Source organism: Herbaspirillum autotrophicum (genome assembly GCF_001189915.1).
In the GTDB taxonomy this organism is placed as follows: domain Bacteria; phylum Pseudomonadota; class Gammaproteobacteria; order Burkholderiales; family Burkholderiaceae_D; genus Herbaspirillum; species Herbaspirillum autotrophicum.
This window is the reverse complement of sequence record NZ_LFLS01000005.1, coordinates 1-53,873: the sequence shown is the minus strand read 5'-3', so window position 1 is coordinate 53,873 and position 53,873 is coordinate 1. Positions and strand designations below refer to the sequence as shown.

65 protein-coding genes (1 of these 65 running past the window's edge) are annotated in these 53,873 nt (G+C 56.4%); 30 read left to right on the top strand and 35 right to left on the bottom strand.

All coding sequences use genetic code 11. The annotated features are described in order from the left end of the window. Both AKL27_RS05490 and AKL27_RS05485 read left to right on the top strand, forming a co-directional pair. Window positions 1–1,438: the 3' portion of a circularly permuted type 2 ATP-grasp protein gene (locus AKL27_RS05490; RefSeq protein ID WP_050461791.1), read on the top strand. 1,064 nt of this gene lie to the left of the window's left edge; only the last 1,438 of its 2,502 coding nucleotides appear in the window; the start codon falls outside the window, past its left edge; the stop codon is at window positions 1,436–1,438. After that, the gene (locus AKL27_RS05485; protein ID WP_050461790.1) at window positions 1,435–2,373 is read left to right on the top strand and encodes a transglutaminase family protein; all 939 of its coding nucleotides are present in this window, start codon (window positions 1,435–1,437) and stop codon (window positions 2,371–2,373) included. The genes AKL27_RS05490 and AKL27_RS05485 overlap by 4 nt, the downstream gene beginning before the upstream one ends. Before the next feature lie 7 nt (window positions 2,374–2,380). Here AKL27_RS05485 and AKL27_RS05480 read toward each other — a convergent pair whose 3' ends face one another. Beyond that, window positions 2,381–3,052 carry a heavy metal response regulator transcription factor gene (locus AKL27_RS05480; protein ID WP_050461789.1) on the bottom strand — a complete coding sequence of 224 codons (672 nt, stop codon included), beginning with the start codon at window positions 3,050–3,052 and terminating at the stop codon, window positions 2,381–2,383. 193 nt (window positions 3,053–3,245) lie between these two features. Between AKL27_RS05480 and AKL27_RS27580 the strand changes: the two genes are divergently transcribed. Together AKL27_RS27580 and AKL27_RS05475 are read left to right on the top strand one after the other, a co-directional pair. Beyond that, entirely contained in the window at window positions 3,246–3,434 is a 189-nt protein-coding gene (locus AKL27_RS27580; RefSeq protein ID WP_157056805.1) for a hypothetical protein, read from the top strand. 12 nt (window positions 3,435–3,446) lie between these two features. Then, window positions 3,447–4,511, top strand: coding sequence for a fimbrial protein (locus tag AKL27_RS05475; RefSeq protein WP_083438884.1), 1,065 nt, complete (start codon window positions 3,447–3,449; stop codon window positions 4,509–4,511). Between the two features lie 10 nt (window positions 4,512–4,521). On the opposite strand, the gene AKL27_RS05470 is transcribed toward AKL27_RS05475, so the two are convergent. The 4 genes from AKL27_RS05470 to AKL27_RS05455 are packed head-to-tail and all read right to left on the bottom strand — an operon-like array spanning window position 4,522 to window position 9,124. Then, entirely contained in the window at window positions 4,522–6,564 is a 2,043-nt protein-coding gene (locus tag AKL27_RS05470) for a sodium:solute symporter family protein (RefSeq protein WP_050461787.1), read from the bottom strand. Next, window positions 6,554–6,835, bottom strand: coding sequence for a DUF4212 domain-containing protein (locus tag AKL27_RS05465; protein WP_050461786.1), 282 nt, complete (start codon window positions 6,833–6,835; stop codon window positions 6,554–6,556). The genes AKL27_RS05470 and AKL27_RS05465 overlap by 11 nt, the downstream gene beginning before the upstream one ends. A 1-nt stretch (window position 6,836) precedes the next feature. Beyond that, the gene (locus tag AKL27_RS05460; RefSeq protein WP_050461785.1) at window positions 6,837–8,387 is read right to left on the bottom strand and encodes a sensor histidine kinase; all 1,551 of its coding nucleotides are present in this window, start codon (window positions 8,385–8,387) and stop codon (window positions 6,837–6,839) included. Window positions 8,388–8,419: 32 nt separating this feature from the next. Beyond that, window positions 8,420–9,124 carry a response regulator gene (locus AKL27_RS05455; RefSeq protein WP_050461784.1) on the bottom strand — a complete coding sequence of 235 codons (705 nt, stop codon included), beginning with the start codon at window positions 9,122–9,124 and terminating at the stop codon, window positions 8,420–8,422. A 221-nt stretch (window positions 9,125–9,345) separates the two neighbouring features. On the opposite strand from AKL27_RS05455, the gene AKL27_RS05450 reads away from it, so the two are divergent. The 3 genes from AKL27_RS05450 to AKL27_RS05440 all read left to right on the top strand — a co-directional run bounded on the left by AKL27_RS05450 (window position 9,346) and on the right by AKL27_RS05440 (window position 11,437). Further along, window positions 9,346–9,780: a hypothetical protein gene (locus AKL27_RS05450; protein ID WP_050461783.1), complete on the top strand. Its 435-nt coding sequence runs from the start codon at window positions 9,346–9,348 to the stop codon at window positions 9,778–9,780. 134 nt (window positions 9,781–9,914) lie between these two features. Continuing rightward, window positions 9,915–10,835, top strand: a complete 921-nt coding sequence (locus AKL27_RS05445; RefSeq protein WP_050461782.1) for a Tim44 domain-containing protein — start codon at window positions 9,915–9,917, stop codon at window positions 10,833–10,835. A gap of 179 nt (window positions 10,836–11,014) precedes the next feature. Next, the gene (locus tag AKL27_RS05440) at window positions 11,015–11,437 is read left to right on the top strand and encodes an OsmC family protein (RefSeq protein WP_050461781.1); all 423 of its coding nucleotides are present in this window, start codon (window positions 11,015–11,017) and stop codon (window positions 11,435–11,437) included. A 3-nt stretch (window positions 11,438–11,440) separates the two neighbouring features. Here the strand turns inward: AKL27_RS05440 and AKL27_RS28615 are convergent, their stop codons facing one another. The 6 genes from AKL27_RS28615 to AKL27_RS05415 form a co-directional block, all read right to left on the bottom strand. Continuing rightward, window positions 11,441–11,572 (bottom strand): hypothetical protein, encoded by a 132-nt coding sequence (locus tag AKL27_RS28615; protein ID WP_269749190.1) that lies wholly within the window; start codon window positions 11,570–11,572, stop codon window positions 11,441–11,443. Between the two features lie 30 nt (window positions 11,573–11,602). Continuing rightward, window positions 11,603–12,598, bottom strand: a complete 996-nt coding sequence (locus AKL27_RS05435) for an aliphatic sulfonate ABC transporter substrate-binding protein (protein ID WP_050461780.1) — start codon at window positions 12,596–12,598, stop codon at window positions 11,603–11,605. Between the two features lie 68 nt (window positions 12,599–12,666). Continuing rightward, on the bottom strand, window positions 12,667–13,518 hold the full coding sequence (locus AKL27_RS05430; RefSeq protein WP_050461779.1) for an ABC transporter permease: 852 nt from the start codon (window positions 13,516–13,518) through the stop codon (window positions 12,667–12,669). Between the two features lie 5 nt (window positions 13,519–13,523). Further along, window positions 13,524–14,504: an aliphatic sulfonate ABC transporter substrate-binding protein gene (locus AKL27_RS05425; protein ID WP_050461778.1), complete on the bottom strand. Its 981-nt coding sequence runs from the start codon at window positions 14,502–14,504 to the stop codon at window positions 13,524–13,526. A 129-nt stretch (window positions 14,505–14,633) separates the two neighbouring features. Beyond that, entirely contained in the window at window positions 14,634–15,239 is a 606-nt protein-coding gene (locus tag AKL27_RS05420) for a sensor histidine kinase (RefSeq protein WP_050461777.1), read from the bottom strand. Window positions 15,240–15,241: 2 nt separating this feature from the next. Further along, entirely contained in the window at window positions 15,242–16,876 is a 1,635-nt protein-coding gene (locus tag AKL27_RS05415) for a tetratricopeptide repeat protein (protein ID WP_050461776.1), read from the bottom strand. 123 nt (window positions 16,877–16,999) lie between these two features. On the opposite strand from AKL27_RS05415, the gene AKL27_RS27575 reads away from it, so the two are divergent. From AKL27_RS27575 to AKL27_RS05385, 7 genes are all read left to right on the top strand, one after another. Further along, window positions 17,000–17,251, top strand: coding sequence for a hypothetical protein (locus AKL27_RS27575; RefSeq protein WP_157056804.1), 252 nt, complete (start codon window positions 17,000–17,002; stop codon window positions 17,249–17,251). 103 nt (window positions 17,252–17,354) lie between these two features. Then, on the top strand, window positions 17,355–18,416 hold the full coding sequence (recA, locus tag AKL27_RS05410; RefSeq protein ID WP_050461775.1) for a recombinase RecA: 1,062 nt from the start codon (window positions 17,355–17,357) through the stop codon (window positions 18,414–18,416). Window positions 18,417–18,446: 30 nt separating this feature from the next. Beyond that, window positions 18,447–18,902, top strand: a complete 456-nt coding sequence (recX, locus tag AKL27_RS05405) for a recombination regulator RecX (RefSeq protein WP_050461774.1) — start codon at window positions 18,447–18,449, stop codon at window positions 18,900–18,902. 348 nt (window positions 18,903–19,250) lie between these two features. Then, the gene (sucC, locus tag AKL27_RS05400; protein WP_050461773.1) at window positions 19,251–20,417 is read left to right on the top strand and encodes an ADP-forming succinate--CoA ligase subunit beta; all 1,167 of its coding nucleotides are present in this window, start codon (window positions 19,251–19,253) and stop codon (window positions 20,415–20,417) included. A gap of 17 nt (window positions 20,418–20,434) precedes the next feature. Next, window positions 20,435–21,316: a succinate--CoA ligase subunit alpha gene (gene sucD, locus AKL27_RS05395; protein WP_050461772.1), complete on the top strand. Its 882-nt coding sequence runs from the start codon at window positions 20,435–20,437 to the stop codon at window positions 21,314–21,316. Window positions 21,317–21,441: 125 nt separating this feature from the next. Then, the gene (locus tag AKL27_RS05390; RefSeq protein WP_050461771.1) at window positions 21,442–22,179 is read left to right on the top strand and encodes a TerC family protein; all 738 of its coding nucleotides are present in this window, start codon (window positions 21,442–21,444) and stop codon (window positions 22,177–22,179) included. Window positions 22,180–22,227: 48 nt separating this feature from the next. Then, window positions 22,228–22,668, top strand: a complete 441-nt coding sequence (locus AKL27_RS05385) for a pilin (RefSeq protein ID WP_050461770.1) — start codon at window positions 22,228–22,230, stop codon at window positions 22,666–22,668. An 82-nt stretch (window positions 22,669–22,750) separates the two neighbouring features. Here the strand turns inward: AKL27_RS05385 and AKL27_RS27570 are convergent, their stop codons facing one another. Next, on the bottom strand, window positions 22,751–23,056 hold the full coding sequence (locus tag AKL27_RS27570) for a hypothetical protein (RefSeq protein ID WP_157056803.1): 306 nt from the start codon (window positions 23,054–23,056) through the stop codon (window positions 22,751–22,753). Window positions 23,057–23,084: 28 nt separating this feature from the next. Between AKL27_RS27570 and AKL27_RS28610 the strand changes: the two genes are divergently transcribed. Then, complete coding sequence (locus AKL27_RS28610; protein ID WP_269749189.1) at window positions 23,085–23,546, top strand: pilin; 462 nt, start codon at window positions 23,085–23,087, stop codon at window positions 23,544–23,546. A 129-nt stretch (window positions 23,547–23,675) separates the two neighbouring features. After that, entirely contained in the window at window positions 23,676–24,125 is a 450-nt protein-coding gene (locus AKL27_RS05375; RefSeq protein WP_050461769.1) for a pilin, read from the top strand. 163 nt (window positions 24,126–24,288) lie between these two features. Here AKL27_RS05375 and moaC read toward each other — a convergent pair whose 3' ends face one another. Then, on the bottom strand, window positions 24,289–24,810 hold the full coding sequence (moaC, locus tag AKL27_RS05370) for a cyclic pyranopterin monophosphate synthase MoaC (protein WP_050461768.1): 522 nt from the start codon (window positions 24,808–24,810) through the stop codon (window positions 24,289–24,291). A gap of 73 nt (window positions 24,811–24,883) precedes the next feature. Here moaC and AKL27_RS05365 point away from each other — a divergent pair, with 73 nt between their 5' ends. Beyond that, the gene (locus tag AKL27_RS05365) at window positions 24,884–26,434 is read left to right on the top strand and encodes a beta-barrel assembly-enhancing protease (protein ID WP_050461767.1); all 1,551 of its coding nucleotides are present in this window, start codon (window positions 24,884–24,886) and stop codon (window positions 26,432–26,434) included. Window positions 26,435–26,483: 49 nt separating this feature from the next. On the opposite strand, the gene AKL27_RS05360 is transcribed toward AKL27_RS05365, so the two are convergent. The 5 genes from AKL27_RS05360 to AKL27_RS05340 are packed head-to-tail and all read right to left on the bottom strand — an operon-like array spanning window position 26,484 to window position 29,725. Beyond that, entirely contained in the window at window positions 26,484–27,083 is a 600-nt protein-coding gene (locus tag AKL27_RS05360; RefSeq protein WP_050461766.1) for a DUF2946 family protein, read from the bottom strand. Continuing rightward, window positions 27,076–28,038: a YheT family hydrolase gene (locus AKL27_RS05355; RefSeq protein WP_050461765.1), complete on the bottom strand. Its 963-nt coding sequence runs from the start codon at window positions 28,036–28,038 to the stop codon at window positions 27,076–27,078. Before AKL27_RS05355 ends, AKL27_RS05360 begins: the two co-directional genes overlap by 8 nt. A gap of 50 nt (window positions 28,039–28,088) precedes the next feature. Beyond that, window positions 28,089–28,520, bottom strand: coding sequence for a YybH family protein (locus AKL27_RS05350; protein WP_050461764.1), 432 nt, complete (start codon window positions 28,518–28,520; stop codon window positions 28,089–28,091). 58 nt (window positions 28,521–28,578) lie between these two features. Then, a complete protein-coding gene (locus AKL27_RS05345; RefSeq protein WP_050461763.1) occupies window positions 28,579–28,779 on the bottom strand; it encodes a zinc-finger domain-containing protein in 201 nt (66 codons plus the stop codon). A gap of 25 nt (window positions 28,780–28,804) precedes the next feature. After that, a complete protein-coding gene (locus AKL27_RS05340) occupies window positions 28,805–29,725 on the bottom strand; it encodes a branched-chain amino acid transaminase (RefSeq protein WP_050461762.1) in 921 nt (306 codons plus the stop codon). 211 nt (window positions 29,726–29,936) lie between these two features. On the opposite strand from AKL27_RS05340, the gene AKL27_RS05335 reads away from it, so the two are divergent. From AKL27_RS05335 to AKL27_RS05290, 10 genes are all read left to right on the top strand, one after another. Continuing rightward, window positions 29,937–30,698 carry an AzlC family ABC transporter permease gene (locus AKL27_RS05335; RefSeq protein ID WP_050461761.1) on the top strand — a complete coding sequence of 254 codons (762 nt, stop codon included), beginning with the start codon at window positions 29,937–29,939 and terminating at the stop codon, window positions 30,696–30,698. Next, window positions 30,695–31,018, top strand: a complete 324-nt coding sequence (locus tag AKL27_RS05330) for an AzlD domain-containing protein (RefSeq protein ID WP_050461760.1) — start codon at window positions 30,695–30,697, stop codon at window positions 31,016–31,018. Before AKL27_RS05335 ends, AKL27_RS05330 begins: the two co-directional genes overlap by 4 nt. Before the next feature lie 120 nt (window positions 31,019–31,138). Beyond that, the gene (locus AKL27_RS05325; RefSeq protein ID WP_050461759.1) at window positions 31,139–32,329 is read left to right on the top strand and encodes a phosphoglycerate kinase; all 1,191 of its coding nucleotides are present in this window, start codon (window positions 31,139–31,141) and stop codon (window positions 32,327–32,329) included. A 101-nt stretch (window positions 32,330–32,430) separates the two neighbouring features. After that, entirely contained in the window at window positions 32,431–33,864 is a 1,434-nt protein-coding gene (pyk, locus tag AKL27_RS05320) for a pyruvate kinase (protein WP_050461758.1), read from the top strand. 27 nt (window positions 33,865–33,891) lie between these two features. Then, a complete protein-coding gene (gene fba / locus AKL27_RS05315; RefSeq protein ID WP_050461757.1) occupies window positions 33,892–34,956 on the top strand; it encodes a class II fructose-bisphosphate aldolase in 1,065 nt (354 codons plus the stop codon). 176 nt (window positions 34,957–35,132) lie between these two features. Then, window positions 35,133–36,029 (top strand): phosphoribosylaminoimidazolesuccinocarboxamide synthase, encoded by an 897-nt coding sequence (locus AKL27_RS05310; RefSeq protein WP_050461756.1) that lies wholly within the window; start codon window positions 35,133–35,135, stop codon window positions 36,027–36,029. A 1-nt stretch (window position 36,030) separates the two neighbouring features. Continuing rightward, window positions 36,031–36,537, top strand: coding sequence for a 5-(carboxyamino)imidazole ribonucleotide mutase (gene purE / locus AKL27_RS05305; RefSeq protein ID WP_050461755.1), 507 nt, complete (start codon window positions 36,031–36,033; stop codon window positions 36,535–36,537). Next, the gene (locus AKL27_RS05300) at window positions 36,534–37,739 is read left to right on the top strand and encodes a 5-(carboxyamino)imidazole ribonucleotide synthase (protein ID WP_050461754.1); all 1,206 of its coding nucleotides are present in this window, start codon (window positions 36,534–36,536) and stop codon (window positions 37,737–37,739) included. Before purE ends, AKL27_RS05300 begins: the two co-directional genes overlap by 4 nt. A 9-nt stretch (window positions 37,740–37,748) precedes the next feature. Beyond that, window positions 37,749–38,771, top strand: coding sequence for an L-threonylcarbamoyladenylate synthase (locus tag AKL27_RS05295; protein WP_050461753.1), 1,023 nt, complete (start codon window positions 37,749–37,751; stop codon window positions 38,769–38,771). Between the two features lie 260 nt (window positions 38,772–39,031). Further along, window positions 39,032–39,772: an OmpW/AlkL family protein gene (locus tag AKL27_RS05290; protein ID WP_050461752.1), complete on the top strand. Its 741-nt coding sequence runs from the start codon at window positions 39,032–39,034 to the stop codon at window positions 39,770–39,772. A gap of 94 nt (window positions 39,773–39,866) precedes the next feature. Here AKL27_RS05290 and AKL27_RS05285 read toward each other — a convergent pair whose 3' ends face one another. Beyond that, complete coding sequence (locus tag AKL27_RS05285) at window positions 39,867–40,382, bottom strand: flavin reductase family protein (RefSeq protein WP_050461751.1); 516 nt, start codon at window positions 40,380–40,382, stop codon at window positions 39,867–39,869. Between the two features lie 283 nt (window positions 40,383–40,665). On the opposite strand from AKL27_RS05285, the gene msrA reads away from it, so the two are divergent. Next, window positions 40,666–41,199: a peptide-methionine (S)-S-oxide reductase MsrA gene (gene msrA, locus AKL27_RS05280; RefSeq protein WP_050461750.1), complete on the top strand. Its 534-nt coding sequence runs from the start codon at window positions 40,666–40,668 to the stop codon at window positions 41,197–41,199. 9 nt (window positions 41,200–41,208) lie between these two features. Here the strand turns inward: msrA and AKL27_RS05275 are convergent, their stop codons facing one another. The 6 genes from AKL27_RS05275 to purB all read right to left on the bottom strand — a co-directional run bounded on the left by AKL27_RS05275 (window position 41,209) and on the right by purB (window position 46,460). Continuing rightward, complete coding sequence (locus tag AKL27_RS05275) at window positions 41,209–42,420, bottom strand: SAM-dependent methyltransferase (protein WP_050461749.1); 1,212 nt, start codon at window positions 42,418–42,420, stop codon at window positions 41,209–41,211. 50 nt (window positions 42,421–42,470) lie between these two features. After that, window positions 42,471–43,106: a pyridoxamine 5'-phosphate oxidase gene (gene pdxH, locus AKL27_RS05270; protein WP_050461748.1), complete on the bottom strand. Its 636-nt coding sequence runs from the start codon at window positions 43,104–43,106 to the stop codon at window positions 42,471–42,473. Window positions 43,107–43,278: 172 nt separating this feature from the next. Then, window positions 43,279–43,854: a YceI family protein gene (locus AKL27_RS05265; RefSeq protein WP_050461747.1), complete on the bottom strand. Its 576-nt coding sequence runs from the start codon at window positions 43,852–43,854 to the stop codon at window positions 43,279–43,281. Window positions 43,855–43,891: 37 nt separating this feature from the next. Beyond that, window positions 43,892–44,473 (bottom strand): YceI family protein, encoded by a 582-nt coding sequence (locus AKL27_RS05260; RefSeq protein ID WP_050461746.1) that lies wholly within the window; start codon window positions 44,471–44,473, stop codon window positions 43,892–43,894. Between the two features lie 22 nt (window positions 44,474–44,495). Further along, a complete protein-coding gene (locus tag AKL27_RS05255) occupies window positions 44,496–45,020 on the bottom strand; it encodes a cytochrome b (protein WP_050461745.1) in 525 nt (174 codons plus the stop codon). Window positions 45,021–45,092: 72 nt separating this feature from the next. Then, entirely contained in the window at window positions 45,093–46,460 is a 1,368-nt protein-coding gene (gene purB, locus AKL27_RS05250) for an adenylosuccinate lyase (protein ID WP_050461744.1), read from the bottom strand. A 204-nt stretch (window positions 46,461–46,664) separates the two neighbouring features. Between purB and AKL27_RS05245 the strand changes: the two genes are divergently transcribed. Continuing rightward, the gene (locus AKL27_RS05245) at window positions 46,665–47,273 is read left to right on the top strand and encodes a glutathione S-transferase family protein (RefSeq protein ID WP_050461743.1); all 609 of its coding nucleotides are present in this window, start codon (window positions 46,665–46,667) and stop codon (window positions 47,271–47,273) included. Between the two features lie 150 nt (window positions 47,274–47,423). Here AKL27_RS05245 and bfr read toward each other — a convergent pair whose 3' ends face one another. From bfr to AKL27_RS05200, 10 genes are all read right to left on the bottom strand, one after another. Continuing rightward, complete coding sequence (gene bfr, locus AKL27_RS05240) at window positions 47,424–47,897, bottom strand: bacterioferritin (protein ID WP_050461742.1); 474 nt, start codon at window positions 47,895–47,897, stop codon at window positions 47,424–47,426. Between the two features lie 173 nt (window positions 47,898–48,070). Further along, window positions 48,071–48,754, bottom strand: a complete 684-nt coding sequence (locus AKL27_RS05235) for a Fe2+-dependent dioxygenase (protein WP_050461741.1) — start codon at window positions 48,752–48,754, stop codon at window positions 48,071–48,073. 114 nt (window positions 48,755–48,868) lie between these two features. Further along, window positions 48,869–49,285: an ExbD/TolR family protein gene (locus AKL27_RS05230; protein WP_050461740.1), complete on the bottom strand. Its 417-nt coding sequence runs from the start codon at window positions 49,283–49,285 to the stop codon at window positions 48,869–48,871. Continuing rightward, entirely contained in the window at window positions 49,285–50,016 is a 732-nt protein-coding gene (locus AKL27_RS05225; protein ID WP_050461739.1) for a MotA/TolQ/ExbB proton channel family protein, read from the bottom strand. The genes AKL27_RS05230 and AKL27_RS05225 overlap by 1 nt, the downstream gene beginning before the upstream one ends. Window positions 50,017–50,036: 20 nt before the next feature. Then, complete coding sequence (locus AKL27_RS05220) at window positions 50,037–50,735, bottom strand: energy transducer TonB (protein ID WP_050461738.1); 699 nt, start codon at window positions 50,733–50,735, stop codon at window positions 50,037–50,039. Between the two features lie 15 nt (window positions 50,736–50,750). Next, window positions 50,751–50,969: a (2Fe-2S)-binding protein gene (locus AKL27_RS27045; protein ID WP_083438882.1), complete on the bottom strand. Its 219-nt coding sequence runs from the start codon at window positions 50,967–50,969 to the stop codon at window positions 50,751–50,753. Window positions 50,970–50,999: 30 nt separating this feature from the next. Further along, complete coding sequence (locus AKL27_RS05215) at window positions 51,000–51,320, bottom strand: hypothetical protein (protein WP_050461737.1); 321 nt, start codon at window positions 51,318–51,320, stop codon at window positions 51,000–51,002. 99 nt (window positions 51,321–51,419) lie between these two features. Further along, window positions 51,420–51,608: a hemin uptake protein HemP gene (gene hemP / locus AKL27_RS05210; RefSeq protein WP_050461736.1), complete on the bottom strand. Its 189-nt coding sequence runs from the start codon at window positions 51,606–51,608 to the stop codon at window positions 51,420–51,422. A gap of 181 nt (window positions 51,609–51,789) precedes the next feature. Next, complete coding sequence (gene mnmA, locus AKL27_RS05205; RefSeq protein WP_050461735.1) at window positions 51,790–52,887, bottom strand: tRNA 2-thiouridine(34) synthase MnmA; 1,098 nt, start codon at window positions 52,885–52,887, stop codon at window positions 51,790–51,792. After that, the gene (locus tag AKL27_RS05200) at window positions 52,880–53,371 is read right to left on the bottom strand and encodes an NUDIX hydrolase (RefSeq protein ID WP_050461734.1); all 492 of its coding nucleotides are present in this window, start codon (window positions 53,369–53,371) and stop codon (window positions 52,880–52,882) included. The genes mnmA and AKL27_RS05200 overlap by 8 nt, the downstream gene beginning before the upstream one ends. 403 nt (window positions 53,372–53,774) lie before the next feature. Here AKL27_RS05200 and AKL27_RS27565 point away from each other — a divergent pair. Next, window positions 53,775–53,873, top strand: a 99-nt coding sequence (locus AKL27_RS27565; RefSeq protein WP_157056802.1) for a hypothetical protein, incomplete at its 3' end; no start/stop codon positions are given.

The window sequence follows — 53,873 nt, the reverse complement described above, 5'->3', positions numbered from 1 at the left end:
GTGCGGCGAGAAGCCGGCGCTGGAATATACGCTGGCCCATCTGGAAGAGCTGGTGATCATGCCGGCATTTCCATCGATGCGGATGCCGCCGGTATTCGGCCATACGCTCAGTGCCCAGGGACGCCGGCGTCTGATCGATAGTTTGCAGACCCAGCCGCATGCTTATGTCGCGCAAGAGTGGGTACGCTTGTCGCAAGCGCCGGTATTGTCGCGCAGCGGTGAATTCCGGCTGATGAATCGTACCGTCAGCTTGCGGGTGTTTGCGGTGGCTACCGGCGATGGCAATTATCATGTGATGCCGGGCGGTCTGACACGGGTTGCACCGCGTCAGCGACGCGATGTGGTATCGATGCAGCAGGGCGGCACCAGCAAGGATGTCTGGATTCTCAGTGAAACGGCGGCCGATGCCGAAAGCAGCAGCGTAGTGCCGGTGGATGCCGGGGCTGACGACAGCAGCGCAGTGATTCAGGCCACGGTCGATATCTCCTCGCATGCCGGCGAAAACCTGTTCTGGATGGGACGCTATGGTGAACGTGCCGACAACCTCGCGCATATATTACGGACCACCTTGCAAGCGACCAGCGACAGTCAGAACCGCGGCACCCTGCAAAGCGTGACGACGTTGTGCCGCAATCTCGGCATCCTGCCGGCGGAACTGGTCAAGCCCAGCATCAACACGCTGCAACAGGCGCTGCAGCTTGCCGTCACCGATCCGGAAGCGACCATCAGCATCGCCACCCATTTGCGTCACTTGCATCATTCCGGTTATCAGGTGCGCGAGCATTTGTCGCTCGATAACTGGCATGTGATCAATCGCATGCCGGCGCTGCTCAATGAAAAAATCCCTAATCCGAATGCTGCCTTGCACGTGTTGAACAATGTGATGCAGGCATGTTCGGCGCTGGCCGGTCATGCCATGGATGACATGACGCGTGATGAAGGCTGGCAATTCCTGATGGTGGGGCGCCATATCGAACGCATGGCGCATCTGGCCAATCTGTTTGATCAGTTCTTGCAGCTCGATGCAGAGCGCCAGAATGCGGCCTTGTCCTGGTTGCTGGAAGCCGCCAGCAGTATCGTGACCTATCGCGTGCGCTACCGGCGTACACCGGAATGGCTGCCGGTGCTGCACCTGCTGGTGTTCGATGTCAGCAATCCGCACAGCATTGCCTACCAGTTCCGCATGCTGCGCCATTACCTCAGCGATATTGCTTTGCAACTCGGGACCTTGAGCATGAGCGTGCCGGAACATCTGAGTGAACAATTGAACAGCTTTGTCCTGCAAGACTTTGCCCGCAATGCGGCCAACCCGGAAGAGGCCAATGCGCGCCTGATACAGTTGATGCGCGAGGCAGTTGCTTCGGCCTTTACCCTGACCGATGATCTGGCGCGTCACTTCTTCACGCCACTCACGGCACCGGTCAGTCAGGGGGTATGAGCATGCATGATGCCGTTTATCACATTGTTCACGAAACCAGTTATCAATACGCGCTGCCGGTGCGTCTGTCGCATCAGATGCTGCGTCTGACGCCGCGTTCGCTGCCGTGGCAGACCTGCACTTCGCACGCCATCAATATCGATCCTGCACCGCAGAATCTGCGCATGCTCTATGACAGCTTCGGCAATCCCTTGCAGGCGTTTTCGCTGGATCAGGATCACACCAGCCTCGAGGTGTACGCCGAATCATGGGTCGAGTTGTCGCTGCGGCCACTGCCGATGCAGACCTTGCCGTGGGAACAGGTGACCGATATTCTGACCTACCGCGCCGGTCGTCAGTTGCCGGATGATGTGCTGGAAGCGTCGCGTTTTCTGTTCGAGTCTTCGCATGTCAGGATCAAACGCGACTTCGCGCGCTATGCCGCCGATTGCTTCACCCCCGGTTTGCCGCTGCTGGATGGCGTCAGCGCGCTGATGCGTCGTATCTTCAATGAGTTCACGTTTGATCCGCTGGCAACCACAGTATCGACGCCGGTGACCGAAGTCTTCATCAACAAGCGCGGCGTATGTCAGGACTATGCGCATTTCATGCTGTCTTGCCTGCGCTCGCTGGGACTGGCAGCACGCTATGTCAGCGGTTATCTGCTGACCCAGCCGCCGCCGGGACAGGCACGCCTGATCGGCGCGGATGCCTCGCATGCCTGGGTCTCGGTGTATTGTCCCGGCACCGACGGTTTGGGCGGGTATTGGATTGATGCCGATCCGACCAATGGCATTTTTCCTGAAATCAGTCACATCACCCTCGGCTGGGGGCGCGACTTCCTCGACGTCTCGCCCTTGCGCGGTGTGTTGATCGGTGGCGGCGAACAAACCATGAAAGTGGCGGTGACGGTCACACCGTCCGATGAAAACCCGGGCCTGCCGTTTGCACGCTGAGTGCGGCTTACTGCTGTACCGAAAACATGTAACCGATGCCGCGCACGGTATGAATGAATTTGCGCTCAAACGGCTGATCGATTTTGGCGCGCAATCGTTTGATCGCGACATCGACAATATTGGTGTCGGTATCGAAATTCATGTCCCATACTTCGGACGCAATCTGCGTGCGCGAGAGTGCTTCCCCCTGATGCCTGACCAGCAGATGCAACAGCGAAAATTCCTTGTTGGTCAGTATGATGTCGGCATGCTGGCGCCGTACCGTACGCGCCAGTAAATCAAGATGCATGTCGGCGACCTGAATCACGTTGAGTTCATGCGTTGCCCCTCGCCGCAACAGCGAGCGGATACGCAACAGCAACTCGGTGAATGAAAACGGTTTGATCAGATAGTCTTCGGCGCCCAGTTCCAGCCCCCGGATACGGTCATTGACATGATCGCGCCCGCTCAGAAAAATGACCGGGAAATTGCGTTTGCCCTGCAGCATGTGCATGATTTCCCAGCCATCGATACCGGGCAACATGACGTCGAGAATCAGCAGGTTGTACTGACGGGCCGACATCATGTTCAGGCCATCGGTGCCGCGTCGCGCCAGATCGACACTGTAGCCGGATTCACGCAAGCCTTTGCGCAGGTAGTTGCCGGTTTTCAGATCATCTTCTATTACCAGAATATTCATGCGGAAATGCTTGCGCGTCGCTGTTCAGAGGTCGGTTCAGGAATCAGACTGCGGGTGCCCGATGGCAGTTCTTGGCGACAAGGGAAAGTGCTGCGGTTTCAGCGTAATTCTGGATTTTTCTTCATGTCCTTGAATGACGAATGCGAAAAAAGCAGCGGCACAAATCATGTTGCGAATATCGGAGTGACTGCTGATGAGCGTGATTGAAGAAATACGATTCAAATCTGATGGAGGTTGCCTGCGTGACTCATGCGCTGAGCAAGCATTGATGACATTTTTCCGCGATAAAACTCGTTTGTTTTTTGAGAGTTTTCTTATATTGAAAATCCGGCATGCTTTCTATACTGATGCGCTTGTCAGGGATGACAAATATCATAAATAAAGGGTGGGGAAAATGTCCGGTAACGTATTTCTTCGGGCAGGGATCGCGCGCACGGGAACTGTTATAAAAACCGCTGCTGCTATCGTACTGATGTTGTTGACAGGTATGGCACAGGCCGTCACTTGCACGACCACATCGGCTGTCCTGGCAATGCAATTTCCGGCCAGCGTGACAGTTCCACGCGATGCCGTGGCAGGTACTTTGCTGACCCCATGGACCCGCAATGCATTCGTGGTTTATAACTGCCAGAATGCAGACCCGGCCAGGTGGACGGGTTTGGGAGCATGGTCCACGATGGCAAACGATCGCAGTGCTTCGGTGGTCGTGGAAGGACTCACCTATCCCACTTTCAGTACCGGTCTGCAGGGCGTCAGCATGATCGCCAGATATATGACCACCAGCGGCATTTTTTATCCGGCACCGGCATCGCCACAGAAAAAGCTGATTGTTTCAGGCCGGGGCGGTACCGCCTATCCAACTTTCACCATGGGGGTCTCTCTGGCGCTGGTGAAAACCGGCAACATCGCCGGCGGTACCGTCAATGCAGGAATCTTCGGGAACACCGGAGCGGGTGAGGCCAACACAGCGACCGATCGTCCGGGCCAGGATGACTATACATTGCGATCGCCGGCCAGCGTAACCTATAACGCAGTCAATATCGGAAGCGGAACCTGTAGCGTGCCGAATGTGACGGTCAATCTTGGTTCATATCCGCACACGCAGTTCACCACGACATTTTCATCAACCAGACCGACGGATTTCAACGTGAGGTTTACCAACTGCCCTGAAAGTGTCAGGAAAATCTCGCTGAGTCTGTCGCGTACCACTGGTTCCGGGTTCTCCAACACCAGTGGCGTGTTTGAACCAGACGAGGACAGCTCGGCTGGTGGTGTCGGGGTCAAGGTGATGGAGGCCAGCGGCACAGCCATTACTTTCGACAGATTCTATCCACTGACCGCCTACGCTGGTTCAGGCGGCAACGTCAATTTTCCGCTGAAGGCTGCACTGATCAAATTCGGGGCGGTCACCGCAGGCTCGGTCAAAGGCTCGCTCCGTATCAACATACTTTACGAATGATGCCGCGCGCTCAAGGCGTGCGGATATGTTCAATCAGTGCCAGCGTGCGTTCGTCCGGCGGCGGTGTCAGCAAGCTGACGATGACCATGGTGGCGATGCCGGTGGGGACGCCGAACACGCCGCCGGAAATCGGCGCGATGTGGAACCATTGATTGGCCACGGTACCGCCGAATGCCGGATGGGTATGCACCATGTAATAGACGCACATGAAGAAGCCGGTGATGATGCCGGCCACGGCGCCGGCCTGATTGGCGCGTTTCCAGAAGATGCCGAGTACCAGTGCCGGGAACAGGGTGGAGGCGGCCAGCGAAAAGGCCGCGCCCACCATCGACAGAATGTCGCCCGGCTTCAGTGACGCGGCATAGGCCGCCAGCAAGGCCACCACCAGTAACAACAACTTGGAGATGGTGACGCGTTTTTGGGTCGAGGCCGTCGGATCGATCACTTTGTAATAGACATCGTGCGAGAGCGCATTGGAAATGGTCAGCAACAAACCATCTGCGGTCGAGAGTGCCGCCGCCAGTCCACCGGCCGCCACCAGACCCGAAATGAAATACGGCAAACCGGCAATTTCCGGTGTCGCCAGCACGATGATGTCGCCGTCCAGCGCAATTTCGCCCAATTGCACGATGCCGTCATGGTTGAGGTCGCTGATGCCCACCAGCGGATTGCTCTTGTCGATATTGGCCCAGTAATAGACCCAATCCGGCAGGTGGGAAAAACTGCTGCCGACCAGCGAGGTATAAATATCGTACTTCACCAGAAGCGCCAGCGCCGGCACGGTGATGTAGATCAGCATGATGAAGAACAAGGTCCAGAATACGGATTTGCGCGCTTCATGCACCGTCGGCGTGGTGTAGTAGCGCATCAGAATGTGCGGCAGGGCGGCCGTCCCCAGCATCAGACAAAATATCAGCGCCAGGAAATTATTGCGCTTGATGTCCGAGGCTTCCTGGTCCTTGCCCGGAAACGGTTCAGTCTGTGACACCGGCGGTTGCGCGCGCGCCAGATTGGCCGCCTTGGCTTCAGTCCACTTGCGTTCGGCATCGCTGACATTTTTCGGATAGGCCGACAATGCGCGGCTGGCGCTCTTGATATCGGCCAGCGAGGCATGACTGTCGCGACGGGTTTCTTCGATGTGGTGCTGGGCATCGATGCGACCATCCTCCCACGATTGCGGCAGATTTTTCAGCTTGAGTTCATAGTCGTCGGCGCGGGCCTGGAAGATGGCGCTGATTTCCTTTTCCTTGGGATCTTCCGCCAGCTTCTTTTCGATTGCATTCAATTTGGGGATCACGCTGCCGTAGGCGATCTGCGGAACCGGCACGCTGGTGTGCTTGGCCGACAGCCAGATTACCGGAATCAGGTAAGCAAAAAGGATGATGATGTACTGCGCGACTTGAGTCCAGGTGATGGCGCGCATGCCGCCGAGAAACGAACACACCAGAATGCTGGCCAGACCCAGAAAGATGCCGATTGAAAAATCGATGCCGGTAAAGCGCGACGTGATCAGGCCGACGCCGTAGATTTGCGCCACGACATAGGTAAATGAAATGATGATGGTGGCGATCACCGCCAGAATCCGTACCAGATTGCCGCTGTAACGTCCGGCATAGCGTTCGGCCAGAAAATCGGGGATAGTGTATTGGCCGAATTTGCGCAGATACGGTGCGATCAGCAGCGCCACCAGACAATAACCGCCGGTCCAGCCCATGATGTAAGCCAGTCCGTCGAAACCTTGCAGATACAAGCCACCGGCAAGGCTGATGAAGGTGGCGGCGGAAATCCAGTCGGCGGCGGTGGCCATGCCATTGAACAGCGCCGGTACCCGGCGTCCGGCCACATAATACTCGGGCACGTCGGAGGTACGGCTGACGACGCCGATGCCGGCATACAAGGCAATCGTGACGAACATGAACAGATAACCGATCCACGCGCGCGGCATGCCCTCATGTTCGAGTACCGCCAATACCAGCAAGAACACGATGAAGCCGACTGTGTACCACGAGTAGTAACGAGTCAGGCGCCAGAAAAAATCCTTGTTACTCTCCATGTTGCTGCTCACCTGAAAGTTGCAGGCGCCGTTCCAGATTGCGCATGCGTATTGTGTAGACAATCACGATGGCGAGATAGATCAGCATCATGCCCTGCGCTGCCATGTAAAACGAAATCGGCCAGCCGAACAGATGCAGATGGTTGAGCTCGCGCGCGAAAAAGACCACCGTAAACGTCGTGACAAACCAGACCGCAAGCAGGATCAGCGTAGTGCGCCGGGTCTTTTTCCAATAGCCGTTCAGGGTCAAGGCGGAAGGTGCTCGCTTCATGTCAACCTATGTCATCGATGAAAGTGTGGCGCGGGGTCAGGCGCAAGGTTACCCGGAACAGACTGCCGGGAAGTTTCGGATCATTGCTGTGCGGATTGTTGAAGATATCGACAGCGGCATCGTGTTGTTGCGCAATCTCGCGCACGATTGCCAGTCCGAGCCCGCTGCCGGCAGTGTGGGTGCCGAGGATGCGATAGAAGCGCTCGAAGACATGTTGCCGTTCGGTCGGCGCAATGCCGGGGCCGGTATCTTCCACTTCAAGAATCGCATGGCCGGCTTCTTCATCGATGCGGGCCCGGACAGTCACGCTGCCTTGCGGCGGTGTGTAGTGCAGGGCATTGTCGAGCAGATTGCTGAGCAGTTCCCGCAACATGAGCGGATTGCCGCGCGTCATGATCGGATGGCCGGGTTGTTCAAAACCGAGGTCGATGCGCTGCGTGAACGACATCGGTACCCAGTCTTGCACCACGTTGCGCGCCAGTTCGGAGAGTTCGATGGCTTCGAATGCGGCGGTTTGCGACACCTGATTTTCTGCGCGCGCCAGCGACAGCAATTGATTGACCAGCCGTGTCGCCGATTCCGAACTCTTGGCCAGTTGTTCGAGTGATCGATGAATGTCGGCCTGATCGGTTTGCCGCAGCGCCAGTTCGGATTGCATGCGCATGCCGGCCAGCGGGGTTTTCATTTGATGCGCGGCATCGGCAATGAAGCGCTTTTGCAGGGCAATGGTTTGCGACAGTCGCGCCAGCATGTCGTTGAGTGAACGCACCAGCGGCGAAATTTCTTCCGGCACCTGACCGGAATCGATAGGGCTGAGATCATCCGGCCGGCGCGCGCGGATGCGTTGCTGCAATTCGGACAATGGCGACAGCCCCCGCGACAGCGCAAACCATACCAGCGCCAGCGCCACCGGCAAGATCACGAATTGCGGCAAGATCACACCCTTGATGATTTCATTGGCGAGCTGGGCGCGCTTTTCCAGGGTTTCGCCGACCTGCACCATCGCCAGTCGCGGTTCTTTGGAAGGCGCGGCACGTTGCTCAGAGGTGCGCCGCAGATCCACCTGGGTATAGGCAATGCGGACGTCGTTGCCATGCAAAATGTCATTGCGGAATTGCACCGTGCCGAGCGGCACTTTGTCATCCTCGGTTTGCGGCGGCGGCATATCGCGGTCGCCTTCGATGAATTCGCCGCGCGGTCCGGTAATCTGAAAATAGATATTGTCGATATCGTCGGCCCGCAACAGATCGCGCGCCGACACCGGCAAGCGCGCCACGACTTTGCCGTTCACTTCGGAAACCTGTTGCGCCAGGACCGTGACGCTGTCTTCAAGCGCACGGTCGAACGGCTGGTTGGCAATCGATTGCGCGATCAGATAGGTAATCGCGATACTCATCGGCCACAGCAGCAGCAGCGGCGCCAGCATCCAGTCCAGAATTTCGCCGAACAGCGAACGCTGGATGCGCTCTTCCGGTTGCGTGGCAATGATGGCGCGCCGCTTGCCCTTGGGCGGTGGCGTGGCGATACCTTCGGGCGGCAGGGTTTCACGCATGATGCGCACCCGGGCCGTGGGCTGGCTTGATATCAGGCAGCGCCGGCAATGCTGGCACTGGAGGCAGATTCCGGCAGTTTTTCGAGGCAATAGCCAAGGCCGCGTACGGTCGCGATGCGCACGCCGCCGACTTCGATTTTCTTGCGCAGACGATGGACATAGACTTCAATCGCATTATTGCTGACTTCCTCGCCCCATTCGCACAAATGATCCACCAATTGTTCTTTCGACACCAGGCGGCCGGTACGTTGCAACAATACTTCGAGCAAGCCCAGTTCACGTGCCGACAAGTCCAGCATCTGTTCGCCGATATAGGCAATGCGGCCGACCTGATCGTAGCTCAGCGGGCCGTGCCGGATCACTGTTGGTCCGCCGCCGGCGCCGCGCCGGGTCAGCGCCCGTACCCGGGCTTCCAGCTCGGACAAGGCGAATGGCTTGGCCATATAGTCATCGGCGCCAAGGTCGAGGCCTTGCACGCGTTGCTCAATCGAATCGGCGGCGGTCAGAATCAGTACCGGCAGTCGCGAGTTGCGTGCACGCAAGCGTCGCAGCACTTCCAGCCCGGACATCTTGGGCAGGCCGAGATCGAGAATCAGCAAATCGAAATCCTGGGTCGACAGCGCAGAATCGGCTTCCACGCCATTCTTGACGCAATCGGCGGCATAACCGGAGTGGCGCAGCGAGCGTGTCAAGCCGTCCGCCAACACACTGTCATCTTCAGCAAGGAGAATACGCATGATATGGTCGGCGCCGCGCGGCGCTGTTGGTGTCTCGGTTGTAGTCGGTGTTTTATGATTGTTTTCTGGCTATTCTACTAAAGTTGCCTTTTTCTGCGTGGTATTTATTTGCCGGGCTATACTGCGTCATGCAGGAAAAATCCTGATGCCGGCATCTTGATAAAGTCACTAGTGGCCCACATGTTGGTATAATTTTCCCGCCCTGGCGCTTGAAACCTCTGATGAAACGCTTGTTTGCCCTCTTGTTGATCTGTTTGCTGCCCATGCAAGTCTTTGCAGGCATGCTGACGTCTCAGGTCAATGAGTTGTTCGACACGCAGCAGGAATCGGTACAGGAATCATCGTTGCAGGTGCCGCAACCGGTGCTGACCACGCAACTGGCGCAACTGATGGCGGAAGAGATCGCTCAGGATGAAGCTGTCAGCGTGGTGGCCGATGAGGACAGCGGCGACGCCGCCGATACTGCCTACAACGACGCCAGCGAAGATTTTTCCACACATGCAGGAATCGGTGATGAACCGGCGCTCAATGGCGCTCTGGTTTTTGTTGCCGATTCTGCCACTCTTGCTCCCGTGCAATGCAATGACGATGCGCGTCAGCCTCCGTTCCTGCCTCCCGCAGCACGCCCGCCCATGGCGCGTGCCATCCGCAGCTAATCACTCGCCGTATCCGGGTCAACGGTAATCCTGCCAGCGCAGGCCGAAGACCCGTCCGGTGCCAGTGTTCCGTACCCAATAATTGTCTTACGGCCGATGTGACCGCACTCACATCACATTCCTCAGGAGATAGCATGAAAAAAGTATTTGTCGCGCTGATAGTGGCAGTAATGACCCTATCGGCTGGTATAACGAGCGTCGAAGCGAAGCGCCTCGGTGGTGGCGGCTCGTTCGGCAAACAGTCGTCGGGTGCAAGTCGTCAGGCGCAAAGCCCGATGCAACAGAATCAGGCGGCTGCCGCCAAACCGGCAGCGCCAGCTGCTGCTCCGGGCGCCGCTGCGGCGAAGCCGGCCAGCGCCTGGAAGGGCATGTTGGGCGGCGCGTTGCTGGGCCTCGGCCTGGGCGCGATGTTGTCGCACTTCGGTCTGGGTGGCGCAATGGCCAGCATGATCAGCACGATTCTGATGGTTGCCTTGCTGGGCTTCGCGGCGATGTTCATCTACCGCATGTTCCGTCGCAAATCGGCGGATAACGCTGCACGTCCTGCTTATGCCGGCGCGCAAGATGCCACGCAGACACCACAGATCGGTTCTTTCCTGGAACAGCAACCACAGACACCGGCAGCGCTGCAAGGCTCCGGCTTCGGTGGCGGTGCGGCTTTCGCCGAACCTGCCTATGGCATTCCTGCCGACTTTGATGCAGCCGGTTTCCTGCGCAATGCAAAAACCTACTTCATCCGTTTGCAGGCAGCATGGGACAAGGGCGACGTCAACGATATCCGCGAATTCACTTCGCCGGAAATGTTTGCCGAACTGAAGTTGCAAATTCAGGAACGCGGCGCGGCCGCCAACCACACTGACGTGGTGTCGCTCGACGGTGAAGTGCTGGGCGTGGAAACGGTTGGCAATGACCATTTGGCCAGCGTCAAATTCTTTGGCTTCATCAAGGAAGACCAGACTTCGTCGCCAGTGCAGTTCAACGAAATCTGGAATCTGTCCAAGCCGGTTTCCGGTCAGGGCGGCTGGGTGTTGGCAGGTATTCAGCAATTGTCATAAACCAGTGCATTGCATGGTATGAAAAAAACGCCGGCTTGCCGGCGTTTTTCTATTGTCGGACGATAATTCCTGCGTGCTGTTGACTGTGTTCGCGCATTCCTACGCGATGAACCGGGCTTGTCCTATCGCCGCCCTGATCCTGACGCCGCATCATGGGTCTTTGCTTACAGGAGGACGCGATGAAACGACATGCATCAGCAATCTGGAATGGCAGTCTGAAAGACGGCAGGGGGTCATTGACCACGGACAGCCGCGTCTTGTCGACCACGCCTTATTCATTTGCCACGCGCTTCGAGAGCGGCACCGGCACCAACCCGGAAGAGTTGATCGCCGCCGCCCATGCCGGCTGTTTCTCGATGGACTTGTCGAGCCGTCTCGGCCATGCCGGACTGGCACCTGAGCAGATCGATACCAGCGCCGTGCTGACGCTGGAAAAGACCGACGACGGATTCACCATTACTGCGGTGGCACTTGAGGTCAAAGTGAAGGTTGGCAACCCCGATCAGGCCAAATTCGATGAAGCCGTCGCCAAAGCCAAGTCTGGCTGCCCGGTCTCCAAAGTATTGAACGCCGACATCAGCGTCAACGCGACGCTGGTATAACCATCAGACGTGCGCGTCATCATCGTTGTCATCGGCTTTGCGATGTAACGGTGGTGACGGGCGCAGCGCCTGATATAAGGCGATTACGGCCACGGCAGCCGCCAGCACGGCGGTGAGCAGGTCGAACCAGTCCATCGCAACTTCTATTGCAATCGCGAGCGGGAATCAGGCTTTCGCCGGTTTCCAGATCGCGACATCGGTGGCGTTGACCTTCTTCGGCAACAGGCCGGCAGCAAAGAAAGCGTCGGCAATACGTTGCTGTTCGCCCAATGCATTGACGACTACCGCACGCACCTCGTAGCTGCGCCGGCTGTTGGCCAGCTCAATCGTGGCGGCATCCAATCCCCACAACGGTGCCAGGAAGGCCGCCGCCTCTTTGGGCGATTGCCGGACCCAGCTTCCGGTCTTTTTCAATTCTTCAAACAAGGTAGCAAGCACATCCGGGTTGGCTTCGGCGAACGGTGTCGATGCCAGGTAGTAACGCTGATAATCGGCGACTTGCTTGCCATCGGCCAGAATCCGTACCGATGATTGTCGTTGCACGCCGGCCAGAAACGGATCCCAGGTTACCCAGGCATCAACGCTGCCACGTTCGAAGGCGGCGCGGCCATCTGCCGGCGACAAATACGCCGGGTCGATATCGGAAAATTTGAGGCCGGCCTTTTCCAGTGCCGCGATCAACAAATAGTGAACCCCGGCAGCTTTGGTGACGGCGATTTTCTTGCGCTTGAGATCGGCCACCGATTGAATCGGAGAATCGGCGCGCACCACGATGGCTTGTGCTGATGGCGATGGCGCTTCCTGCGCGACATAGGTGAGCCGGGCTCCGGCCGCTTGCGCGAATACCGGCACCGTATCGGCGACATCGGCACTGAGATCGACGCCACCCACATTCAATGCTTCCAACAGCGGCAGGCCGCTGGAAAACTCATGCCAACTGATTTTTACGCCGGCCGGCGCCAGCAGCTTTTCGAGGCTGCCATTGCTCTTGATGATGGTCAGCAAAGTCGATGATTTCTGATAACCGATGCGCACCGTACGATTGCCGGCCGGCAGGTTGGGGCTGGCGGCGGCATAGCCCGGCAAGCCGGTGACGGCCAGCGTTGAGAGTGCCGCGAGCAGGCGTCGCCGTTGCAGATTGCCGATAAGATTTTTTTTCATGAGCGTGCCTGAATTGCCAGTCAAATGAGGTGGAGGGAAGGGAATCGCGCGGTGGAAAAGGGTCGCGGCTAACGTGGTTCCGAAGCCAGCACGTCGCGCCATGCCAGCTTGCGGGATTCCAGGCGCTTGAGCACGCTGTCGGATAATTTCCCCAGCGTTGCCAGAATCAGGATCGCCGCCAGCACGATATCGGGGCGACTGCTTTCACGACCATCCGACAACAGATAACCGACGCCTTTGGTAGCCGCAATCAATTCGGCTGCGACCAGAAACATCCAGGCCAGACTGAGGCCAGTACGCAAACCGGTGAACAAATGCGGCAACGCCGCCGGCAGCAGAATGCGGCGCACCAGTTGGCGTGTCGGCAAGCCATGGATGGTGCCGACTTCGATCAGTTTGCGGTCGACATTGTGAATGCCGGCCACCAGATTGATATAAACCGGAAAGAACGCACCGATGGCGATCAAGACGATCTTCGGTGTCTCGTCGATGCCGAGCCAGAGCAACAACAAGGGGATCCACGCCAGACTCGGAATCGCGCGCAGTGCTTGAAATGATGGATCGAGCAAGGCTTCGGCGCGACGATTCATGCCGGTCAGCGTGCCAAGGCCGATGGCCAGCAAGGTGCCGATGGCGAAGCCGGTCGCAACCCGCAAGGTGCTGATGGCGATATGACTGAACAGGTCACGTGAGGCCAGCGCCAGAATAGTGTTGGCGACTTCACTGGGCGGCGGAAACAGACGTGACGGAATCAGTTCTAGTCTGGCGGCCGCCTCCAGTGCCAGCAGCACCAGCACCGGCAGCAGTGCGCCGATGGGCCAGCGCCATTGCCAGCGTCGCGCTGCCGGTTGCGGACCGCTGGCCGCCGCCAGTTCCGTATCGGCACTCAGCGGCAGCAATGAAGGAGCCTGTTGCAGCATGACGATCAGGCCCGGCCAATGACGCTTTGCGCAAAACCGGGATCAATCAGCGCGGCGATGGTGCGCGACAGATCGGTGCCGGGTTTGACCAATTCCTCTTCGATCAGAATCGGTGCCGCAGCACGCAGGGCATCGCTGTGTTCCTTGCCGATCAGCGGGTTGGAGAAGTCGTTGCGCTTGAGTTGCAGTTGCGCCACGGGCAGCGACAACCGCGCTTCTTCGGCGATCAGTTTGGCAGTCTGGTCAGGATTGGCGATGATCCAGGCCCGGGCTTTTTCATAAGCACGGATCACGCGTTTGACGTCATCCGGATGTTTGGCGGCAAAATTGTCGCTGGTATTGAGGAAGCCGTAGGTATTGAAATTGACGTTGCGATAAATCAGCCTGGAGCCTGCTTCCAATTCACTGGCGGCCAAATGCGGATCAAGGCCGACCCAGGCATCGACACGTTTTTGTTCCAGCGCGGCGCGGCCGTCCGGATGTTGCAGATGCAGGATCTCGACATCACTTTTGCTCAAGCCGTTTTCGTGCAATGCGCGCAACAGGAACAGGTAAGGATCGGTGCCTTTGGTGGCGGCGATTTTCTTGCCCTTGAGTTCCTTGACGGATTTGATGGGCGAATCTTTTGGCACCGCCAGCGCAGTCCACTCGGGACGCGAATAAATGTAGACCGCCTTGGCCGGATTGCCATTGGCGCGTGCCAGCAATGCCGCCAGTCCGGCCGTACTGCCGAAGTCGACGCTGTCGCTGTTCAGATATTCCAGCGCGCGGTTGCTGCCCTGACTCAACACCCATTTGACGCTGGTGCCGTTGGCTTTGACATCCTCTTCGAGCCAGCCGAATTTCTTCAGTACCAGACTTGGCGGCGAATAGGAGGCGTAGTCGATGCGGATGACTTTGGCAGGCTCGGCGGCACGCGCGCTCAGCGGCAGTGAGAGCGCGGCGGCGCCGGCGGCGGTCAGACGAAGAAAATGGCGACGTTCCATGATGTCCTGTCAGATTGAATGAATGATTCAAAAGAAGGACTGTACGGAGGAAGGCGGATTTCAAAAACGACTATTTTCGCGCATGCTTATGCGTTTGGCGTATGCCGCGAGGAAGTGCGGCCAGTGTGGTCAGGGCAGCCAGAGCGTGAACTGGGCGCCGCCGTCGGGGTGATTCTCCAGCGTTGCGCTGCCGCGCTGCTCACCCTTGGTATGCGCTGCTGCGATGGCCTGGCACAGTTCCATGCCGAGACCGGTCGACGGCTTTTCTTCTTGGGTGCCGATGCCGGGACCATCGTCGCGGATGGTCATGATGATGCCGCCGGCATGGGCCTTGCACCCCAGTTCGATGCGACGGCGTGCGAAGCGGGTGGCATTTTGCAACGCCGCTTCGAGTGCCAGTCCGACCAGATTTTCATCGAAAAAAGCAATCACCGGCAGGTCGGTACGATTGATGCTGACTTCCAGCGATGCCTTGCCGACGGTCAGGTGGCGCAACAGTGAATTGAAAAAATCTTCCGGCGAGATCGCTTCAATTTGTGCGATCAACCCCTGCGAAGACGCTTTGTACAACGTCAGAAAGCCGATCAGTTTCTCTTGCAGGCCGAGACAAGTCAGATGGGCCAGCGCCGCCCGCTTGCTGTCGGATTCCATGGTCAATGCGCGCAGCTCACCCTCCAGAACACCGAGTGAATTCTTGATGTCATGCACGATGATGGCGGCGAGCTTGGTATCCATGGTCAGGCCTTTTTTGCAGCAGCTTTCGCCAGTGTTTCGCGCAGAAAGCGATGCATCTTGCCGACACGGTCGTTGCCCGGAATCAGCCGGTCCAGGGTGGTGAGATAACGATTGACGCGCTTGACGTAATCGAGATTGATACCGCGCTGGCTCATCCACAGCAAATGCAACTGCGCCGCGGCCAGCAATACGCCGGTGTTTTCCGGCATGCTGTGCAGCGCTTCTTCGAGTTTGGCCAGCGACTCATCCGGTTTGGCGCTGCGCATCAAGGCATTGGCTTCGGTGATGATGGACATGCACTGTTTGACGGCGCCATCGATCAGCTCATCGGCCATGGCTTCCTTGCCGCTCTCGGTCAATACCTTGCGTGCCAGTGTAATCAGCGTCTTGTTTTCATGATCGGACTTGACCGCCTGTGCAATCAGTCGCGCACCTTCTTCGTCCTTGCCGACGGCAAACGCGGCTTTGGCCAGCGCCAGCGAGGTCAGCTCGGAACCGGCTTCGCCCGCATTGTGCTGGGCGGCGACGGCAAACGCGGCAGCAGCAGCGTCCAGATTGCCAAGTTTGACGTGGGCTTGCGCCGCTACCGCCGATTGGGTGGACAGGAACAGTTTGGAATCAGCGTAACGCTTGGGTGCGTTCGACAACAATTTCAATGCCTCTTCGGCGTCGCCGGTATCGACGTGCACCTGGGCCAGTGACAGCAGATCGGTCGGTTGCGCGGTCAGTGAGCCCTTGGTGTGGCTGATGACTTTGTCGAACGCTTCCTTGGCTTGTTCCAGATTGCCGATCCGATAGGCGGCATCGCCCACCAAACGGCTGCGTCGTGCCGACGGAATGATTTCGGATGAACGCGACAGCGCATCCAATGCTTCGCTTTCGTTGCCTTGTGCTTCTTCAATCTGCGCCAGCAAATCATAGGCTTCAATATATTGCGTATTTTTGAGCAGCACGCCCTGAATGATTTCCTTGGCCTCATCAAGCTGGCCGGCGATGATGTTGCAACGTGCCAGTCCAACCTTGGCCCACACCAGATCGTCCCGCAACTCCAATGCCTGCGCATACACGGCGCGGGCTTCGTCAACCCGGCGCAGCTCCAGCAGCAGATTGCCCTTGGTCTTGAGGACATCGACGATCCACTTGGGCGAGTTTTTGAGGACGTTGTCGCATTCGCTGATGGCGCCGGCGACATCCTTGCGTTTGAGCTTCTCATTGATGGGCAGCAGGGCGTTCTGCTTTTCCAGCAGGCGCTCGATGCGTTCGGCAATCTTGCTCGCCGTCAGCGGCTTGAGCATATATGCATCGGGCTGAAATTCGGCAGCGCTGGCAACCAGGTTGTAACCGCTTTCGGCGGTGACCATGATGAACATGGTGGTCGGCGACAGCATCCGTTGCGCACGGAAAAATTCCAGCAGCTGCTGGCCGTTGGTTTCCTTGTTCAGATTGTAGTCGCAGATGATGAGATCATGGCTGGCGGCCTGCACGAAGCGAATCGCTTCGTCGGGCGTGGCGGCCTGATCAACTTTGGTGATGCCGAGCTGCCCAAGGTGCATGCGAATGTTTTGCCGCATGGAAGGCATGTCATCAATGATCAGGGAACGCAGGTTGCTGATGCGACTGAATGGAACTAGAGTCATAAAAAAATAAGGAACGCGAAAACCGAATGTTTGCCGGGCGGAAACGAAATGACAAACTTATACCAGATAGTCTGCTACTCGTAAAAATACGATGTTACTGAAAGAGCGAAACGATAGCCTGCTTTGGACGAAAAAGACAATGCCATCGGTCAGTTGCTGCTATTGCAGCCAAAACGCATGCAAGATCCACGCCGGAGCGCATTGCAATGGCTGGCTATAATCGGCGGGATACTAACAGACTATCCGCGGCAATTTGCAACCCGGGCGGTAAAATCCCGCTTTGAAGCCTTTGCCGGGAGGCGTGCGGTTTTTTTGCATCGCTCGCGAAAAGAGCTTGCCAAAACAACTGTTCTTTTATACAGTGCTGTTTATTGAATTTGCATTTGCCGGATCAGCGTGAATGCCGTCGCTATTGCCTGTTTGTCAATAAAGTCGGTGCATGCTTATTTCCTATTTCCTTTGCTGAAAGAAAATTTCTATGGACGATAAAAAATCCGCCAACAACTCTGAAAAGGGTAAAGCGCTTGCCGCTGCGCTAGCGCAGATCGAGAAGCAGTTCGGCAAGGGTTCCGTGATGCGCATGGAAGATGGCGCCGTCGTGGAAGAGATTCAGGTGGTTTCCACTGGCTCGCTGGGACTCGACATTGCGCTGGGCGTCGGCGGTTTGCCACGCGGTCGCGTGATTGAAATTTACGGTCCGGAATCATCGGGTAAAACCACGCTGACGCTGCAGGCCATTGCTGAAATGCAAAAACTCGGCGGCACCTGCGCGTTCATCGATGCCGAACATGCTCTGGACGTGACATATGCGCAGAAGCTGGGCGTCAATCTGCCGGATTTGCTGATCTCCCAACCGGATACCGGCGAACAGGCACTTGAAATCACGGATGCGCTGGTACGTTCGGGCGGCGTTGACCTGATCGTGATCGACTCGGTGGCGGCACTGACGCCGCGGGCTGAAATCGAAGGCGACATGGGCGATTCGTTGCCGGGCCTGCAGGCACGTCTGATGTCGCAAGCCTTGCGCAAACTGACCGGCAGCATCAACCGCACCAATACGACCGTGATCTTCATCAACCAGATCCGGATGAAGATCGGCGTCATGTTCGGCAATCCCGAAACCACGACCGGCGGTAATGCACTCAAGTTCTACGCTTCGGTTCGTCTCGATATCCGCCGCACCGGCTCGATCAAGTCCGGCGATGAAGTCATCGGCAGCGAAACCAAGGTCAAGGTCGTGAAGAATAAAGTGGCGCCGCCATTCCGCGAAGCGCATTTCGATATTCTTTATGGCGAAGGCACATCACGCGAAGGCGAAATTCTGGACCTCGGTTCGGATGCCAAGATCGTCGAGAAGTCCGGCGCCTGGTATAGCTACAACGGCGAGCGTATTGGTCAGGGCAAGGATAATGCACGTAATTATCTGAAGGAACGTCCGGAACTGGCGCGCGAAATTGAAAACAAGGTACGCGCTTCACTGGGCGTGCCGGAATTGGGCGGTACAACACCTTTAGCAGAACCCGCTGCCAAGGCCTCCTGATTTCACTGACCGACTCAGCTTGCGTCCATCATGGCTAGACCGCAAATCAGCTTGAAGACGCGGGCGCTCAGATATCTCTCTTCACGTGAGCATAGTCGCCTCGAACTTGCGCGTAAGCTGGTCGCTTACGCGCAAGAAGGCGATGACATCGAGGCTTTACTCGACTGGCTGCAAGCGTCCAAATTTCTCTCCGAAGAACGTTTTTCCGAATCGCTGGTGAATCGTCGTGCCGGGCGTTTTGGCAATAATCGCATTCTGTACGAACTCAAAAGTCATGGCATTGCAGCAGACAGCGATGTCCGGCAGGGCTTGCTAGACGGCGAGCTGGAACGCGCCAGAGAAGTATTGCGCCGAAAATTTTCTGAAAAACCGGCGGACCCTGTACTGCGCGCCAAATGCATGCGCTTTCTGCAACAGCGCGGATTTTCTCCTCGCTCCATCGAAGTTGCGATGAAATCGGCATGGGATGACGAAGAGGGCGTCTAGTCTCGCTGCGTGAGAATAATGCGGAAAAGGACAGACGGCGCATGCCGGACTGTTTAGGCAAGCCCAGCTGTGCTACACTTTCGTGGTTTTTGCTGCGCCGCATTAGCGGCTGTTATTGCAATCTCTGCGATAACGACACGCAATGCGACAACGACTAATGTTGATCAAATGGCATTGTTTATGCCCACATCACAGCCTACAACAAGCAATCCTGCTCCATGCCTATCCACATTCCGGTGGCGCGAGGGCGTGCGGGATCTTGTCTCCATTCGCGCGCGGCATGTTCCAGCGCCAGCCGAATTTCAAACCAGCAAGTTTCATTCAATAAGTGTCTAAAGGGAAGCTCCCATGAAAATCCATGAGTATCAGGGCAAAGAAATCCTCCGCCAATTCGGTGTGACCGTTCCACGCGGCATTCCATGTCTGTCCGTCGACGAAGCTGTGAAAGCAGCCGAAACACTGGGCGGCAAGGTTTGGGTCGTGAAGGCGCAAATTCACGCGGGTGGCCGCGGCAAGGGCGGTGGCGTCAAGGTTGCCAAGTCGCTGGAGCAAGTCAAGGAATACGCCAGCCAGATCCTCGGCATGCAACTGATCACGCATCAGACTGGTCCTGAAGGCCAGAAAGTGCGTCGCCTGCTGATCGAAGAAGGCGCTGACATCAAGAAAGAACTGTACGTCAGCATGGTGACCGATCGCGTCAGCCAGCGCGTGGTGCTGATGGCATCGAGCGAAGGCGGCATGGACATTGAAGAAGTTGCCGAATCGCATCCGGAACTGATCCACCAGATCGCTATCGATCCGGAAACCGGCCTGACCGACGCTGATGCTGACAACATTGCAACCAAGATCGGCGTTCCTGCCGCTTCCGTGGTTGATGCCCGTAAGCAATTGCAAGGTCTGTACAAGGCCTACTGGGAAACCGATGCCTCCCTGGCAGAAATCAACCCGCTGATCCTGACCGGCGAAGGCAAGGTCATCGCTCTGGACGCCAAGTTCAATTTTGACTCCAACGCCTTGTTCCGTCATCCGGAAATCGTTGCTTACCGCGATCTGGACGAAGAAGATCCGGCCGAAGTTGAAGCCTCCAAGTTCGATCTGGCTTACATTTCGCTCGACGGCAATATCGGCTGTCTGGTCAATGGTGCCGGTCTGGCCATGGCCACGATGGACACCATCAAGCTGTTCGGCGGCGAACCCGCCAACTTCCTCGACGTCGGCGGTGGCGCGACTACGGAAAAAGTGACTGAAGCATTCAAGATCATGCTCAAGAATCCTGAGCTGAAAGCCATTCTGGTCAACATCTTCGGCGGCATCATGCGCTGTGACGTGATTGCCGAAGGCGTGATCGCTGCGTCCAAAGCCGTTTCCCTCAAAGTGCCGCTGGTCGTGCGCATGAAGGGTACCAACGAAGAGATCGGCAAGAAATTGCTGGCCGACTCAGGTTTGCCGATCATTTCGGCTGACAGCATGGAAGAAGCTGCGCAGAAGGTTGTTGCTGCAGCTAACGGTAAATAATAGGACAAGGAACAGATATGTCGATCCTGATCAATAAAGATACAAAAGTTGTTACCCAAGGCATCACTGGCAAGACCGGTCAATTTCACACACGCATGTGCCGTGAATATGCAAACGGAAAAAATGCTTTTGTCGCTGGTGTAAACCCGAAAAAAGCCGGCGAAGATTTCGAAGGCATTCCGATTTTTGCCAACGTTGCTGAAGCCAAGGCCAAGACCGGCGCCAATGTGTCGGTGATTTACGTGCCGCCAGCCGGTGCTGCCGCTGCGATCTGGGAAGCTGTCGAAGCCGAACTCGATCTGGCCATCTGCATCACCGAAGGCATTCCTGTACGTGACATGCTGGCCTTGAAGGACCGCATGGCAAAATCCGGCAGCAAGACATTGTTGCTCGGACCAAACTGCCCAGGTCTGATCACACCGGACGAAATCAAGATCGGCATCATGCCAGGTCACATCCACAAAAAGGGCCGCATCGGCGTGGTTTCCCGTTCGGGTACATTGACTTACGAAGCCGTTGGTCAATTGACTGCACTGGGTCTGGGTCAATCGTCGGCGGTCGGTATCGGTGGTGATCCGATCAACGGTCTGAAGCACATCGACATCATGAAGGCTTTCAATGATGATCCTGATACCGACGCTGTCATCATGATTGGTGAAATCGGTGGTCCTGACGAAGCCAACGCTTCGTACTGGATCAAGGACAACATGAAGAAGCCGGTAGTCGGCTTTATCGCCGGTGTGACTGCGCCTCCGGGCAAGCGCATGGGCCATGCCGGCGCGCTGATCTCCGGTGGTGCCGATACTGCTGAAGCCAAGCTGGCAATCATGGAAGCGTGCGGCATCAAGGTCACACGCAATCCATCCGAAATGGGCCGTCTGCTGAAATCGGTACTGTAATCGGTATGCATATGGCCTGGTGTCCCGGAACTTGGTGACACCGGCTGTATCAACTTGCTATGGGGAGCTCAGGCTCCCCATATCATTTTGTAAGTAATGTACGGAACTGAAGATCTGGAGCGGGTATGGTGACGTTTTTGTCGGAGTTGAACTGGCTTGCAGTAGGCCAGATTATCCTCATCGACATTTTGCTGGGCGGCGACAATGCCATCGTGATCGCGCTGGCTTGCCGCAATCTGCCGGCAAAAATGCGCATGAAGGGCATTCTGTGGGGCACGTTCGGGGCCATCGGCATCCGTATCGTCCTCATTGCATTTGCGGTGACGTTGCTGGAGATGCCCTATATCAAACTGATTGGTGGTGTCTTGCTGTTCTGGATCGGCACCAAGTTGCTGACCGATAATGATGATCACGGCGAAGTCAGCGGCAGTGACAAATTATTCACGGCAATAAAGACCATCATCATCGCTGATCTGGTGATGAGCATAGACAATGTGATTGCCATCGCCAGTGCTGCCGAGCAGGCTGGCGAACATCAGTTGTTGCTGGTGGTATTCGGTATTTTCGTCAGCATTCCGATCATCGTCTGGGGCAGTACGCTGGTGCTCAGGCTGATGCAAAGCTTCCCGCTGATCATTACGCTGGGTGCGGCTTTGCTGGGGTATCTGGCAGGCGGAATGATTTTTTCCGACAGCGCCGTTCTGCCATGGATTCAGCAACATGTGCCGCAACATGACTTTGCGGTGCCGGGCATGCAGTTGCATCTGAGCATACCGGGTCTGATCGGCGCGGTCGGTGTGGTGGTCATCGGTACGCTGATGGCGAGAAAACAATTGAAAAACAAGAATGAAGCACAAAGTTAGGCAAGCTGCCGGACAACAACACAGGGGTGCAACATGACAGGAACGAAAATGACAAAGAAGACGGTATTGAAAGGTTTTACCTTGATCGAACTGATGGTCGTCCTGGCGATTGTCGGATTGCTGGCAGGCTTTGCGATTTCACAATATCGGGATCATGCCGTGCGCAGCAAGGTAGAAGATGGCCTGGCGCTGGCCACGCCGGCAAAGCAGGCGGTTGCCACGGCACTGGCGGCGAACGGCGCTGGCTTCACCGTTGCCCAAACGGGCTATGCATTCGGCACGACTCCGGTGGGTGCAGTTACCGGCATCAGCATTGTCGAAAAAACCGCAACCGAGTCGTCCTATATCCGGATTGCCTATGCTGCCGGTACCGGCGGTGTTGCCAATCCGGAGATCAAGCTGGTTCCCGCGAACGATAACGGCACCATCAACTGGACTTGTACTCTCGTCAACCTGCCGGTGAAGTACGCGCCTGACGGTTGCCATTGATCATGTCGTTCTGAGGTCTGTTTTTTTTGATGTGAAAAGCACTGCGTCGCAGTGCTTTTTTTATGGGTGCAACTGATCTGTTTCAGCGCCGCGCATGCCCGGCGCAGCGTCCTTCTTTCACACCACTTGACGTGACGTTGCCGTCAATCCCGGCACAGTGAATGCCTCTGCGCTGACCGATGTTTGCTTGCCGATATCGTTGATAACGAAAAAGCAACGTCGGCGCAAGAACCGCACGCAAAGTTAATTCTCCTGTACGACAACAAAAATATCTCGTTTCAAATCTCACCCGAAATAATGTTTTTAAGGCAATATTTTTACCAATTGCATTATTATCAAATGTGCAATTGTTGGGCTTGTCGTGAAGAAACTTGATGACGAGTGCCAAGCCTATTGACTCTACCTGGAGGTGCGATATGACGGAAGTGAAAATGATGAAGAGAACGCTGCAGGCAGGTTTTACTTTGATCGAACTGATGGTGGTGCTGGCGATCATCGGTTTGCTCGCTGCATTTGCGATTCCGCAGTATCAGGATTACACGGTGCGGGCAAAAATAGCTGAGGGCTTGAATCTGGCCGCGCCCGCCAAGCTGGCCGTGTCCGAAGCCATTGCATCGCATGGCATGGCCTTTACCTCGGCGCAAACGGGCTACTCATTTGGCGCCACGGCGATTGGTTCTGTCAAAAACATCCAGGTAGTTGATGCCGCAGCGAGTGGAGCGGCAGCGCATATTCTTATCACCTACCAGCTCAATCTGGGAAGTGCCCAGACACCTCCAACCATCAAAATGACGCCAGATGTCACGGGCGGCGCGATTGTATGGACTTGCAGTTCCACTACGCTTTTAACCAAATATCTGCCGCCGAACTGCCGCTGACAGATCGGAGCCCGTGTTGCTTCGCAATGAAAATGCACTGCTGCGCGGTGCATTTTCTGGGGGAAAGGCCGCGCATTTTTCAGTGTTTTCGTGTTTCGGATGGAGGGGGACAAAATGATAGCAATGACAATGGTGAAGAAAGCCGTGCAGGCAGGTTTTACTTTGATTGAGTTGATGGTGGTGCTGGCCATCATCGGCTTGCTGGCGGCATTTGCGATTCCGCAGTATCGGGATTACACCATACGTACCAGACTGATGGAAGGACTGAGTCTGGCGGGTCCGGCAAAGCTGGCATTTGCCGAGGCTTTTTCAGTGCATGGAAGGAGTCTTCGGGCCGGGCAAATCAATTACGCCTTTGGCGATGCCGAAAGTGGTGCAATCCGGAATATTTCTTTTGAGCAGGGCGTGGTTGGCATTCCATTTATACGCATTGTTTATGTTGCAGGGACGGTGGGCATCTATGGGGCAGATGGCGCAACTCTGCTCTTGGTGCCAAACATTCAAAACGGGGCGATTTCCTGGGATTGTTTGCGAGCAAGTATTCCGGCGCGATATGCGCCGTCCATCTGCCACAGCTGATACGGTAGCTGTCGGAAGCAAGAACCGGACGCTGACCCGAGGCAATTTCATGGAGGCCGAGGCTGATTTGACGGTTTATCTGCACAGGGCAAGCGGTGTCAGCGGCAACGCTTAAGGGCGCCAGCCGCTACGGCAAACAACCGCTTCTGGGGCTTCGCAGTGATCACTGGTTTTGGATATCGGCGTTCCAGCTACCCGATTTGCCGCCGGATTTTTCGAGCACACGGATATTGCTCATGACCATGCCGTGATCGACTGCCTTGGACATGTCATAGATCGTCAGCAAACCGATCTGGACAGCGGTCAGCGCTTCCATTTCGACGCCGGTCTTGCCTTGGGTTTCAACGCGTGCGGTACAGGTGATGCTGGCATTGGCAGCATCAATGTCGAAGTCCACTGCGACGTGGGTCAGTGCCAGCGGATGGCACAGTGGGATCAGATCACTGGTGCGCTTGGTGGCCATGATGGCGGCGATGCGCGCGATGCCGAGGACGTCGCCTTTTTTGGCATTGCCGTTGCGGATGATTTCCAGCGTCTGCGGTTGCATGCGGATGGTGCCGCTGGCAAGGGCAACGCGATGCGTGTCGTCTTTGCTGCCGACATTCACCATGTGGGCCTGACCGCTCTGGTCAAAATGCGTCAGCGTATTGTCGGAAACGGGTGTGCTTGGTTTGGGGCTGGTCATGGCTGGATGTGGGAACGATCATGTACTGCGGGTATCATAGCAGGCATTGCAAGCTCTCCGAGAATTCCATCCCATGCAGCAACCCGCTTCATTCCACCGAAAAGCCGGTACCGGACCGCTGGCGCGCCTGATGCGGCGGTCGCTGCTGGCGTTGGCGATCAGTTTGTCGCTACTGCCGCCGGCACTGGCGCCGGTGCAGGCGCAGGGCTTGCCGACGCTCGGTGATACCGAGCGCGAAAGTCTGTCGCCGTTGATGGAGCGCAAGCTGGGTGAAGAGATCATGCGTGATATTCGCCGCGATCGCGATTACATCAGCGACGGCCCGGTGATTGAGTATCTGAACAATTTCGGCAATGGTCTGGTTTCCGTGCGTCCCGATGTGCGGGGCGAGGCCGGCTACGATTTTTTCTTCTTCGCCGTGCGTGATCCGGTATTGAATGCGTTTGCGCTGCCGGGCGGATTCATCGGCGTGCATTCCGGTCTGGTACTGGCGGCACAGAGCGAGTCTGAATTTGCGTCGGTGCTGGCGCATGAAATCGGTCACGTCGCGCAACGCCACATCGCCCGCATGCTGGGACAGCAAAAGCAGAATTCGATGATTCAGTTGGCGTCGATTGTACTGGGCGCACTGGCCGGCGTATCCAAGATCGGCGGCGATGGTGCGATGGCGGCGATCATGGGCGGCACCGGCGTGGCAATCCAGCGCCAGCTCAACTTCAGCCGCGATGCTGAACGCGAAGCGGATCGCGTCGGTTTGCAGATTCTGCGTGACGGCGGATTTGATACCTCCGGCATGGTGGCGTTTTTCGGCCGTTTGCAGGCGGCGTCGCGCAATTACGGTATGTCATTGCCGCCGTATTTGCTGACGCACCCGCTCACCACCGAGCGTATCGCTGACATTGAAGCGCGGATTCGCGACCAGCGTTACCGGCAGCGTGCCGACAATCCTGATTTTCAATTGATCCGCGCGCGCATGCGGGTATTGCAAGACGACTCGGCGCAAGGATTGCGCGAAGCCAAAACGTTCTTCGATACGCAGTTGCGGCAGGATACCAAGTTGCAGATCATGGCCGCCAAGTATGGTTTGGCCTATGTAGCTTACCGTCAAGGGGCCTTCGAGCGCGCCGAAGCGTTGTTGCAGGAAGCGCGGGCAGCGGCGCAGCCGATGGTGCCGAGCGTGTTGTTTGCCAATCTCGACATCGATATCAAGATTGGCCGCAAACAGGGCGCAGCGGCACTCAAGGAAGCAGATGCCATGCGCAAGCAATATCCGTTGTCACGGGTAATTGCGCGGCAATATGCGGAAGCCTTGATTGAGGGCGGGCGCTACGTTGAGGCCAGCGCTTACCTGCGCGATCAGGCGCAAATGTATAAGCAGGAATCTGAAATTCAGGACTTGCTGGCAAAGACATACTCCGGCTTGGGCAAGCAGGCGTTGCAGCATATGGCGCTGGCGGAATCCTACGTACTGACCGGCAGTTTGCCGGCCGCGATTGAACAATTGGGGCTTGCGCGTCAGGCACCGGATGCGACATTTTATGATCAGGCCATGATCGATGCGCGCGAGCGCGAATTGAAAGAGCGCTGGAAAGATGCGCTCAAGGAAACCAAGGAGCGCGGTTAGACATCGCGTTTACGTTTGCCGGCGCCGGCGCCTGAATCGAGTGCGGATGTCATGCCGCGCGCGGCTGGGTCACAAACTGGAATTGACGGGTAATCTCGTCGTCGCGCAGATGTTGCACCGGGATTTCCTGTCCCGCATGGCGCCATGTCAGTGCCGTGCCGGCCGCGACCGGATCGGCCATCCACGCCAGCAACTGTTCATCGCCGGCATTGCTGCCATTGATATGCAAAGCGGCAAGGCAGCCGGCCATGTCGCGGTCATCGACCGCGGCCACCAGTGTGTCGGCAACCAGCAGCAAACGTCCGTTATCGGTCAGATAAACCGCGCTGAGTGCTGGTAACGGCACGCCGGTATGCAGCAGAAAACCGTGTGTCGGATCGGTGCGGGCGATGCAGGGCGTCAGTTCGATATCGACATACACCCGCTGCGGACCATTTTGAAAATACCATCGTTGCAGTTCATCGCAGGCATAGTTGCGATTGATGAAGCTGAGCAGTGCCGTATGCGCGATCTTGTCGCCGGGCATGCCGAGCGTCTGGGCGCGCTCGTCGCGCATGCGCCAGTTGCCGCGGGCGTCCAGTGCCAGCCAGCCATAACAGTGCGGCACATTGGGCCATTTTTGCATGGCCTGGCGAACGACTTCATCCATGGTGGTGGCTGCCTTCCAGAAAGTGCATCAATCGTCGCGGCAACCAGTCCAGCCGTCCCGGCGGGTTGCCACTGGGGAAACCGACGTGGCCGCCTTCTGCCGGATATTCCAGCGTTACCGAAGGCGCTGCGCTGTGGGGCAGATATTGCGGCGGCAGGAACGGATCGTTGCGCGCATTCAGAATCAGCGTCGGTACGGTAATGTCGTTCAAGATATGTTTGGCGCTGGCGCGATCCCAGTAGTCCTCAGTGTTGCGATAGCCATGCAGCGGTGCCGTGACGATATTGTCGAAGGTGTACAGATCGTTGGCGCGTATCAGTGCTTCGCGACTGAACAGGCCCGGAAACTGATTCAGCTTCAGCAGCGACTTGGCGCGCATGGTGCGCAGAAATACATGTGAGTAGATGCGATTGAAACCGTGTGCCAGCGCTTTGCCGCCGCCGGCCAGATCGAGCGGCGCCGATACGGCGCAAGCGGCATCAATGAACTCGGCCTGATGCTGGGATTCGCCGAGCCAGCGCAGCAAGGCATTGGCGCCGAGCGATACGCCGGTGGCATAGAATTTACCGGCCCCGATGCGCTGCCGATGCTCCTGCAAACGCCGCAAGATCCAGTCCAGTTCAAGCGCATCGCCGGAATGATAAAAACGCGGTGCCAGATTGATTTCGCCGGAGCAGCCACGAAAATGCGGAACCGCACCCGACCAGCCACGGGCCGTGACTTCGGCCATCAGGGAGCGGCAGTAGTGACTGTCGGACGAGCCTTCGAGCCCATGGAACAAGACCACGAGCGGCTGGCCCGGTTGGCCGTCGACGAAATCGATATCGATGAAGTCGCCATCCGGGGTATCCCAGCGTTCACGGCGATAAGCAACTGCCGGCTTGGTGATGCAGGTGGGAGGATAAATTGTTTGCAGATTCCCGCCAGGCAGCCAGCGTGGTGCGGTGTATTGCATATGACTCTGAGTGTGATCGGGGATGGTGGGCAATCGTTGATTTCAGGTTTTCAATGCAGCATGGCACCGGTTGCCGGTTCCAGCGGCGCCTGCCCGGGAGCGACCGAAGCATGGTGCAAGACGATGCGCCAGCCGCGTGCAGTTTTCAGATAGATGTTGGTCGCAACAACGTGCATTTCCGGCTGTTCATTGCCGGTGTGCCGGATTTCTTCGATCACGTTGTGAATGGCGGTGGTCATGTTGTGCGTCGCATGGAGCTGGCGCGGCGTGATGTGCAGGCCGCCGCGCGACAGGATGTCTTCCCATGCGGTGCGGATGGCAGCATGCCCGACCAGCCTTCGTGCACCCGGATGGATGCAGATGATTTCTTCATCGTCGGCCCATAATGCCATCAGCGCTTCGAGATCGGCGCGCCCGAGGGCATCGTAATAGGCAGCTTCGATTTCGTCAGGCGAACCATGTATCAGTTTGGCGCGAGGCATGAACTCTCCGATAAGGACGCATGCAGGAGCGCTCTCCTGCATGACGGGCGGACTGCGATCAGTGCGCCTTGACGACGGCGCCGGGTTTCAGCTGATAGCGGGTGCCGCAATATGGACATTTGGCACTGCCGTGCGCATCAAGTTCCAGAAAAACACGCGGATGGGACGACCAGTTCGGCATGTTCGGATTGGGGCAATGGGCTGGCAAGTCCTTGCCATCGAGTTCGACTGCCGTTTGGGTGGTTTGAACCTGGCTCATATTGTTTTCTCTGTGATGATGATTGTTAAACCAGTGTCAGCCAGTGCTGATACTGAGGTGCCTTGCCTGCAACCACGTCGAAGAACAGGGTTTGCAGTTTTTCGGTGATCGGTCCGCGTTTGCCATCGCCAATCTGGCGGTTGTCGAGTTCGCGGATGGGGGTGATTTCGGCGGCGGTACCGGTAAAGAATGCCTCGTCGCAGCAGTACATTTCGTCGCGCGTGATGCGCTTCTCGATCACGCTGATGCCGAGATCGCGCGCCATGGTCAGCACGGAATCGCGCGTGATGCCATCAAGGCAGGAGGCCAGATCGGGGGTGTACAGCTTGCCGTTCTTGACGATGAAGACGTTTTCGCCGGAACCCTCGGAAACGTAGCCGTCGGTGTCGAGCAGCAGCGCTTCGTCGTAGCCGTCAGTCAGTGCTTCCTGATTGGCCAGGATCGAATTGATGTAATTGCCCGATGCCTTGGCGCGCACCAGTGAAACATTGACGTGATGGCGGCTGAAGGACGACGTCTTGACGCGGATGCCCTTGGTGATGCCGTCTTCGCCGAGGTAGGCGCCCCATGGCCATGCCGCGATGGCAACGTGAATGGTGTTGCCTTTGGCGGAAACGCCGAGTTTTTCGGAACCGATCCAGATCAGCGGACGGATATAGCAGGACTCAAGTTTGTTTTCGCGCACGACTTCACATTGTGCGGCGCTCAGTGTGGCCGCATCAAACGGCACCTTCATCTGGAAAATTTTGGCTGAATTGAACAGGCGCTGAGTGTGTTCCTGCAAACGGAAAATGGCCGTGCCCTGGTCCGTCTTGTAGGCGCGTACACCTTCAAATACCGCCATGCCGTAGTGCAGCGAATGGGTCAGTACGTGAATGTTGGCGTCGCGCCAGTCAATCAGTGCGCCGTCTTTCCAGATTTTTCCGTCGCGGTCAGCCATGGACATGATCAAATTCTCCGATGAAGTATGTGCAAAGTCTCCATTTTAACGGATTCAGGCAAGTCTGAACTCATGCCGCAATGGTCGTCGCGGATAGTTTGTCCGGGCGTGCAGCGAAGGATGCTTCAGCGCCGGTTCTGCACGCAAAAAGTTTCATCTGTAGAATTGCGTTATTAAGCCAGAATGCCATGCGGTAACAAAAAAAGCGGATAGGGCAATGAAGAGGGAGACAAGCGACGGATCGGCTTTGAGCGATCCGGCTGCAGTGCAGGCGCGTCAAATCGAGAAAGAGGCGTTTCAGGAAGGCTGGCGCGCGAGCGCTTCGACCATTCCCGCCGTGCTGGCGTGGGGCATTGTCTCGGGCATGGCCATGGTCAAGTCCGGCATGACCATCTGGCAATCCCTGGGCATGACCTTGCTGGTCTATGCCGGTTCGGCGCAGTTTGCCATCCTGCCGTTATTGGCTGCCCACACACCACTGATCGTGATTTTTCTGACGGCCATGATCGTCAATTTGCGATTTGTCATTTTTTCCGCCGCAGTCGCACCGCATTTTGCCCACTTGCCGTGGTATCGGCGGGTCTGGTACGGCTATTTCAATGGCGATATTTCAATGGGATTTTTCCCGCACCGGTTTCCGGCACATACGATTCCCTATCCGGCAGGCAAGATCGGTTTCTTTTCGGCGATTTGCTATCCGGGCTGGTTTGCCTGGCAAATCGGCGCGGTGGTCGGCATTTTGCTGGCCAGCCAGATTCCCGAAAGCTGGAATATCGGTTTCGCCGGCACCCTGGCGCTGATTGCCATCATGATTCCGATGACCATCAATCTGGCGGCCCTGGCAGGCGTGATCGTGGCGGGCACGGTAGCGGTGGCGGCAGCGGGATTGCCTTACCGGCTCGGCTTGTTGCTGGCAGTCGTGATCGGCATGATGGCGGCGATGATCGCCGACAAATTCCTTGAGAAGGAAAAGGCATGAGTGAGTTTGACGTCTGGGCGTCGGTTGTGTTGTTGACAATATCGACGTTGATTACCCGTTCCGGATTCTTTTTGTTCGGACATGCCGTCAAATTGCCACCCAAATTGCAGCATGCACTGGGATATGCCCCGGCGGCAGCGATGGCCGCCATCGTCATGCCCGATCTGGTATTGACCGGCAGTGTCGTCGATATCAGCTGGAATAATCCGAAGTTGCTGGCCGGCATCGGTGGCGCCATGGTTTTTCTGGCAACCCGCCACCTGTTGGGGACGATCATTGCCGGCATGGCCTTGTTTACGGTCTTGCGTCTGGCGTTCTGACAGGCGTTGGCCTGAGGAAATTAGCACCCGGCATCCGGCAATCGTCCCGAAAACGGTTTGGGGCCGGGGCCGGGTAGAGTAAAATAACGCCTTTTTGCCCCACCTTCAATTTTGCATAAAATGAAATTCAACCGACTGAGCGATTTGATCGCTGCCAATCAGCTGCAAGGCAAGCGCGTATTTATTCGTGCGGATCTGAACGTGCCGCAGGATGATGCGGGCAATATCACCGAAGATACCCGTATCCGCGCTTCTATCCCGGCAATTCGCCAGGCCCTGGACGCCGGGGCTGCAGTGATGGTGACGTCGCATCTGGGACGCCCGGTGGAAGGTGAATTCAAGCCGGAAGACTCGCTGGCGCCCGTGGCGCAGCGTCTGTCCGAATTGCTCAAGACCGGTGTCAAACTGATTGCCAACTGGACTGATGGCGTTGAGGTTGCTCCCGGTCAGGTAGTACTGCTGGAAAATTGCCGCCTGAACAAGGGCGAGAAAAAGAACAGCGACGAACTGGCGCGCAAGATTGCCGCCCTGTGCGATATCTACGTCAATGATGCCTTTGGTACTGCGCACCGTGCAGAGGCGACCACCTATGGCGTGGCTCGCTTTGCCCCGGTCGCTTGCGCCGGACCGCTGCTGGCTGCCGAGCTGGATGCGCTGGGCAAGGCCCTGAACCAGCCGGCACGGCCGCTGGTGGCCATCGTCGCCGGCTCGAAAGTGTCGAGCAAATTGACTATCCTGAAAGCATTGGCCGACAAGGTCGACAATCTTATCGTGGGCGGCGGCATTGCCAATACCTTCATGCTGGCATCCGGCCTGAAGATCGGCAAGTCGCTGGCAGAACCGGATTTGCTGGAAGAAGCGCGTGCCATCATCGACATGATGGCCAAGCGCGGCGCCTCGGTGCCGATTCCGGTGGACGTGGTCTGCGGCAAGGAATTTTCACCGACCGCAGTGGCGACCATCAAGGATGCCACCGCGGTGGAAGATGACGACATGATTTTCGATATCGGCCCCAAGACCGCGGCAATTCTGGCAGCCCAGATCGCCAAGTCCGGTACCATCGTGTGGAACGGCCCGGTCGGCGTATTTGAGTTCGATCAGTTTGGTGCCGGTACCAAGGCGCTGGCGCAGGCGATTGCCGATTCTCCGGGCTTTTCGATTGCCGGCGGCGGCGATACGCTGGCAGCTATCGCGAAATACAACATTGCCGACAAGGTGGGCTATATTTCGACCGGTGGCGGTGCGTTCCTTGAATTCCTGGAAGGCAAGACCTTGCCGGCAGTGGAAATTCTGCTTCAGCGGGCGCAATAAGCAGTAAGGTCTGTATCAGCAGTAAGGTCTGTAAAAGCGGTAAGGTCTGTATTACGCATCGGTTTTTGATTCACGGCAGCCCAGTTCAGAGAAAGTTTTTCATGCAAAGAGCCACCAAGATTGTTGCCACCATCGGCCCCGCGTCCAGCGACCGGGAAACCCTGACGCGCATGATCGTGGCCGGCGTCGATGTCGTGCGGCTGAATTTTTCGCATGGCAAGGCGCAGGATCATATCGATCGCGCCACGCTGGTGCGTGAAGTGGCGGATGCCTGCGGTCGTACCGTGGCGATCATGGCGGACTTGCAGGGGCCGAAGATTCGCGTCGGCAAGTTCGAGCAGGGCAAGATCATGCTCGCCACCGGCGACAAATTCATTCTTGATTCCGACTGTACGCTGGGCAATCAGGAGCGTGTCGGCCTCGATTACAAGGCCTTGCCGCGAGATCTGCGCAATGAGGACGTGTTGTTGCTCAACGACGGACTGATCGTGCTGGTGGTGGATCGCGTGATCGGTAATGAAATTCATACCACCGTGCGCATCGGCGGCGAGTTGTCGAATAACAAGGGTATCAATCGTCAGGGCGGCGGTTTGTCGGCACCGGCGCTGACAGCCAAGGATATGGATGACATCAAGACCGCGATGAGCTTTCAGGCTGATTACGTGGCGGTGTCGTTTCCCAAGAATGCGACCGACATGGAAATGGCGCGTCAGCTCGGTAACGTTGCCGGCGAGCCGTATGGTCACAAGCCGCTGATGATCGCCAAGATCGAGCGCGCTGAAGCGATTCCGCTGTTGCAGGAAATTCTCGATGCGTCCGATGGCATCATGGTGGCGCGCGGCGATCTGGCGGTCGAAGTCGGCAATGCCGCCGTGCCGGGTTTGCAAAAACGCATGATCAAGATGGCGCGTGCCTCCAATAAACTGACCATCACCGCGACCCAGATGATGGAGTCGATGATCGTCAATGCCGTGCCAACGCGGGCCGAAGTATCGGACGTCGCCAATGCCGTGCTGGATGGCACCGATGCGGTGATGACGTCGGCTGAAACGGCTTCCGGCAAATATCCGGTGGAAACCGTGGAAGCGATGTCGGCGATTTGCCTGGCTGCCGAGCGTTCCGAGGATTGCAAGCTGGATGCCGATTTTCTGAATCTGCAATTTACCCGGGTCGATCAGTCGATTGCCTATGGCGCCTTGTTTACCGCCCATCATTTGCGCGTGAAAGCGATTGCCGCCCTGACCGAATCCGGTTCCACCGCATTGTGGATGAGCCGGCACAATATCGACATTCCGATTTTTGCCATTACGCCGAATATCGCGACCCGCCAGAAAGCGGCGCTGTTCCGTAACGTCCGTACGTTTGAACTGGCGCAATCGACTGACACCGAAGTGGTGCTGAAGGCAGTGCAGGATTTATTGCTGGCGCAGGGCGTCGTACAAAAGGGCGACCTGATCGTGGTCACCTGGGGTGAGCCGATCGGACAGGTCGGCGGCACCAATGCGCTGAAGATCCTCAGGGTCGGCGAATACTGATTTTTTTATTGTTTCTGGAGTTTTATCATGCCTCTCGTATCGATGCGTCAACTGCTGGACCATGCTGCTGAAAACGGTTACGGTCTGCCTGCGTTCAACGTCAACAATCTGGAGCAGGTCACTGCCATCATGCAGGCAGCCGATGAAGTCGGCGCGCCAGTCATCATGCAAGCCTCCGCCGGTGCCCGCAAGTTTGCCGGTGAAGCGTTTCTGCGTCACCTGATCGAAGCGGCGGTCGAAGCGTATCCGCACATTCCGGTCGTCATGCATCAGGATCACGGTCAGTCGCCGGCAGTCTGCATGGCAGCGATCAAGTCCGGTTTCACTTCGGTGATGATGGACGGTTCGCTGATGGAAGACGGCAAATCGGTTGCCAGCTATGAATACAACGTCGAAGTGTCGCGCAAGGTGGTGGAGTTTTCGCATTCCATCGGCGTTACCGTCGAAGCCGAACTGGGTGTGCTCGGTTCGCTCGAAACCATGATGGGCGACAAGGAAGACGGTCACGGCGCCGACGGCAAGATGACCCGTGAACAATTGCTGACCGATGTCGCGCAGGCTGCCGATTTCGTCAAGCTGACCCAATGCGATGCACTGGCGATTGCCATCGGTACTTCGCACGGCGCGTACAAATTCTCGCGCAAGCCGACCGGCGACATTCTGGCCATCGACCGCATCAAGGAAATTCACGCCCGTATCCCGAACACACATCTGGTGATGCACGGTTCGTCGTCGGTGCCACAAGAACTGCTGGCAGAAATTCGCCAGTTCGGCGGCGACATGAAGGAAACCTACGGCGTGCCGGTTGAAGAAATCCAGGAAGGCATCAAGCACGGCGTGCGCAAGATCAATATCGATACCGATATCCGTCTGGCCATGACCGGCGCGATTCGTCGTTACCTGTTTGAAAATCCATCCAAGTTTGACCCGCGTGATTACCTCAAGCCGGCCCGCGAAGCGGCCAAGCTGGTGTGCAAGGCGCGTTATCTGTCGTTCGGTTGCGAAGGCCAGGCTGGCAAGATCAAGTCCATCCCGCTGGAAAAAATGGCAGAGAAATACAAAAAGGGTGAACTCTCGCAAATCGTGCAGTAATCAGCAGCGAGCGCACCAAGCGACCGGGACTTCGCATGCGCAGTCCCGGTTTTTGACTTAAAGGCGATTGATAAAACGATCCGGCGGCACTGGCGGCAACGACAGTGCTTTACCGGTGTCACCGGTGACTGTAAGGATTACCGGCATCGCCGCCTATCGAATGAAGCGGAACCAAAATGACCAGTCTGTATAAAACTTCCATTACCTCGCTGCCGCTGTTGGGCAACGGTAAAGTGCGCGACAACTATGCTGTCGGCGACGACAAATTGCTGATCGTGACGACTGACCGTTTGTCGGCGTTCGACGTCATCATGAATGAACCGATTCCGGGCAAGGGAAAAGTGCTGAATCAGATGTCAGACTTCTGGTTCGACAAACTGGGCGATATCGTTCCCAATCATTTGACCGGCATTGCACCGGAAACCGTCGTCGCGGCCAATGAAGTCGAGCAGGTGCGCGGACGTGCGGTAGTGGCCAAGCGCCTCAAGCCGATTCTGGTCGAAGCCGTGGTGCGCGGTTACATCATCGGTTCGGGCTGGAAAGATTATCAGAACAGCGGTGCCATTTGCGGCATCACCTTGCCGGCTGGTCTGCAACAGGCAGCCAAGCTGGCAGAACCGATCTTCACGCCGGCCGCCAAGGCGGAACTGGGCGAGCATGATGAAAACATCAGCTTTGCCGAAATGGAGCAACGCATCGGCGCCGAACTGGCCGGCAAGATGCGCGAGATCAGCATCAAGCTGTACCAGACCGCTGCCGACTACGCAGCAACACGCGGCATCATCATTGCCGACACCAAGTTTGAATTCGGTCTCGATGACAATGGCGTGCTGCATCTGATGGATGAAGTGCTGACTGCCGACTCGTCCCGCTTCTGGCCGGCTGACAGCTATCAGGTCGGCATGTCGCCGCCATCGTTCGACAAGCAATTCGTACGCGACTATCTGGAAACCGTGCCGGGCTGGAACAAGACGCCGCCGGCGCCACCGTTGCCGGAAGACGTGATCGCCAAGACCGGCGCCAAGTATCGCGAAGCGCTGGAGCGCTTGACCGGCAATACGCTGAAGGACTGACATGAGCAAGGACAACGCAGTGAGCAAGCCGCTGGTCGGCGTCGTGATGGGATCGTCCTCTGATTGGGACGTGATGCAGCATGCGGTAGCGATTCTGAAAGAGTTCGGCATCCCGCATGAAGCGCAGGTCGTATCTGCCCACCGGATGCCGGATCAGATGTTCGCCTATGCCGAGCAGGCCCGTGCGCGTGGCTTGCGCGCCATTATTGCCGGTGCCGGCGGTGCCGCCCATCTGCCGGGCATGATCGCCGCCAAAACCATTGTGCCGGTGCTTGGCGTGCCGGTGCCGTCGAAGTACCTGCGCGGTGAAGATTCGCTGCTGTCCATCGTGCAAATGCCCAAGGGCATTCCGGTGGCAACCTATGCCATCGGTGAAGCCGGAGCCGCCAATGCGGCGCTGTCGGCGATTGCCATGATGGCGGTCACCGATGACGCGCTGGCCGCAAAACTGCTGGCCTTCCGCGAAAAACAAACACAAATTGCCCTGGAAATGAAATTGCCGTCATGAGTAACACGCAGCACCCGTTGAAAACAGCAGCGATCCCGTCAACCACTCCGGCCACCTGGCTGGGCGTGATGGGAGGCGGCCAGTTGGGCCGCATGTTTGCACATGCCGCCCAGAGTCTGGGTTTTAAAGTCGCGGTTCTGGAGGCGGAGCAGGATTGTCCGGCCGGGCAGGTGGCCGATCTGCATATTCATGCCGGCTATACCGATGAAGATGGTCTGGCGCAGTTGGGCGGATTGTGTGCAGCGGTGACGACCGAATTCGAAAACGTGTCGGCCGTCAGTCTGGCGACGCTGGCGGAGCAGACCTTTGTGGCGCCGGCCGCGAGCGGCGTATCGATTGCGCAAGACCGGATTGCGGAGAAGCAGTTTTTCACTGATTGCAGTCTGCTATCGGGCGTGCAACCGGCGCCGCACAGAATTATCGCCACCGCAGCGGATATCGATGCCATACCGGCTGAGTTGTTGCCCGGCATTCTGAAAACGGTACGCATGGGTTATGACGGCAAAGGTCAGGTCCGCGTGCGCAGTATTGAGGATGTGCGCGGTGCTTTCGCCGACATGCAAGGCGTGACCTGCATTCTGGAAAAAATGCTGCCGCTGGCCTATGAAGTGTCGGTGCTGGTGGCACGCGGTGCCGACGGACAGGCAGTGGTGTATCCGATTGCCGAGAATGTGCATCGCGATGGCATCCTGTTCACGACCATGGTGCCAGGTCCGAATGTTTCGGCCGCCTCGGCGAAGCAGGCGCAGGATGCTGCACTCGCCATCATTGCCCGGCTCGACTATGTCGGCGTGCTGTGCATTGAGTTCTTTGTGCTGCAAGACGGCGCGCTGGTGGTCAATGAAATGGCGCCGCGTCCGCATAACAGCGGCCACTATTCGATTGATGCCTGCATTACCAGTCAGTTTGAACAGCAGGTCCGCGCGATGGCGCGCTTGCCGCTGGGCGACGTGCGTCAGCACTCGTTTGCGGTGATGCTGAATATTCTTGGCGATGTCTGGTTTGATGATGACAGTGTCGCTGCGCGTGAACCAGCGTGGGAAAAAATACTGGCCTTGCCCGGTGCGCATCTGCATCTGTATGGCAAAGCCGAAGCGCGTCGGGCACGCAAGATGGGCCATATCACTTTTGTCGCCGAGAGCATGCAACAAGCGCAACAGCAGTTCGCTGCGGCCTGCACCATTCTCGGCATTGCGCAATAAGAGAGCGGCATGAGCGATATCGATCAGGCAGCCGTCTGCAAGGCGGCCCGCGAACTGGAGCAAGGCAAGCTGGTGGCGTTTCCAACCGAGACTGTTTACGGTTTGGGCGGTGACGCCGAAAATCCCGCCGCCATCGCCGCCATTTATGCTGCCAAGGGACGTCCCGCCAATCATCCGGTGATCGTGCATGTGTCGCCCGAAGCCGATATCGGGTATTGGGCCGCAGAAGTGCCGCCCGAAGCAGAAGCACTGATTGCCGCGTTCTGGCCCGGACCGCTGACACTGATTCTCAAGCGCGCACCACACATTCCCGATGCCGTATCCGGCGGTCAGGATTCGATTGGCGTGCGTTGTCCTTCGCATCCGGTGGCGCAAGCGCTGCTGCGCGAATTCAAGGGCGGCAAGGGCGGCGTTGCTGGCCCTTCCGCCAACAAGTTCGGCCATGTCAGTCCGACCAATGCACAACACGTCTATGACGAATTCGGCGCGCAAGGCAGCAGCCCGGTAGCGTATGTGCTGGATGGCGGACAAAGCGAAGTGGGTATCGAATCAACGATTGTCGACTTGTCGCGCGTGGCGAGTCATGGCGCTGTTTTGCTGCGGCCGGGGCAGATCAGCATCGATCAAATCACTGCGGTGCTGGGGGTAGCACCAAATGCGCCGGATCACGCCGCTCCGCGCGCTTCAGGTACGCTGGATGCCCACTATGCACCGCATACGCCGGTCGCCATGGTGGCGCCGGCAGAATTGCCGGAAATCGTCCGACGCCTGGCTGCGCTGGGTCACAAGGTAGCCTTGATTCAACGCTGCAACACCGCTATTCCGGCCGCCGCCATGATCCGGATGCCGGCCGACGCCGCATCCTATGCCTACCAACTGTATGCCGCCTTGCGCAGCATGGATCAGGCCGGAGCCGATCTGATCGTGGTGGAGGCATTGCCACAAGATGCGCAGTGGCAGGGCATCAATGATCGCCTGCGCCGCGCCGCGCATGATTCCAGTGGCATATTGCAACGCCTGCTGCCCGCCTGATTAAGTCCATTCGTTCGTAAAAAACAACGGTCAGACAACGGCGGTTGTGAAAAAAATACACGTCTATACAAATCAATTTAAAGCTGGCATAGTACTGCGAAAGAATAGCACGCACGTTCTTTTTGTTTGAAGAGTGTAAAGGGAACCGCAAGGCTTTACCTTGAGGACGCACAAGCGACGATACAGTCGCGACAGATCTTGATTTTGAGGCTGAAATCTATAAAACCGGGGCAAATGCCCTCAACATTTGGAGACGATACATGACCAAACAATTTTCCCTTTTGCCTAAAATCGCAGCACTCTCCGTCATGGCCGCTTTTGCTGCGCCTGTGATGGCGCAAAGCGCTGGCAGCAATGTAATCAATGTCGGCTGGTTTCATCTGGCACCGCAGGATTCGAGCGAAGGTCTGACGACCCTGAACGGTCCTCTCAAGGGCTATAACGCCAACAGCCATTCCTCGGTTGGTACTGCAGATACCTTGGGTATCGCGTTGACCCACTTCTTTACCGACAATATTGCGGTAACAGCGGATCTGGGCATACCGCCGAAATTCAAGCTGACCGGTCAAGGTGACTTGGCGCAGTATGGCGAACTGGGCAAGGCCAAGCAATGGAGCCCGGCCATCGTCGCCAAGTATTTCTTCGGTGATGCCAATAGCAAGTTCCGCCCGTTTGTAGGCGCCGGTGTCACTTACGTTTGGTATTCCGATGTTGAATTGTCGCCGACATTCCAGAATGTAGCGTCGCTGAAGACGGGCGGTACCGCAACTGCATCGCTGAGCTCTTCTTGGGCACCGGTAATCAATGCCGGTGCAACATATAACATTGATGACAAATGGTCGGTAAGCCTGTCGGTCTCGTATATCCCGTTGAAGACAGATGCTGAAATCACCGGACGTCCTACCGCGCCTACAAGCAATTTCTTTCCGGCTGTGAATTACAAAACCAGTATCACACTCGATCCGATCGTGAGTTTCCTATCCGTTGGTTACAAGTTCTGATTGCAGTACTTCAGCGTCAGGCAAAACAAAGCGCCCCTCGGGGCGCTTTGTTTTTTTGTCTGTCCGTTTTGCGCAGCGGGCAGGACTATTTCGACTATTTCTCCAGCTTCGCCGTCTGCACAAAACCACCATCATGAAATATCAACGCTGCTTGCGGCGACACTTCGCAATGCTCGACTTCGCCCACGAAAATCACATGATCGCCTTCCGGATAACGGCTGCGGTTATGACATTCGAACCAGGCTGAGGCGCCGGTGAGAACCGGCTGGCCGGTGCGCGACAAGGTAAAGTCGACACCGGCGAAACGGTCGCCGGTCTTGCGCGCAAACTGTTCCGCCAATGCCGCCTGCCCGGCGCCCAGAATATTGATCACATAGTGTGAATTTTCGGAAAAGACCGGCATGCTGCTGGCGCGGTCGGACAGACTCCACAATACCAGCGGCGGTGCCAGCGACACCGAGTTGAATGAGCTGGCTGTCAGCCCCAGTAATGTGCCATCGGCCAGACGGGTGGTGATGACGGTAACGCCGGTGGCAAATTGCGATAAGGCTTTTTTGAAGTGCGCCGCATCAAAGTCGTTTGACGGGGTGCGCGGAGTGCGTATGTACATAGTAGAAGGGGAATCAGACCAATGATGCATTATGCCGAAAAAATGACCGATCGTACGGCGCATGACTACAGATGGCGCCATTTCCCGGTGAATGCAAGCGTAATCGGTCAGGCTGTCGGACGGATTTAATTTGCCGGTCCGCAGGCTGACCGGCATAAGCACGATGTTAAGGTGAGGTGAGCCGGCCGCAATCTGGCGTCGAGTGTCACTGCACCAACATTACGCCCATGAAAAAGAGATTTGCGTTAGAGTTTCACGTATGACAAGCAATCAGGGGAAAATCATGACAAGCGAAACAGCAGTTCTGGGTGGCGGGTGTTTTTGGTGCCTTGAGGCGGTCTATCAGCAATTGAAGGGCGTGCAGCAGGTCGAATCGGGATACACCGGAGGCCATGTTCCGGCACCGACCTATGAGCAGGTGTGTGGTGGCGCTACCGGTCATGCCGAAGTGGTCAAACTGACATTCGATCCGGCTCAGGTCAGTTATCGGGAAATTCTGGAAATATTCTTTACCATTCACGATCCGACCACTCTCAACCGGCAGGGCAACGATGTCGGCACGCAATACCGGTCAGTGATTTATTCCCAGTCTCCGGCTCAGCACGATACTGCCAAACATATCATTGCCGAAATGGCGCTGGTCTGGGATGCGCCGGTGGTGACGGAACTCAGCCCAGCAGAAACCTACTACAAGGCTGAGGATTACCATCAGAACTACTTTGCACAACATCCTTTCCAGGGTTACTGCGCTTTTGTCGTCGCGCCGAAACTGGCCAAGTTCAAAGAAGTCTTTGCCGAGAAAAGCAAGCCGGACTGAGTCGCCGGCTTACTCGTTGGCATCATAGATATAGCGGCGTGACCAAGGCAGGGCGGTGGCGCTGCGATTCGCTTTGCCGCAGATTACCTGATACAGCGAAATCCAGTCGCGATCAAAGCCATAGGCACTGCCCGCCAGATAAACGCGCCAGATACGATAGCGTTTCTCGTCGGTAATGCTTCTGATCTGATCTGCCTTCGCTTCAAAATTGTCGGCCCAGATGCCGCAGGTTTTGGCGTAATGGCGGCGCAGATTTTCCACATCAAATGCCTCCAGGCCACCTTGCTGCATGGTTTTCAACACCGTGCCGATATGCGGCAATTCGCCTGCCGGAAATACGTATTTATCGATGAATTCACCACCGCCGTAGGGCGTCTCGCCGTTTTCGATGTCGGTGGTGGTAATGCCATGGTTCATGACCAGTCCGCCGTCGGCCAGCAGGGTATTGATACGGGAAAAATACATCGGCAGGTTCTTCAGCCCGACGTGCTCAAACATGCCAACGCTGGTGATCCGATCAAAGGTGCCGTTGACGTCGCGATAGTCTTGCAGACGGATCTCGACCCGGTCGCTCAGGCCTGCTTTGGCGACGCGCTCCGCCGCCAGTGCAAACTGGTTTTCGGATAACGTGACGCCGACGCATTTGGCGCCGAACTTTTGTGCCGCACGAATGACCAGTGCACCCCAGCCGCAACCGATATCGAGCAAAGTATCGCCCGGGCGTACCTGAATCTTGGTCAGGATATGATCGATTTTCTTGAGTTGCGCCGTTGCCAGGTCTTCGGTGCCGTCTTCGAAATAGGCACAGGAATACACCATGTTTTCGTCCAGCCACAACTTGTAGAAGTCATTCGAGACATCGTAATGATAACGAATGGCCTCCGCATCCTTTTCCTTGTTGTGCTTGATCGAGCGGGAGATTCTGGATAGCCGGCCTTCGGCCTTGAGGGTGTTTGCCGCCAGTGAATTAGCGACACTGATGATGCTTTTGACCGGGCCGTCGACCTCGATCTTGCCTTCCACATAAGCCTCTCCGAGATTGGAGAGCGAAGGCTTGAACAAATAGGTCAACGCAGATACTGCCGGTATCCGCAGCGTGACTTGTGGCGCACCGTCGCTGAAGTCGAACTGGCGACCATTCCATAATTCGAGCCGCAACGGCAACGCCGATGCGTGACGAATTTCATCTACCCAGGCTGCTAGCTTCTTTTCCCAAAACACGATTTTCCTCCGTGCAAGTGATGTGATGCTGTAGTGTGCCCCGTATCAATTCAGGGCTGCAGGCGCTGCCTGTCCCACGTGCCGTTGGCTGTCCGTGTGTACAAAATACGGTCATGCAGACGCGAGGGACGGCCTTGCCAAAATTCGATGCGTTCCGGTTTCACCCGGTAGCCGCCCCAGTGTTGCGGCCGTACCGGGTGCGAACCATATTCCTGCTCCGCTGCCGCATAGTGTGTTTCCAGCAGATTGCGGTCGGCGATGGGCTGACTTTGTTGTGAAGCGATGGCGCCGAGCTGGCTGCGCAGCGGACGACTGGCAAAATAGGCGTCGCTTTCGGCAGCGGAAACGCGTTCAATCTGTCCTTCAATACGTACCTGACGTTCCAGTTCGACCCAGTGGAACAGTAGTGCCACATATGGGTGTTTTTTGATGTCAAGTCCCTTGCGGCTCTCGTAATTGGTAAACCAGGTAAAACCGTTGGCATCCACCTGCTTGATCAGGACGATGCGCGATGAGGGCCGGCCATCGTTGCCGACGGTAGCCACGCTCATGGCATTGGGTTCGGGGAGTTCGGATTTGATGGCTTCGTCAAACCAGCGTGAAAACTGCTCAATCGGATCACTCGCGACATCAGCTTCTGACAGACTGGCGCGACTGTAATCTTTGCGAAGTTCGGCTATCGACATACTGCGGTGATCCTTAATCAAGTCCAGCGTTAGAGTAGCGTGTTTTGGGAAAAATTGCAGGAAACCCCAAAAAACGTACGAAAATTATGCCGGGTTTTGAAATCAGACAGATGATCTAAAACAAGAAAAGCCGATGCACATCATATGCATCGGCTTTTTTGGGTATGGCTGATCAGTTGGTTTTCAGTGCTTCAACTTCAATTGCCAGCTTGACCTCAGGAGCAAAGCGCGGCAAACCGTAGTTGATACCGAAATCGGCACGGTTGAAGGTCGCCGACGCATCGGCGCCGCACACTTCACGTTTGAGCATCGGATGCTGGATGCAGGTGAACTTCTCGATCACCAGATTGACCGGCTTGGTGACGCCGTGCATGGTCAGGTCACCTTCTACCGAGACTGGCTTGTCACCATCAAATTTGATGGCGCGGCCCTTGTAGGTGATGGTCGGAAATTTTTCCACATCAAACATGTCTGGCGACTTGGCGTGGTCGTTCAGCTTGGCATGGCCAAAATCGATCGATGCCGGATCAATCGCGATGTCGATGGTGCCGGTCTTGGCGGCACGGTCCAGCACGATGGTGCCGCTGGTTTTGGTGAATTTTCCGCGCAGGTAGGAAATACCCATGTGATCGGCCTGGAAACTTGGATAAGTATGGCTTGGATCGATAGTATAAGTATCTGCTGCAAATGCAGGAGCGGAGACGGCGCCGGCGATGATGAGAGTAGCGAGTGCGGTAGTCAGTTTCATTGAGTGCATCCTTGGTTGTAAGCGTTTATCGGAAAATTCAGGGTGTGGTCACGACATGGAACTTGATGGTGACTTCGTCGGCCACCATGCTGGTATCTTTCCACTCGCCTTCACCGATGTTGAAGGTCAGGCGTTTGATTGGCAATGCCCCGTCAAAGACCTGAGTAGTGCCTTCTTTTTTGACGCTCAGCGGGAAACGTACCTCGGCAGTCTTGCCTTTGATGGTCAGTTTGCCCGTCACATCATACTTGCTGCCGGCAGGCGCGCCCGCAGTCGCCTTGATGCTGCTGGCGACAAAGGTGGCCTTGGGAAACTGGGCCGCATTGAACCATTCCTTTTTCAGCACTTCCTTGTTGTATTCGGCTTCACCAAGGTCGAAACTCGGCACGTCGATTTCGACGCTGGCTTTGGAGCTTTCCGGCTGGGCACTGTTGAAGTCGATGGTGGCCGTGAATTTCTTGAATTTGGCTTCCACCGGCACATTCAACTGCTTGAACACGACGGTGACGGTGCTTTTGGCGATGTCAGTCTTGAGCGGTGCGGCCAGTGCAGACAGACTGAGGCAGGCGGCGGCAGCGCCGGTAAAAATGGAACGATACAACGCAGAGCGGATTTTCATGAGTTCCTCGAGTGGATAGGGGTCAGGGCAAAATGCGTTTGAATACGCCATCGCGATCGATGAAATGGTGTTTCAGTGCGGCCAGCACATGCAGTATCACCGCTCCCAGCAAAATCATGTTCAGCGTGTAATGCGTGAGCTTGAGCAAGGGCTTCAGTTCTGGATTGGGTGCCAGTATTACCGGCAACGGCACCACACCCAGATAGACCACCGGTACGCCGGCAGCCAGGCTGTACAGATAGCCGGAAACCGGGATGGCGAAAATCAGAAAGTACAACAGCAGATGCAAGGCATGTGCGGCGGCTTGCTGCCAGCGCGGCATCTGAAACGGATAGGCGGGAGCCGGATGACTCAAACGCCACAGAAGGCGCAGGCAGGCGATTCCGAGTACGGTGATACCCAGCCATTTGTGCCAGGAAAAGTACTTCAGCTTGGTGGGTGTCAGTCCGGGAATATCGACCATTGTGACGCCGAGTGCAAAAGCGGCAATGATCAGCAGCGCGGTCAGCCAGTGCAGCGAAATGGCAGTTTTTGTATAGCGTTCCATGGCCTGAAGAATTGTTGTTGGGCGTTGGAGCTGTCCGGGCGGAATTGGTTTCCGCCCGGACTCAATTTACATTCAGATTTCTTTGGCCAGCGTAATGGCTTGTCCGATGTAGTTGGCTGGTGTCATCGCCAGCAACTGTGCCTTGGCGGTGTCCGGAATGGCCAGACCGTTGATGAAGTCGCGCAGTGCCTCTTTCGAAATGCCTTTGCCGCGCGTCAACTCTTTCAGCTGTTCATACGGGTTTTCGATGCCATAACGGCGCATGACGGTTTGTACCGGTTCGGCCAGCACTTCCCAGGTTGCATCGAGGTCTTCGGCCAGACGCGCCGGGTTGATTTCCAGCTTGTTGAGGCCGCGCAGGCAACTGTCGTAAGACAGGATCGCGTAACCGAAGGCGACGCCGATGTTGCGCAGGACGGTGGAATCAGTCAGATCCCGCTGCCAGCGCGATACCGGCAATTTTTCCGACAAATGCTTGAGTACCGCGTTGGCCATGCCCAGATTGCCTTCGGAGTTTTCGAAGTCGATTGGATTGACCTTGTGCGGCATGGTCGACGAACCGATTTCGCCGGCTTTGGTGCGTTGCTTGAAATAACCCAGCGAGATATAGCCCCAGATGTCGCGGTTCAAGTCCAACAGGATGGTATTGGTGCGGGCAATGGCGTCAAACAGTTCTGCCATGTAGTCATGCGGTTCAATCTGAATGGTGTAGGGATTGAAGGTCAGACCCAGGCGCTGTTCGATCACGGCCTTGGAAAACGCTGCCCAGTCGGTTTCAGGGTAGGCCGACAAGTGTGCGTTGTAATTACCGACGGCGCCATTCATCTTGCCCAGAATTTCGACATCGGCGATGCGCTTGATGGCACGTTGCAGGCGGGCGACGACGTTGGCGATTTCCTTGCCGAGCGTGGTCGGGCTGGCCGGTTGGCCGTGCGTGCGCGACAGCATCGGCACGGCGGCATGTTCATGCGCCAGATCGGTCAGGCGGGCAATGACGCTTTGCAGTGCCGGCAGCAAGACGCTGTCGCGCGCTGACTTGAGCATCATGCCATGCGAGGTGTTGTTGATATCTTCGGAGGTGCAGGCAAAGTGGATGAATTCCGATGCTGCCACCAGTTCCGGCACATCTTTGACTTTTTCCTTGAGCCAGTACTCAACCGCTTTGACATCATGGTTGGTGACTGCTTCGATTTCCTTGATGCGGGCAGCATCGGCTTCCGTGAAATCGCTTGCCAACTGGTCGAGCAAAGCACCGGCGGCGGCAGAAAATGGCTTGATTTCAGCGAAGCCGGCGGTTGCCAATGCTTGCAGCCAGGCAATTTCGACCTTTACGCGATGGTGCATGAAGCCTGCTTCTGACAAAATGGGACGCAATTTGTCGGTTTTGGCGGCATAGCGACCATCAAGAGGGGACAGGGCGGAGAGGGCGGAAAGGGCCATGATGATGAAGGAGAAGAAAAGTCGTTGAGTGAAGATTGTGCTTAACTTATTGCTAAGCGTGCAGAATCGCGTTCAGGAGGCGATTTTACCATTGGCGCAACGGTCTGCCCGGGATCGCGTGAAGACTGGGTTTTTAGCATCCATGCAAAGGTTTTGCGGAAAAGGCGGATGCTATAATCGGCTCGGATTATTACTATAAATGCTATGAAACTAATTGCCTCACTGGGAAGTCCTTACGTCCGCAAAGTCCGCGTCGTCATGGCGGAAAAAAAGATTGATTATGAGCTTGTTCTGGAAGATGTCTGGAGCGAGGGTACAACGATTCAACAGTCGAATCCGCTGGGCAAGGTGCCATGCCTGATGATGGATGATGGCGGTGCCATGTTCGATTCGCGCGTGATCGTCGAGTATCTGGATATTCTGACGCCGGTCGGCAAGCTGATTCCCGCCAACGGACGCGAGCGGGCCGAAGTGAAATGCTGGGAAGCGCTGGCAGATGGCTTGCTTGATGCGGCGGTGCTGGTGCGTCTGGAAAAGACGCAGCGTCCCTCCAAGCAACAAAGTCCGGAGTGGATCAAGCGTCAGTGGAGCAAAGTGGAAGCCTCGCTGAAAGCCATGTCGGTCGGTCTCGGCGAGAAACCTTTTTGCGTCGGTAATCACTACACGCTGGCAGATGTGGCCGTCGGCTGTGCTCTCGGCTGGCTCAATTTCCGTTTCCCGGATCTCGCCTGGCGCGAGGATTACCCGACTCTGGCGAAGCTGTTCGATAAATTGTCGGAGCGGCCGTCGTTCAAGGATACCTTCCCGCAGTAATCACGCCGGCACCGGTGTATACCGGTTCTGGCAGAGTTACCCGCTTTCGCGGGGCACCAATAAAAAAGCGCGACCTTCGCAGGCCGCGCTTTTTTATTGGTGTTGCCGCTTGCTTCGCACGGCGCATCCGCGCCGTTCAAGAGCAGAGAATTATTCTTCGATGATTTGGGTCTGCAGATAATTCTGGATACCGATCTTGCCGATCAGATCAAGCTGGGTTTCCAGCCAGTCGATATGTTCTTCGGTATCGTCCAGGATGTACTGGAACAGTTCGCGCGAAACGTAATCGCCATGCTGTTCGCAAGTGGCAATACCTTCCTTGACGGTCTTGTGCGCAGCCTTTTCCAGCTTCAGATCGCATTCCAGCATTTCTGCCGTATTTTCGCCGATCATCAGTTTGTGCAGCGCTTGCAGATTTGGCAAGCCATCAAGCATCAGGATGCGGTCGATGAGCTTGTCGGCGTGTTTCATTTCACCGATCGATTCTGCGTACTCTTTTTTCGCAATCTTTTCGAAGCCCCAGTGCTTGTACATGCGGGCGTGCAAAAAATATTGGTTGATGGCAGTGAGTTCGTTGGTCAATTGTGCATTGAGCAACTTGATGACTGCTGGATCGCCTTTCATAGGGGCCTCTGAATTTGGTGAGTAGAAGATTGTCGGCCCGGGGGCATGCAGAAATCACGTTGCGTTCGCCGACATTGTTTAGCGAACGCATCATAACGCAAGCAATTCCATCCATCACTATTAATTAGCGCGAATCATTCTTACCTTTATTTTGAGGCAACGGCTCCTATCAATCAGGCATCTGCCCACATCCGCAGCAAGTTGTGATAACAGCCGGTCAGTTGCACGGCCGGTGCAGTATCGCCATCCTTTTCGCGGATCGCCAGAATGGACATGTCCAGATTGAACAGCAGGCGGCGTTGGGCGTCGTCGCGAATCATGCTCTCAATCCAGAAGAACGAGGCAAGCCGCGCACCGCGCGTGACGGCTTCCACGCGATGGACACTTGATGAAGGGTAAAGAATCAGATCGCCGGCCGGCAATTTGATCGATTGCGTACCGAATGTGTCTTCGACGATCAGCTCGCCGCCGTCGTACTCATCGGGATTGGCCAGGAACAGGGTTGCCGACAGGTCGGTGCGTATCCATTGACCGCTCTGGGCCGAATGGCGCATGGCGTTATCGATATGATTGCCGAACGCGTTGGCATCACCGTCATAACGATTGAACAGCGGCGGATAGATTTTTTTAGGAAGTGCGCCTGTCAGGAACATCGGACTTTTATTGAGCCCGTCCAGTACCAGTGCGCCCGCTTCGCGTGCCGCCGCAGAATTTTCCGGCAACTGGCGGTTGTTTTTCACCTGACCTGATTGCGAACCGGCCGTGACCCGTCCATCGGCCCATTCGGCGGTTGTGAGCAGCGTCCGGCAACGTTCGAGTGCTTCGGCCGTCAGAACTTGGGGAACATGTAATAGCATCGGTATCTCGCCGGGAAAGTATCAAGCGTTGCTGTGGAAAGAACAAAGCCTTCACCGGTATTGAGTGAAGGCTTTGTGTCGTGCGATGCAGTGTGGAACTGCACGGTGAGTTGCTTACTTCGCCTGCGGGTCGGTAACGAAACCGATCTTGGAAAGACCGCCGGATTGTGCCGCAGCCATGACTTGCGCTACTTTTTCGTATTGCGTGGTGCGTTCCGCGCGCAAATGCAATTCAGGTTGCGGCTCTTTTTTTGCCGCTTCCGTGATGCGCATGGTGAGCTGATTATTGTCGATCTGTTCTTCGTTCCAGAAAATCTTGCCATCAGCATCAATCGACAAATTGATGTTCTGCGGCTTGGTTTCATCTGGCTGGTTGGTGGCCCGCGGCAAATCGATTTTCACGGCATGATTCATGACGGGAATCGTGATGATGAAAATGATCAGCAACACCAGCATCACGTCAACCAGTGGCGTGGTGTTGATCTCGGGATTGAAGTCGTCGTCCGAATCGGACAGTGAACCCATTGCCATTACACGCCTCCGACCGCTGTCAGCTTGGTATTCTTGGTGCCTTTGTCAGAGTTGTCGGAATCGGCGCGGGAGCCGGTGACGAACAATGCATGCAGGTCGAAACCGAATTTGTTCAGTTTGGCGATGGTCGTCTTGTTGCCGCGTACCAGCGCGTTGTAGCCAAAGGTCGCAGGAATCGCGACGGCCAGACCGAGCGCAGTCATGATCAGCGCTTCACCCACCGGACCGGCAACCTTGTCGATGCTGGCCTGACCGGATGTGCCGATCGATACCAGTGCATGATAGATGCCCCAGACGGTGCCAAACAAACCGACGAACGGTGCAGTGGAGCCGACCGAAGCCAGCACTGCCATGCCTGCCTGCAGTTTGCCCGATGCTTCATCGATGGCTTGACGCAGCGACAGCGTAACCCAGTCGCTCACCGACAACTGGTCATGCAGATGACCCTTGTGTGCAGTGTGGTGACTCATCGAGGTGGCGCCGGCCTTTGCCACTTCGGCAAAAGGATTGTCGGTGCCCAGTGTGGCAATGCCTTCAGGCAGGCTGGTGGTATCCCAGAATGCGTGACCGGCAGCATGCGAAGCGCGTTGAAAGCGCAGCAATTGCAGTGCTTTCGTCACGATCACATACCAGGATGCGATTGACATCGCTACCAGCAATACTGCTACGCCCTTGGTGACAAAGTCGCCCTGAGCCCACAGGCTCTCTAATCCGTATGGACTTACTTCCATGATAATTTCCTCAGTAACTGTTAAGAATGATCTAGCTTGAAAACGATGGAGCCGGTAGTCGACACGACAATGGCTTTGCCGTCTTCGATGTAGGGTTTGAAGATGGCCCGCATGACCGCACGACGTGCTTCGTCGTCGAGTCGCGAGGATCCGGAAGTCTTGATGATGTCAACCTGTTCGGCGCGGCCTTTGGTATTGACCAGTACTTTGAACTGCACGACACCTTCTTCTCCCATCCGCTTGGAAACGGCAGGGTAGGTTACACGTGGTGCTTCGATGTATTCGATGCCCGAAGTAATCTGCTTCGGCAATACTGGTCCCGGTGGCGCAGCCGGTGCGGCGGCGGGCGCTGCGGCCGGCGGTGACGGATCAGCCGGTTGCGGCGGCGACGGCGGTGCGGAGATTGCGGTTGGCGCTGGTGCTGCCGTTACAGGGATTGGCGGCGGTGGCGTTACCGATTTCTTGACGACTGGAACAACTTTGGGTGGCGCAGGTTCCGCTTTGGGCGGTGCTGGCTCCGGAGCTTTTTCAGGTGTGATGAACGTAGCGAAAACCTCCTTCGGGAGGGCGCTAGTGAATTGATGAATCAAACCACTTTGCAGTGCATAGAAAAAAGCTATGTGCAGCAAAATGATGAATCCGAGGGGACCAATTTTTCTGGCTTGTTGCCAGATGGCGGCAGTCGGGCTACTCATATAAGACGACGATATGGCGTTCATGAATGTATGGTCAACTTACGCAACCATGGCGTGAAACACCATCGGTTGCGCTGCGTTTCGTGTTGTATTGTTGTGGAGGCACTCACGCAGAACGTGTTTGGCACAAGTATGGCACTTCCCGCAGGATGTCCCAATACCCAGCTCTTTGCGTAATTCAGTCATCGTTGTCATTCCTGCATCGACAGCCCGATGAATTTTGCCTTCCGAGATATTATTACAAACACATACGATCATTGTACGCCTTGCCGCCCGGTGCCCTGGGCCTTAAATGGATCTCGCACCAGAAACTATGCGAGCAATCAGGTTGAATTTTTCAGGTTGCGGCATCGTTCGTTCCACTACGGTCGCCCATTGTTCCGAGAGCTGCTGACACGTTGCCCGCAAAACGGGAGCAAGGTTGGGCAGATCGGCCAATGCTTTCAGGTGGCGCTCAATGACTGACGCCAATTTGACGCAGCTTTTGGTTTCCTGATTGCTGGCGGTATAGTGAGACATCAAATGCAGTACTGCTGATACCAGCAGCTCAGGCTGTGCCGGCGCGTTATTTGGTTCTACGAAAGCAGAATCCATCTTGTCGGTAACCATCAAACTCTCCTAAATCGGCTAGCTCGGCTGGCTAACACGTAACGCGGTGGCATTACCGTGGGCTGGCTGGTTGTTCATCGCTCTTGTGCGTTTTTTGAATCACGCTGTCAAGATGAGTTTGTTCAATTGCGTCAGGCGTAGTTTGTAAATGCGACCGCCGTGGTCAATTTCCAGTTCACGCATCTGTCGGAACAAGTCCTGACTTTTAATGCGAGTAATCGGAGCGCCGTTGGCAGCAGTTGCCGGTTTATTGCGACGATCCATTCCGTGCTCGATCAGTTGGCTCATGACACCTCCTAGTAAATGCGAACAATTCTTATTTAGATTATTCATCATTTGCCAGCAGATTGCAAGTCCTTTTATGATTTGTTGCGATCTCTTTTGTATCCGGTTGCGACAATTCCCCGTTGCTGTTGCGAAGACAGCAAAACGCCCCGGCCAGCGGGGCGTTTTGCTTTGCCATGAGGCATCAGACGGACCCGATAATCCCGCCACCGAGACACACATCGCCTTGATACAGTACGGCTGACTGGCCGGGTGTGACTGCCCATTGCGGGGTGTCGAAATGCAGACTGAAATGTTCGTTGTCAGTGGCACTGAACGTGCAGTCGACGTCTGCTTGCCGGTAACGGGTTTTGGCCGACAGTTCAGCAATTTGCGGTGCTTGCCCGGAAATCCAGCTGACCTGACTGGCGTTGAGCGTTGGCGACAGCAACCATGGATGCTGATGTCCCTGCACGATATAGAGCGTATTGTTTTCCACATCCTTGCGCGCCACATACCAGGGGGCGCTGTTGCCGTCAGCGTTCTGATGCGATTTGATGCCGCCCAGACCAATGCCTTTGCGCTGGCCCAGCGTGTAAAAGCTGAGGCCGACATGCTCGCCGACAACTTCGCCGTCTGCAGTTTTCATTGGCCCCGGCTTGTAAGACAGATAACGATTCAGGAATTCACGGAAGGGACGCTCTCCGATAAAGCAGATGCCGGTGGAATCTTTCTTTGCTGCATTGGGTAATTGCAACTGCTCGGCAATTTTCCGGACCTCGGTTTTTTGAATATTCCCAAGGGGAAATAACGTCTTCGATAATTGGGCCTGGTTCAAGCGGTGCAAAAAGTAGCTCTGGTCCTTGCTGGCATCCACGGCTTTCAATAATTCGAAGTTCCCTGCCGGATTTTCGCGTACGCGTGCATAGTGGCCGGTTGCAATCAGATCTGCGCCCAGCTTGATGGCGTGATCGAGGAATGCCTTGAATTTGATTTCGGCATTGCACAGTACATCCGGATTGGGTGTACGGCCAGCCTGGTACTCGCGCAGAAATTCGGCGAATACCCGGTCTTTGTACTCGGCAGCGAAGTTGACGGCTTCGATGTCGACACCGACCACATCTGCCACGCTGACGGCATCAATCCAGTCCTGGCGGGTAGAGCAATAATCGGAATCGTCATCGTCTTCCCAGTTTTTCATGAAGAGACCGATGACTTCGTAGCCTTGTTCTTTCAGCAACCAGGCTGATACCGAGGAGTCGACGCCTCCTGACATGCCGATGACGACGCGTTTTTTAGTCATGAATGGATCCGTTTACATTTGAAGCTGTATAGAGCAGGGTCAGCGGCGCACGCTGACCGTTGATATAGTCATCCACGCATTGCAGGACCAGCGGGCTGCGATGCAAATGGGGGCAGGCGGCCAGTTCGTCACGTGACATCCAGAGCGTACGCACGATACCTTCGTCCAGGGCACGCTCATGGCGCTGGCCAAGCACGCCGGCAAACGCAAAGCGCAAATAGGTCGCCTCGGGCGTGGCGCGGGAAGAGGACACGTTGCGTGACATATACATCCCGACCAGCGCGGTCGGCGTGAAATCATGCGCCGATTCCTCCATTGTTTCGCGAATCACGGCCTGTATCAGCGATTCGCCCTGTTCCAGATGGCCGGCGGGCTGATTGAGGCGCAAGCCATCGCCGGCGTGCTCTTCAATCATCAGGAAGCGGCCGTCACGTTCTATGATTGCCGCCACCGTGACAGAGGGTTTCCAAACATCAGTGGTCATCTAAATCCTGTATTTCCAGAGTAAGCCGGGTGTGGTCGGGGCTGAGCCAGTCATCGCGGAGCGATTTGTCCGGGCGATCTTGCCGTGGCAGGTGATTCCGCATCGCTTTTGCGGCAGCCGGATCGCCTGCCCGAATTGTCGCCGGGTCTTTACATCATGCGGGTGAAAACCGTTGCGGGCCGGCCCGGTGGCCGCTGATACGTCCGAACAGGCTATTCCTTTTTGCGCGTTCCTGGCTGATACTGGCGCCAGACAGTTCGCATTTTACCGTGGACGCTGAATTGCTTCAGGCGTAAGCCAGATTTTGTGGATTGTTGGCATGCACTGAAAATGTGCAAAGTTGTTTATATTTAAATTTTACGTGTAAGATTCCGGTAAGAATTTACAACTATAGGAGCTCTGAATGAGGTTAGGCATCCCAATGGAAAGTCGGGAGGGAGAGACACGCGTAGCAGCAACCCCGGAAACCGTGAAGAAACTTATCGCTGCCAGGCACGAAATT

What these genes read in the sequence shown, in the direction of transcription:
- AKL27_RS05475 (WP_083438884.1), top strand. Translation starts at nt 3,447, where the DNA reads ATGTCCGGTAACGTATTTCTTCGGGCAGGGATCGCGCGCACGGGAACT.
- AKL27_RS05435 (WP_050461780.1), bottom strand. Translation starts at nt 12,598, where the DNA reads ATGAAAAAAAATCTTATCGGCAATCTGCAACGGCGACGCCTGCTCGCG.
- AKL27_RS05215 (WP_050461737.1), bottom strand. Translation starts at nt 51,320, where the DNA reads ATGGTTACCGACAAGATGGATTCTGCTTTCGTAGAACCAAATAACGCG.
- bfr (WP_050461742.1), bottom strand. Translation starts at nt 47,897, where the DNA reads ATGAAAGGCGATCCAGCAGTCATCAAGTTGCTCAATGCACAATTGACC.
- AKL27_RS05300 (WP_050461754.1), top strand. Translation starts at nt 36,534, where the DNA reads ATGAGTAACACGCAGCACCCGTTGAAAACAGCAGCGATCCCGTCAACC.
- AKL27_RS05440 (WP_050461781.1), top strand. Translation starts at nt 11,015, where the DNA reads ATGAAACGACATGCATCAGCAATCTGGAATGGCAGTCTGAAAGACGGC.
- mnmA (WP_050461735.1), bottom strand. Translation starts at nt 52,887, where the DNA reads ATGACTAAAAAACGCGTCGTCATCGGCATGTCAGGAGGCGTCGACTCC.
- AKL27_RS05385 (WP_050461770.1), top strand. Translation starts at nt 22,228, where the DNA reads ATGACAAAGAAGACGGTATTGAAAGGTTTTACCTTGATCGAACTGATG.
- AKL27_RS05415 (WP_050461776.1), bottom strand. Translation starts at nt 16,876, where the DNA reads ATGACTCTAGTTCCATTCAGTCGCATCAGCAACCTGCGTTCCCTGATC.
- AKL27_RS05465 (WP_050461786.1), bottom strand. Translation starts at nt 6,835, where the DNA reads ATGAAGCGAGCACCTTCCGCCTTGACCCTGAACGGCTATTGGAAAAAG.
- AKL27_RS05485 (WP_050461790.1), top strand. Translation starts at nt 1,435, where the DNA reads ATGAGCATGCATGATGCCGTTTATCACATTGTTCACGAAACCAGTTAT.
- sucC (WP_050461773.1), top strand. Translation starts at nt 19,251, where the DNA reads ATGAAAATCCATGAGTATCAGGGCAAAGAAATCCTCCGCCAATTCGGT.
- recX (WP_050461774.1), top strand. Translation starts at nt 18,447, where the DNA reads ATGGCTAGACCGCAAATCAGCTTGAAGACGCGGGCGCTCAGATATCTC.
- AKL27_RS05260 (WP_050461746.1), bottom strand. Translation starts at nt 44,473, where the DNA reads ATGAAAATCCGCTCTGCGTTGTATCGTTCCATTTTTACCGGCGCTGCC.
- AKL27_RS05360 (WP_050461766.1), bottom strand. Translation starts at nt 27,083, where the DNA reads ATGGATGAAGTCGTTCGCCAGGCCATGCAAAAATGGCCCAATGTGCCG.
- AKL27_RS05430 (WP_050461779.1), bottom strand. Translation starts at nt 13,518, where the DNA reads ATGCTGCAACAGGCTCCTTCATTGCTGCCGCTGAGTGCCGATACGGAA.
- AKL27_RS05285 (WP_050461751.1), bottom strand. Translation starts at nt 40,382, where the DNA reads ATGTACATACGCACTCCGCGCACCCCGTCAAACGACTTTGATGCGGCG.
- AKL27_RS05340 (WP_050461762.1), bottom strand. Translation starts at nt 29,725, where the DNA reads ATGTCCATGGCTGACCGCGACGGAAAAATCTGGAAAGACGGCGCACTG.
- AKL27_RS05200 (WP_050461734.1), bottom strand. Translation starts at nt 53,371, where the DNA reads ATGACCACTGATGTTTGGAAACCCTCTGTCACGGTGGCGGCAATCATA.
- AKL27_RS05335 (WP_050461761.1), top strand. Translation starts at nt 29,937, where the DNA reads ATGAAGAGGGAGACAAGCGACGGATCGGCTTTGAGCGATCCGGCTGCA.
- AKL27_RS05255 (WP_050461745.1), bottom strand. Translation starts at nt 45,020, where the DNA reads ATGGAACGCTATACAAAAACTGCCATTTCGCTGCACTGGCTGACCGCG.
- AKL27_RS05310 (WP_050461756.1), top strand. Translation starts at nt 35,133, where the DNA reads ATGACCAGTCTGTATAAAACTTCCATTACCTCGCTGCCGCTGTTGGGC.
- AKL27_RS05330 (WP_050461760.1), top strand. Translation starts at nt 30,695, where the DNA reads ATGAGTGAGTTTGACGTCTGGGCGTCGGTTGTGTTGTTGACAATATCG.
- AKL27_RS27580 (WP_157056805.1), top strand. Translation starts at nt 3,246, where the DNA reads ATGAGCGTGATTGAAGAAATACGATTCAAATCTGATGGAGGTTGCCTG.
- moaC (WP_050461768.1), bottom strand. Translation starts at nt 24,810, where the DNA reads ATGACCAGCCCCAAACCAAGCACACCCGTTTCCGACAATACGCTGACG.
- AKL27_RS05225 (WP_050461739.1), bottom strand. Translation starts at nt 50,016, where the DNA reads ATGGAAGTAAGTCCATACGGATTAGAGAGCCTGTGGGCTCAGGGCGAC.
- pyk (WP_050461758.1), top strand. Translation starts at nt 32,431, where the DNA reads ATGCAAAGAGCCACCAAGATTGTTGCCACCATCGGCCCCGCGTCCAGC.
- AKL27_RS05450 (WP_050461783.1), top strand. Translation starts at nt 9,346, where the DNA reads ATGAAACGCTTGTTTGCCCTCTTGTTGATCTGTTTGCTGCCCATGCAA.
- AKL27_RS05345 (WP_050461763.1), bottom strand. Translation starts at nt 28,779, where the DNA reads ATGAGCCAGGTTCAAACCACCCAAACGGCAGTCGAACTCGATGGCAAG.
- AKL27_RS05420 (WP_050461777.1), bottom strand. Translation starts at nt 15,239, where the DNA reads ATGGATACCAAGCTCGCCGCCATCATCGTGCATGACATCAAGAATTCA.
- purB (WP_050461744.1), bottom strand. Translation starts at nt 46,460, where the DNA reads ATGGCCCTTTCCGCCCTCTCCGCCCTGTCCCCTCTTGATGGTCGCTAT.
- AKL27_RS05470 (WP_050461787.1), bottom strand. Translation starts at nt 6,564, where the DNA reads ATGGAGAGTAACAAGGATTTTTTCTGGCGCCTGACTCGTTACTACTCG.
- AKL27_RS05295 (WP_050461753.1), top strand. Translation starts at nt 37,749, where the DNA reads ATGAGCGATATCGATCAGGCAGCCGTCTGCAAGGCGGCCCGCGAACTG.
- AKL27_RS05365 (WP_050461767.1), top strand. Translation starts at nt 24,884, where the DNA reads ATGCAGCAACCCGCTTCATTCCACCGAAAAGCCGGTACCGGACCGCTG.
- AKL27_RS05445 (WP_050461782.1), top strand. Translation starts at nt 9,915, where the DNA reads ATGAAAAAAGTATTTGTCGCGCTGATAGTGGCAGTAATGACCCTATCG.
- AKL27_RS27045 (WP_083438882.1), bottom strand. Translation starts at nt 50,969, where the DNA reads ATGATCGTATGTGTTTGTAATAATATCTCGGAAGGCAAAATTCATCGG.
- AKL27_RS28615 (WP_269749190.1), bottom strand. Translation starts at nt 11,572, where the DNA reads ATGGACTGGTTCGACCTGCTCACCGCCGTGCTGGCGGCTGCCGTGGCC.
- AKL27_RS05290 (WP_050461752.1), top strand. Translation starts at nt 39,032, where the DNA reads ATGACCAAACAATTTTCCCTTTTGCCTAAAATCGCAGCACTCTCCGTC.
- AKL27_RS05455 (WP_050461784.1), bottom strand. Translation starts at nt 9,124, where the DNA reads ATGCGTATTCTCCTTGCTGAAGATGACAGTGTGTTGGCGGACGGCTTG.
- AKL27_RS05220 (WP_050461738.1), bottom strand. Translation starts at nt 50,735, where the DNA reads ATGAACGCCATATCGTCGTCTTATATGAGTAGCCCGACTGCCGCCATC.
- AKL27_RS05350 (WP_050461764.1), bottom strand. Translation starts at nt 28,520, where the DNA reads ATGCCTCGCGCCAAACTGATACATGGTTCGCCTGACGAAATCGAAGCT.
- AKL27_RS05325 (WP_050461759.1), top strand. Translation starts at nt 31,139, where the DNA reads ATGAAATTCAACCGACTGAGCGATTTGATCGCTGCCAATCAGCTGCAA.
- AKL27_RS28610 (WP_269749189.1), top strand. Translation starts at nt 23,085, where the DNA reads ATGACGGAAGTGAAAATGATGAAGAGAACGCTGCAGGCAGGTTTTACT.
- purE (WP_050461755.1), top strand. Translation starts at nt 36,031, where the DNA reads ATGAGCAAGGACAACGCAGTGAGCAAGCCGCTGGTCGGCGTCGTGATG.
- AKL27_RS05460 (WP_050461785.1), bottom strand. Translation starts at nt 8,387, where the DNA reads ATGCGTGAAACCCTGCCGCCCGAAGGTATCGCCACGCCACCGCCCAAG.
- hemP (WP_050461736.1), bottom strand. Translation starts at nt 51,608, where the DNA reads ATGAGCCAACTGATCGAGCACGGAATGGATCGTCGCAATAAACCGGCA.
- AKL27_RS05375 (WP_050461769.1), top strand. Translation starts at nt 23,676, where the DNA reads ATGGTGAAGAAAGCCGTGCAGGCAGGTTTTACTTTGATTGAGTTGATG.
- recA (WP_050461775.1), top strand. Translation starts at nt 17,355, where the DNA reads ATGGACGATAAAAAATCCGCCAACAACTCTGAAAAGGGTAAAGCGCTT.
- AKL27_RS05425 (WP_050461778.1), bottom strand. Translation starts at nt 14,504, where the DNA reads ATGGAACGTCGCCATTTTCTTCGTCTGACCGCCGCCGGCGCCGCCGCG.
- AKL27_RS05355 (WP_050461765.1), bottom strand. Translation starts at nt 28,038, where the DNA reads ATGCAATACACCGCACCACGCTGGCTGCCTGGCGGGAATCTGCAAACA.
- sucD (WP_050461772.1), top strand. Translation starts at nt 20,435, where the DNA reads ATGTCGATCCTGATCAATAAAGATACAAAAGTTGTTACCCAAGGCATC.
- pdxH (WP_050461748.1), bottom strand. Translation starts at nt 43,106, where the DNA reads ATGTCGATAGCCGAACTTCGCAAAGATTACAGTCGCGCCAGTCTGTCA.
- AKL27_RS05230 (WP_050461740.1), bottom strand. Translation starts at nt 49,285, where the DNA reads ATGGCAATGGGTTCACTGTCCGATTCGGACGACGACTTCAATCCCGAG.
- msrA (WP_050461750.1), top strand. Translation starts at nt 40,666, where the DNA reads ATGACAAGCGAAACAGCAGTTCTGGGTGGCGGGTGTTTTTGGTGCCTT.
- AKL27_RS05390 (WP_050461771.1), top strand. Translation starts at nt 21,442, where the DNA reads ATGGTGACGTTTTTGTCGGAGTTGAACTGGCTTGCAGTAGGCCAGATT.
- AKL27_RS05245 (WP_050461743.1), top strand. Translation starts at nt 46,665, where the DNA reads ATGAAACTAATTGCCTCACTGGGAAGTCCTTACGTCCGCAAAGTCCGC.
- fba (WP_050461757.1), top strand. Translation starts at nt 33,892, where the DNA reads ATGCCTCTCGTATCGATGCGTCAACTGCTGGACCATGCTGCTGAAAAC.
- AKL27_RS05235 (WP_050461741.1), bottom strand. Translation starts at nt 48,754, where the DNA reads ATGCTATTACATGTTCCCCAAGTTCTGACGGCCGAAGCACTCGAACGT.
- AKL27_RS05265 (WP_050461747.1), bottom strand. Translation starts at nt 43,854, where the DNA reads ATGAAACTGACTACCGCACTCGCTACTCTCATCATCGCCGGCGCCGTC.
- AKL27_RS05480 (WP_050461789.1), bottom strand. Translation starts at nt 3,052, where the DNA reads ATGAATATTCTGGTAATAGAAGATGATCTGAAAACCGGCAACTACCTG.